The organism is Chitinophaga ginsengisoli (assembly GCF_003014595.1).
Taxonomy (GTDB): Bacteria; Bacteroidota; Bacteroidia; order Chitinophagales; family Chitinophagaceae; genus Chitinophaga; species Chitinophaga ginsengisoli.
Map to the genome: position 1 here is coordinate 230,687 of NZ_PYGK01000002.1, position 57,671 is coordinate 288,357.

Sequence of the window (57,671 nt, forward strand, 5' to 3'; positions counted from 1 at the left end):
TGTTATTACAGATACCTCAGGCCGGCGGGATTGCGCGCACATGTATATGCCTATCTCCAAGGCCTTTATCCGTTTTGTCGGCAACAGCCTCCATCCTACCGATTATGTCCGTATCGACGACTGGGTGAACCGTATGCACTACTGGCTGCAACATGGCCTGAAAGAGCTGTATTTCTTCATGCACATGCATGATGAGGCTTATTCCCCCGAACTGACCGTCTACCTGGTGGACAAGTTCAAAGAGGTCTGCGGCATCCAGTTACAGAAGCCCACATTCATCGCCCAGCAGAATACTTTGTTCTGATGCAGCCGGTATGCGGCGTCAAATGGAACTTAATTGGAATTGTAGTTGTGTCCCAACTTTCTAAATATTAATTTTACTCTCTGAAAAGGGAAGTTTAATAATATGCGAGAACAGCTTAGGGGATTGGCCCGTGATCTGACGGGTACACTATATGACGATGACACCATGCGTACCCTATACGCCACCGATGCATCAGCCTACCGTGAAATGCCACTGGCCGTGGCAATTCCGGCCAATGAACAGGATATAAAAACATTGATCGCCTTCGCCCGCGCCAATAAAACCTCACTCATCCCCCGTACTGCCGGTACTTCCCTCGCAGGACAGGTAGTCGGAAACGGGATTATAGTAGATGTTTCAAGAACTTTCACTAAGATACTGGAAATCAATACGGAAGAACATTGGGTAAGGGTACAGCCAGGCGTCATCCGCGACGAACTGAACATGTTCCTCAAGCCCTATGGCTTCTACTTCGGACCAGAAACCTCTACCGCCAACAGGGCGATGATTGGAGGAATGGTCGGTAATAACTCCTGTGGCTCCAACTCCGTAGTATACGGCAGCACCCGTGAACACCTGCTGGAAGTAAAGGCCATCCTTAGCGACGGATCAGATGTGGTTTTCAATTCCATTTCATCCGACGAGTTCCATGCCCGCTGTGAGAAGAATGACAACAGCCTGGAAACAGCTGTATACCGTCAGATCCGCACTATGCTGGGCAACCATAACAACCAGGAAGAGATCCGTAGGGAATTTCCCAAACCCAGCATTACCCGCCGTAATACAGGGTATGCCATCGACCTCTTGCTGGAAACAGCGCCCTTCACTGCCGGTCAGGAAGCGTTCAACTTCTGTAAACTGATCGCAGGCTCTGAAGGTACCCTGGCCTTCCTGACTGAGATCAAACTAAATGTATCTCCACTGCCGCCCAAAGAAACCGGGCTGCTCTGCATACACTTCAATAACATCGACGAGTCCCTGCGCGCCAATATTATTGCTATGCAATATAAACCCAGCGCCAGCGAACTGATTGACCACTACATCCTGGAATGTACCAAAGACAATATTGAACAAAGCAAGAACCGCTTCTTTGTTCAGGGTGATCCTGGTGCCATCCTCGTAGTAGAGTTCTGCCGGGATACCCGGGATGCCATCACGGAGGTGGCCAACCGTCTCATCGCAGAGCTACAGGCCGCCGGACTGGGTTACCACTTCCCTGTGTTATTTGGCGACGATACCAAGAAGATCTGGACACTGCGTAAAGCCGGTCTGGGACTGCTGAGTAACCTGCCGGGCGACGAAAAAGCGGTTCCCGTGATCGAGGACACCGCTATCGATATTGATGATCTTCCGGCTTATATCCGCGATTTCAACGATATCCTTAAACAATATGGCCTCACCGCTGTCCACTATGCACATGCCGGTAGTGGTGAGATCCACCTTCGTCCCATCATCAACCTGAAAACAGCAGAAGGAAATCTCCTGTTCAGGAAGATCGCAGAAGAAATAGCCACCCTGGTAAAGAAATATAAAGGCTCCCTCAGTGGAGAACATGGCGATGGCCGTCTGCGTGGTGAATTCATCCGCCAGATGATCGGGGAGAAAAACTATACCCTTTTACGTGACCTGAAATATACCTGGGACCCGGAAAATATCTTCAATCCGAATAAGATCGTTGATACGCCCAGTATGAACAGCATGCTACGTTATACGCCCGGACAGAAAGCACCCCAGCTGAACACCGTATTCCACTTCCCGGAACAGACTATCCTCCAGCATGCGGAGCAGTGTAATGGCTCCGGCGACTGCCGTAAGACCGAAAAGAGCGGTGGTACCATGTGTCCAAGCTATATGGCTACCCGTAACGAAAAAGATACTACCCGCGCCAGGGCGAACATCCTCCGTGAGTTCCTGACGCATTCCAATAAAGAGAACCGTTTCGATCATAAAGAGATCTACGAGGTGCTGGACCTCTGCCTGGCTTGTAAAGGCTGTAAATCAGAATGTCCTTCCAACGTAGACATGGCCAAGCTGAAAATGGAATTCCTCCAGCATTATTACGATGCCAATGGTGTTCCGTTCAGGGCTAAACTGATCAGCAATTTCACCCGCCTGAATGGCCTGGCTACTATCGTACCGGGTATTTATAACTGGATGGTGAATACACCGCTTACCGGCAACCTGATTAAGAAGACTTCCGGCTTTGCACAGAAACGTTCCCTGCCGGAGCTGCAGTCCACTACACTCAGAAGCTGGTTCAAAAAACAGTGGCCCCGTGAAAAGACAGCACAATCCTCCGTTAAGAAAAAGGTATACCTCTTCTGTGACGAGTTTACCAACTTCAATGATACGCATATAGGTATCAAGGCAGTTAAACTGTTGCACCGCCTTGGATATGATGTACAGATGATCGAACATCCTGAAAGTGCCCGCGCCTGGATGTCAAAAGGATTACTGCGCAAGGCCCGCAACTTTGCAGAAGAAAACGTACGCATCTTCAGTGAGATCATTAATAAGGAGGTGCCTTTACTGGGTGTAGAACCATCCGCCATTCTCAGTTTCAGGGACGAATATCCAGACCTGGTAAGGGAAGAGCTGAGAGAAAAGGCAAAGAAGCTTTCATCGAATGTATTCCTGATAGATGAATTCCTGAGTAAAGAAGCTGCTGCCGGCAATATCCCTGCTACGCTCTTTACCAGTGAGAAAAGGCAGGTCAAACTACATGGTCACTGTCAGCAGAAAGCCTTGTCTACGCCACTGCACAGCAAAAATATCCTGTCATTACCTGCCAACTATTCCGTGGAGATCATCCCTTCCGGTTGTTGTGGTATGGCGGGTTCTTTTGGCTATGAGAAAGAGCACTATGATCTCTCCATGCAGATCGGTGAGCTGGTGTTATTCCCTGCAGTACGCAACGCCGCTGAAGAAACGATCATCGCGGCTCCCGGCACCAGTTGCAGGCACCAGGTAAAAGACGGTACAGGCCGTAAATCCATGCATCCGGTAGAGATCCTGTATGATGCATTAGTATAACACAAGATCTTATCTATAATATAAAAGGCAGACCCATTACAGGTCTGCCTTTCCGTTTTTAAACACAAATGGCAAATTACAACCTGATTGTAGCAGGTAAATATTTTGCTATAAGATCCTCATAGTATGGCTTTAATTCGCTTATAACCGGAGGTTTTGGACTTTTTGAATAGAGATCGTACGGATTGAATTTCTTTACCCATTCAAACATTTCATAATCGTGCTCATTCATCAGATGCGCATAAGCGTCTTCGCGATGCTGTGCATAAAAAGAGTGATAGCGGATCATGTATAATGCCGGTTCAGGCATATGATCTTTCACCATCTGGTAAAGATATTCGTCATGGCCCCATGACATGTCCACCTGATTCAGTCCACAGTTAGGACTATATACACCGTATTTGGTATTATAACGTTCATCCTTTGCATCAGGATTGTCGGCAAAGAATTCAGGATATACTATTTTATCGGAGTGCTGGCAGCCTACGGGGAAGGTATCTCCCACTACAGCCCATTGTGGTTCACCAAACAGGCAAAGCACCTTGCCCATGTCATGAATGAAGCCGGTCAGTACAAACCAGTCAGGATGACCGTCGGCTCTGATCGCTTCTGCTGTCTGCAGCAGGTGTTGTAACTGGTCCAGCTCAATGTCCGGATCAGAATCGTCCACAAGGGTATTGAGGAACTCCATGGCACCCCAAACCGGCATTTCCTTTCTGCTGAAAGCCAGGAACTCTTTTTTCTTCTCCTGCACAAAATCGTAGGTCTGGTATTTATGATTCAAGCGGTAGAACTCACGCACGGTGTCCCTTCCCGGATTATCATAATTCCTGTATTCCTCTTTGGATTTGGCTGTTTCCGGAACCCCAGGTTCGGGATAGCGTAATACCACATCGTCTTCCCATTGTTCTATGCTTTGCAATGGATTTAATTGTTCACCGGAAAATTCATTCGAGTTCATAATTCGTGGATTGAATGTTGGAGAATAATAGCTAGTCTGCACTACCAATTTACAGATTTCAATCGATTTCCGCAAATAATATATGTGGAAAATATGGGGTAAATGGAGGGTTGTTGTGTTCCCCGGGGATACATCGCCAGGAGCGTATGTATTCGGTATCTATTCGGTGGAGATTCCGCAGAGGCTATATCCTATAGGCCCATTACTATAGCATTATAGGCACTTCCTATAGCGATCGCTATAGAATAGTGCCTGTAATGTAGGACTAGAGAGCCTATAGGATATAGCCTCCACTATAGTCGCACCGAATCCCAAGCGAAGCCGGCCCCTCATCAAAACGGTATTAACAAACCACAATAGGACTCCTATGGAGTCCCATTGTTTGTAGCCCGGGGTACTAAACTGTTTATATAAACGAAGATCCTGCTATCAACTACATAAAAAAGGCGTCCTGATAACGATATCAGGACGCCTTTTTTATGTAGATATGGTCTCTTTACCGACTACCAGAATACAGTATACAACGCCGCCAGTACGCCCATAATGATCACGCTTCCTACAATGAAGCCCGGAGAGCTCTTGAACAAAGATTTATCAATCTCTATTACACGTTTCTGCGACTTGCTCCTGCTATCCGCCAATGTGATGATGATCATCAGTAACACAAGCACTACAAACACCATGGTCATACGGTCGAGGAACGGAATTTCATATACCCCTTTATCATTAGGCACCGCCAGTCCCCAGTTATATAAGGGAGACAGGTCCATCCATAAAGGTATGAATTTCAGTACCGTCGACAATGGTATGGTCAGCACTGCTGCTGCCAGGGCAGCTTTCGAAGTAGTCCGTTTCCAGAAGAAGCCCAGCAGGAAAATAGCCAGTACACCCGGAGAAATGAAGCCAACGTAATCCTGTATGAATTGGTACGCCTGATCCAGCGTGGTTAAAGCCGGCGCCACCAGGCTGGCTATTATCATGGCCACGATCACTGTGATACGGCCTACTTTTACCAGTTGCTTCTCAGAAGCCTCTTTGTTGAAATAACGATGATAAATATCCAGCGAGAAAATAGTAGAGATACTGTTTGCTTTACCCGCCAGTGATGCCACGATCGCTGCCGTCAATGCGGCAAAGGCCAGCCCTTTCAGCCCTTCCGGCAGAAGGTTCATCAGGGTCGGATAGGCCTGATCCGGTTTAATCACACCTGCTGCGTTGCGAAGTTCCTCATTGAACACGCCCTCCTGGAAAAGCACATAAGCGGTAATACCCGGCAATACAGCTATCACGGGAATGAGCAGTTTCAGGAATGCGGCAAACAGGATACCACTGCGCGCCGTTTTGAGGTCAGCACCCAGGGCACGCTGGATGATGTATTGGTTACATCCCCAGTAGTTCAGGTTATTGATCCACATCCCGCCTATCAGTACAGACAGGCCTGGCAGGTCCTTATAATAATTATGTTCTTTCGAGAAGATCATGTGGAAATGGGAATCAGCCTTTTCACGTACCAGCGATAACCCTTTCAGAATATTTTCGCCATATCCGAAATGAGTGGACACCATACGTAAAGCGAGATAGGTAGTGGCCAGTCCGCCGATGATCAACACGAACACCTGTATCACGTCCGTATAACCGATCACCTTCATCCCTCCCAGGGTCACGATCACGGCAAAAACAGACAGGCCGACAATACACCAGACGAATGGGATACCGGAAATAGCTGTTATGGCCAGGGCGCCCAGGTAAATAATGGATGTCAGGTTTACAAACACATATACCAGCAACCAGAAAATGGCCATGATGGTACTCACCGTAGAATTATAACGCTCCAGCAGGAACTGGGGCATAGTGTAGATCTTATTCTTGAGGTACACCGGTATAAAAAACACGGCCACAATAATGAGCGTAGCGGCCGCCATCCATTCATAAGTAGAGATGGCCAGTCCGAGGGCAAAGCCGGAACCTGACTGCCCTATAAAGTGTTCCGCCGAAATATTGGATGCGATCAGGGAGGCCCCTATCGCCCACCAGGTAAGAGAGCCCTCCGCCAGGAAAAAGTCCTTGGTGCTGGTCGTTTTTGCCCGCTTGCGCTGATAGATGTAGTAACCATACCCGGCCACAATAACGAAATAAACGAGGAATACCAGGTAGTCCCAGTACCTTAAGTGGTGTGTATCAGTCAATTGATTCATATCTGGAAGTTAATGTCCGCAGATAAAGCCTGCAGACCGTGGCATTAAGTTAGATAGTATAAAAAACGGAGCAAGATACTCAAATAAGCATTATTTCAAATAGTCCGCTCATATAATTGATAACATGGCCCCATAGCCGGTGGACGATTTTTATATATATTTACCCGTATGTTAGAAGTAGATAAAAAGGAAGCGTACCTTTTACAGAAGGCTATCCGTCAATGGGAATCCGAATCGCTGATCACGCCGGAACAGGCTGGCCGGCTGAAAGAAACCTGGCGGATCAGGGAGGGCGACTGGCAGGTAGTGACGCTGTATATCTTCATCGCAGCTATCTCCTGTGCCCTGATGGCCTTCGGGTCACTGGTGCTGGATGAAAAATGGATTGAGGTGTTACGTCTTAAATTCTCCCTCACAGATGGCATTATTTCTACACTTTTCGCGGCGCTGACCGTATTCCTCTGTTTTCATGGTTACCGGCGCCAGCACAGGCATCCTGACTATTCCCTTAACCGGGAGCTATTCTGGCTGCTGCCGATACTGAGTGTCGGCGTCAGCGTGGTATACCTGGGAAAGACACTCCTGTATCTTAATGGCAACTACGGCGTATTCTGGCTACTGGCCACCGCCACCTATGGCATCCTGGGAATCTTATTGTCCTCGCGCCTGCTCTGGACGGCCACGCTCCTCTGCCTGATACCGGCTTATGTAAAACTGACCTACTATATCTCCGGCGACTCCTTTTTCCTGGGCATGAATCTCCCCTTCCGGATGATCTTACTGGCAATTATCATGACCTGCGTTCACCTGCTGCTCCGTCATAATCGTTTATACAAACAGGTAGGAGATATTACCTGGGCGGGCAGCTGGTTGTTACTGCTCCTTGCCGGCTGGATGATCTCTATTTTCGGTAATTCCGCCACCTGGGATGAATGGCAACATGTAAGACAGGTGCAATTGCTCTGGTGGGTAGCAGCGTTTACGGTATTGTGTGTGCTCGTGTTGATCTGGGGAATTAAAAAGCATGATGCCATGCTGAGGGATATGGCCGTGTTGTTTTTACTACTGGACCTGTATACACGTTATTTTGAATACCTCTGGGACCGTACGCATAAAGGTGTATTCTTCACGATTCTGGCCTTGTCCTTCTGGTGGTTAGGGAAACTGCTGGAAAAGAGGTTAAAGAAAACCCGGGGGTAGTAGTCCCCGGGCTTGTCCATCTATTTCCCGACCAGCACTTCCACTTCTCTCACCTGATACCTGCCGGTATCAAGGAAGCTCCAGTCATAATTTGCTGTGATCCAGGAGCGCAGTACAGACAGGAATCTTTCCAGTTCCTTGTCCAGGTCAGCGCCAAAGGAAGGCAGCAATTTCTCCAGGGCGGTAAACAGTTTTACTTCTTCATTGTGCATCCGCAGGGTTTCATTAACGGCATCCTGTAAGGGGATATTCCGTTCATGTTGCAGCACTAATACAAGATTGTGTACATCTCCCTGACGGGCTTCTTTCGCACAGGAGAAGATGTCGTTGGCCCAGCATACAATGTTGTTACAGGCCAGTACGAGACGTTGTACAATAAAATGTTGCAGGATGTGAGCGGGCAGATAAACTTTTTCGATGATCTCTATCGCTTCCACATCGGCGAACAATGCTCCGGTATAAGGGCGCATGGTAACGTATTCCGCAACGGTAGGCGTAACACCAGCCGCTCTGTTGCCTGCTTCCCAGTGGCAGGAAGTAAAGTATTCCTCCATACTACGGATAAATCTTGCCTGCCATGCAGTGTCTCCAATGGCCTGCATACGATCCCATATGTCGGTGAAACTCCTGCCTAAAATAGAATCGATAGGTGTATTATGTTTCAGAATGTCCATAAAGCCGTCTGTGACCTGTTCCAGAGAAAGGGCTTTTTTGCCCAATTGTGCTTCATCGCATTGATCGTCCAACATGAATAGCCAGGTATTAAAGTTGGCAATGATACACAGTTCATGAAAGTCGGCATTCGGAAAGGCGCGGGCGGCAAGCCATGCGAATCTTGATCTGTCGAACCGGGCTAAGGCTTCGGGAGTAGTAACGAATCCGAAGGATTGTACCCATTGGCGGTTCTGTTCGTGGGCTGCTGTTACAAATTGGTTAATAGAAGAGGGAAACGGATAGGCTATCCGTGGCAAGGTGATCGTTGGCATAGTAAAAAATGGTTAAGAGGTGAATGGGCCTTTCAGACCCTTAATTGATCAATAACTCGTGGGAAAGCCAGCCTGAACCAGCTGGTGAACTGCTCCGGTACCTCTGCCAACAACCGGAATATTTCGTTTACGGGTAAATAATGATATGCCTGCACTTCCCCGGGATCGGGTTGGATAGCACCATTGTACGTGCCTGTCCATACATGGTCGTATTCATGTTCAATAAGACCATTGTCAAATTCTGTGCGGTAAGTAAATTGGAATAGTTCGCGTAAGGGACAGTCAAATCCCATTTCTTCTGAAAGACGCCGGTGAGCCGCCGCTTCCACAGCTTCACCCGGTAGCGGGTGACTACAGCAGGCGTTCGTCCATAAGCCGCCGGAATGATACTTATCAAGTGCACGCTGTTGTAACAGCATGTCACCCTGATCATTCATAATAAACACGGAAAAAGCCCTGTGTAACAATCCTTTCTCGTGTGCCTCCATCTTCTCCATCAATCCTGTTTCCTGATCCAGCTCATTCACCAATATAACCTGTGCTTTCATACAATGACAAATATATGGTTCATAATCTATGTAAACGAATTCCGGCTGGCATAAGTACACTTATAGCAGCAACGTACCGTTGCCCGGCGGGGAGTGGATGCTCATCATAACAGGTGTCTTTTAAGGTGACGCTTAAATTTTGGTTGCTGGATTTTCAATAGGGATATTGCTGACGGCAGCGGCGGGTTAAAACTTACAACTTCAAATTACGCAATTATTTGTTCATTTTATCTTTTGCGTTTGTTCATTTTATCTTTGAGCTGCGGCCCTTTTGCACAGCACCTTTTCAAGTTTCATTATATTTGCATCTATGGCAGAAGATCTGAGCATAATAAAAGGAGACAAAACAGCAGAATATAAGTCTATTATTCCGCAGATAAACGCATTGATAGATGGTGAACCTGACCTGGTGGCGAATCTCGCCAATACGGCTGCCGCATTGAAAGAGCAGTTCGGCTGGTTCTGGGTAGGATTCTATCTTGTAAAAGGTGATGAACTGGTATTAGGCCCCTTCCAGGGTCCCGTAGCCTGTACACGCATCAAAAAAGGACGAGGTGTATGCGGCACCAGCTGGGCGGAAGCCAAAACCCTTGTTGTACCCGATGTGGAAGCGTTCCCTGGTCACATTGCCTGCAGCAGCCTCTCAAAATCTGAGATCGTGGTGCCTATCATCCGTAATGGCCTGGTAATTGGTGTGCTGGATGTAGACAGCGAACTTCCGGATCATTTTGATGAAACTGACCAGATCTTCCTGGAAGAGATAATAGCATCCCTCAACTTTGAAGTGTAAAATCACAGACCAGATCCACTTTTTATGTTCTTTTTCCGTAAAAAAAACGATAGCAACAATACACCTGTTCCATTCCTCGCAGGAATAGAAACGGATCTGCACTCACACCTGGTACCGGGTGTAGACGATGGTGTGCAGGATGTGGAAACGGCTGTCCAGTTCATTGATGCATTGCATGAACTGGGTATTAAAAAAGTCATCACCACGCCACATATCATTATTGACCGCTATCCAAATTCCGCAGAAACCCTCAGCGCCCCTTTTCGCGAAGTAAAGGAGGCATTGAAAGCCAAAGGCAGCCCTGTCAGCTATAGTCATGCTGCAGAGTATTATATGGATGAATATTTCGAGGATCTCATGAAATCTTCCCGCCTGCTGACCCTCAACGGGGAACTGGTGCTGGTAGAGATCTCTTTCATGAGTGCACCGCCGCAATTACACCAATGGCTCTTTGAACTGGCAGCACAGGGTTATCGCCCTATACTGGCCCATCCGGAGCGGTATAACTATTATCACCAGCAAACGGATGAGTACATGACCTTCAAACAAAGAGGCTGTTACCTGCAGGTTAATCTTTTGTCGCTGGCTGGCTACTATGGTAAACATATCCAGAAAGCAGCTGAGTGGATGATCGAAAATCAGATGGTAGATTTCATCGGAACAGATCTGCACCACGAGAAACATCTGCAGGCAATCAAAGCCATCGCCAAAGACAAAAAGCTGGTGAAATTGCTGGAAACCTATCCGTTTAAAAATAATACACTCACCGCTACCTCTCAGGCTATAAAATAATCTACTCTACATGATAGCAGTTATTGGTCTTGGCTACGTTGGCCTGCCGCTGGCCATCGAGTTTGCCAAACAATACGAGGTGCTGGGATTTGATATCAATGAAGGCCGTGTACAGGAACTCAGCAATGGCCAGGATAAAACCCGCGAAGCCAATATAGCAGACCTGAAAGCCGTCATCCAACAAGGAGCACAAGCGAACGCTACTACCGGACTGCGCTTCTCTTCCAATAAAAATGACCTGAAGGCCCACCAGGTCTTCATCGTGACTGTTCCCACTCCTATTGACGAATTTAAGTCGCCCGACCTGACCTTCCTATTGGATGCCTCTGCTATGCTGGGCAGCATACTCAAGCCGGGAGATATTGTGATCTATGAATCCACCGTTTACCCGGGTTGTACAGAAGAAGACTGTGTACCCGTGCTGGAAAGGTCGTCTGGGCTCCGTTATAACAAGGATTTTTTCGTAGGCTATTCCCCCGAACGAATTAATCCGGGTGATAAGGTCAATACGCTGACGAAGATCAAAAAGGTGACCAGCGGCTCCACACCGGAGATCGCCACCCGTATTGATGAGTTATATGCGGCTATCATCACCGCAGGGACACACAAGGCACCCAGCATCAAAGTAGCAGAAGCATCCAAAGCCATTGAGAACGCACAACGCGATATCAATATCTCCTTTGTGAATGAACTGGCGCTCATCTTTGACCGCATCGGTATTGATACCAATGATGTAATAGAAGCAGCGGCCACCAAATGGAACTTCCTTCGATATAAACCAGGCCTGGTAGGCGGCCATTGCATCGGCGTAGATCCTTACTACCTGGCGCATAAAGCAGAGTCATTGGGCTATCATCCGCAGGTGATCCTGTCGGGCAGAAGGGTCAATGACCAGATGGGCTATTTCGTCGCCAATAAGATCGTCAAACTGATGATCGAAAAAGACCACAAGATCAAAGGCGCCAAAGCCCTGATCATGGGCATCACCTTTAAGGAGAACTGCCCTGACGTACGTAATACCCGTGTGGTAGATATCTATCATGAATTGAAACAATACGGACTGGACATTACTGTATACGATCCCTGGGCCGATGCAGCCGAAGTAAAGCGGGAATATGGCGTGCAGATCACGACGCAGCTGCATGGAAATGAGGTGTTTGATGGTATAGTCATAGCAGTGGCACACCGTGAATTCCTGGAATTTGATTTTAAAAAACATGCCCGTAACAACGCGGTTATTTTCGATACAAAAGCCTGTATAGATCGGGATCTCGTTGATGCAAGACTGTAATACGGCTGCAGTTATCACAAAATAAAAAAGGGCAATATCTGGGTGGTATTGCCCTTTTTTATATACTAAATCAATTAGTTGTAAAAAGATTTAATTAACTTTACTTATAACAGCTGCTTTTATCAAAAGGCTAAAAAATCCCATATCTTTTTTCTAAAGCCTTATTAGATTGTTATTATTACTATTCGACCTTATCATACACGGCTTAAAGAGTTAGCCAATTCAATTTTTTAAACCATTAGAAGACGAGTCATTAACCTAATAAAGCATTCCCGCAGAATGGTTTTAAAGCTGTTTTAACGGGGATAAACCATGTACCATGAATACACCTTACCCAGCAGCCTCCGGCGCAAACGAGGCTACCCCATCGAAAATCCTGTTAGTAACAGGAGATGCATCTACATTGCGCAAATTCCGTCAGCAGCTAATGCCAATTTATGAAGTGATAACGGCCAATACCGTTGCAGAAGGCGTCCAACTGACCAACAAACAGCGACCAGATCTAATCCTGTGTGATGTATTGGTAACCGATACCTCCGGTTATCAGTTTTTGATTACCCTCAGAGATGATCCCAGTCTGAAACATCTGCCTTTTATTCTTTTCAACCGGCTCAATGTCACTCCCAATGTCAGAAAGGGCATGAACCTCGGTGCGGATGATTACCTGGTATATCCATTCAACGGCGAAGAATTACTGAAAAGTATCCAGTCCCGCCTGGCGAGATACCATCATATCAGGGAAACCATCGGTCCTGTCAAAGAGGTGATCCTGCCGCCTGTTCATGCTGATGGCAGAGGCACTGTGATCAACGAGCGGTTGAGCAAGACTGAAGCCAAGATACTGGATATGATAGCCCGCGGTATGAGCAGCAGGGACATCGCTTCCTTTAAATGCATCAGCGTCCGGACAGTCGATAATCACAGGCATAACATCACCAAGAAATTACAGCTCTCAGGTCCCAACGCCCTTGTTAAATTTGCGATTGGTTACGGGGGAACAATTGCCCGGTAACATTTCAGTGGGTATATGATATACATAATTCCCGGGGTCGCGAACCCGGGGGTATAAACACGTGATTCCGTTGGTTTCCGGGGGCATATTATTCCCCTGAGGTTACACCCCGCGCCACAAACAAGGCGCCCCCCTGAAGGGGTTGATTGGTGGTTTGCTATGGCATTGTTTTAAAAATAAAAGAGCGTTCAGTTGAACGCTCTTTTTTATGCAGAGGAAATATCAAGAAAGCTCGCGTAGATCAACCCCGTCCGTCGGGGTTGCCTTGTTTGTAGCTCCCGGGTACAACCCCGGGATAATAACAAAAAAAAACGGCCAACCATGAATGGAAAGCCGGTCTTTCATCCATTGTTTGTTAACCCCAGTTATCGAATCCTATTTGGTATCTGGTAACTGGGGCTACCCTCACAAGGATTGTTAATGCAATATTAAGACTTTGTTAATTAGAAAGTTGTTAATCCTTGGTTAACGAAAATTTATTCCTGCAGCATCTTCGTAATACGAGGTGACACGTTTGTTGGATAGCGGAAATCCCCGGCAAAAGGCTGCGTAAACATGCATGGTGCTTTTTTGCCACATTCACAGCATATTTTCACTTATTGCATTTTCTGCGGCCAGCGATTCCCGCTATCGTCAATACATTCTTAGTTTGATTTTTGAACATTAAGGAATCATCGTTTTTCCGTAAATAATATCCGGAAAAACGTAAAAACTGACAATACGCTGACAGAATAAAGGACATTTCCGGGCTTATAAAATGTTACATATCCGCTAAACTGCGGCACTGTTGTCTTTTTCCCCTGTCTTTTTCAGCGATGAATAAGCACTTCCAGGCAGCTTTATGGCTTCCCGGCAGCCCAGAAAATAGCATTACGGAACAAAGTAAGGTAGGCATTGTTCTCAAACAGGTCAGGCGAATGGCCCATGAAGATATAAACGTTACGGGCCTTATAAGCGGTATTTGTCCATATTACCGGATGATCGCCCATTTTCTTTTCCGAGGCAGGTTGATAGGAGTTTTCGTCCACACTGGCCAGTACATGCACGGAAGAACGCGGACTCCTGTCGTAGGTATACCACTCTTCCGTTTTTACATTGAATACGGCGGGTACACCTTTCAATACCGGATGCGCGGCGTCTTCCACATGTACATCACCTGCTGCAAAATCGGCGATATAATCTTTGAAGCGGATCTTTCCCATGAACTCATAAAACCAGGGCCATAAACCATATCCATCAAACTCTCCCAGTAAGGTAGCGTGATGAAACCCTATCCATCCGCCCTTCCCTTCAGATATATACTGCTCAAAGGCATTCACTGCCGCCGGTTTCCAGGCATAAGGAGGATAATCCAGCTGGATGAACAATTGGTATTGCGCCAGGAAAACACTATCTATCCTATCGGTGTTATTGATGTAATCAATGGCAAAACTACTGTCGGCTGCCAGCTTGTCCAGCCACACCCTGGCGGCTTTAGAATAAGCGATATGATGCCCGCCATTCTCCGCCAGCACCAGCACGCGGAAACGGGGTTTAACAGGTTGCATGGCCAATAAGGAACACAGGCCTGCCATAATGGGAATGAAGAGGAGGATCTTCCTACAAATACGTTGAAACATGGTTATTGTGATGATTGTGATCCTTACAAAATAACACATCCGGCCCAATAATGCTATAGCCGTATCATATGACGAGATACGCCGCTTTCAGCCATCATCAGATAGATATATGGCAGATTATCAATTGGGGCATAGTATTTGGGGTTGCCTAGTTTATTACAATCATAAAAAAGGTTTACAAATGCCTACTTCAAAACAAACAACAGCAAAACCAGCAGCGAAAAACACAACAAAAGCAGCTCCGGCTAAGGAATCTGCGGCTAAAAAACCAGCCAAAGAAGCCGGCAGTAAAGGCCTCAAAGCACCTTTGACGCCCAGCCCGGAATTAGCAGCTGTAATTGGTAATGATCCGCTGCCCAGAACTGAAATGACTAAAAAAATCTGGGATTATATCAAGGAACATAATCTGCAGGATGCGCAGAACAAACGCATGATCAATGCTGACGAAAAACTGAAAAAGGTTTTTAACGGCAAGAGCCAGATCTCTATGTTCGAACTGGCGAAAGAAATGAATCAGCACGTGAAATAATTGTCAGCCCCTTATCTTATTAATTTATTAATACGAGGGTTCCTTGTTGTTTTTATGGGTTGTTACCTGCACTCGTGTGTGGGCAACAACCCATCGATAGCGTTGTATCCGTCCCTTATCGCTGAACATGCCCCTTCCAGATCCCACCCCGATTACCTACTTCCACCACAAAACCATCTCCCCACAACGCCACTTTTCTCTATTACTCATTAACATGGTGTTAACTGATTTCTAAGAAAAAAAAATTTCCTTTGCAGGTATTCAACCTAATTGCGTTTTTATCAAGACCTTATTGTAACACCAGACATTAAACCAAGGACGATCAGATCATTATTTACCGTATCCTGAATAGCACGTAGTATTCACCATTCCACACAACCTCAAAATATTATGAAAAACAGCCGTATTCCCACGTTTACGCTGTCCATCGATTGGGAGGACTTTGGACAATTATTATGCAGAGATCATTGCTCGCTGGTCACACGACCGCTTAAAACGATTGACAGACAAACAAACATTATTCTTGACACTTTATCCCAGACAAACCAAAAAGCTACTTTCTTCATCCTCGGTATGCTTGCGCAATACCGCCCTGACCTGGTGAAAAAGATCGCCAGCCAGGGACATGAAATTGCAATGCACGGTCAGCATCACATCAACATGCGCAGTCTCAATAAAGCGGATGCATACAGAGACCTGTCGGACTCTTACAAACTGATAACTGACATTATAGGAGCACCTGTATATGGTTACAGGGCGCCCTATTTTTCTATTGATGAAAGTAACCTGTATGTGCTGGAAATACTGTCTGAGCTGGGCCTCATCTATGACAGCAGTATCTTCCCCATTAAATTAAAACGGTATGGCATCGCCAATTTCGATACAAACGATCAACTGTATCATTTACCGAATGGAAGATCACTCGTAGAACTGCCGTTGACGGTGATAGACTGGAACCGGAAGAAGATCCCGGTGGCCGGTGGCGGGTATATGAGGCTCTTTCCCAAGTTCTATCTGGATCGCGTTTTCAGGGAACTGAATGACAGACAGCAAAATGTCATGTTATATCTGCACCCCTACGAATTCGACACGCGGCATATAAACTGCAGGGAAAATTACCCGGCAGGCACCAGTTACTCCAAAACCAAAACATTTCTTACAAATATGCGCTGGAACCTGTTCAGAAGTTCCATCCGGCCCAAAATAAACGCTTTACTTCAAAGTTATAATTTCATTACCTGTTTAAAAAAAGCTGAGCATGTCAAAACACGTACACACAGCCCAACAGTACTGGGATGTCCGCAGTGATTTATTTGCCAATTATTACAAAAAGCCTTCCCTCTTCGACAAGATATTCAGGCAGGCAGTCTACACACGTACGGCTGTTGCACTGAAAACAATACAGGAATACAATCGACCCACTGTATTAGATATAGGTTCAGGACCGGGAGTGAATAGTGTTACCTGGTTGAAGAACTCAGATGCTTCCTTCCTGCTGGGAATTGATTTTGCAGAATCAATGAATGAATATGCAAGAAAATATGCGGCTGCAGAAGGCGTTTCCAATCGCTGCAAATTTATCGAAGGGGATTTCATGAAGCATGACCTCGACAAGCAGACCTTTGATGTATCAGTAGCGGCAGGCGTATTGGATTATATTCAGGATGCCCGTTCATTTATCAAAAGGATGGATGCCGTTACCAATAAGGCATTTGTAGTGTCCTGGCCAAAGAACGGTCTCAGAATGGCGCTGCGCCGGTATCGTTATACCTGCTCTGTTTATCACTACACTGAAAAAAGTATACGGGACCTGCATGCCAGCTGTAATATTAAAAACATTGAAGTAGTTACTACCGGTGCAGGCTGGGTAACTATCGCCAGGAAAAAATAATATCCGGTATGCAATATAAAGCCCGTCAGATCATACCTGACGGGCTTTAGTGCTATCTGCCAACAACATCTCAGATGGCCTGATTCCGGAGATATACCTTATCGGCCGTTTGTAATCTATCTGTTACAAATGCTGTATCCCTGATGTAGATGGTATTGAAATCACCAAAGGTGTCACATTTACTAAGTGCTTTCTTAAACGGATCGTACGTATAAGGGTGGAAGCCATATCCCAGCAACGCCTCATGATTCTTCTTATTTTCCACGCCATACCGCTCGCTCAGTCCATTTAATTCAATGATAATACCTTTCAGGCTTTCATTCTGCAAGGTCTGTTTTGCGCCTTTCAACACCTCCGTCTCGAAGCCTTCCACGTCAATTTTCAGGAGTATAGGAGATTGATGTTCCAGTACATTATCAAGCGTATCTATACTGATCTCTACCGTATCTGCCGCCTCTTCTCCCACCACTACATGATTGGTCGTATCCAGGGAAGTGGTGAAATTCACTACTCCTGCAGCCGACCCTAAAGCGATGTTTAAAGCATGGACCCTGTCGCTCATATCATTGATGCGGATATTCGCCAGCAACTTCGCATAGGTGCCCGGAGCAGGTTCAATAGCGATCGTTTCTGCTTCTACATGAGCGGAAGCCAATACGGTATATCCTCCTACATTGGCGCCCACGTCTACAAAAAGATCTCCTGCCCTTAACAGATGGAGTAAAAAGCTCATGTCCTGGAATTCATGCAGACCACAATATAAATTGCCCGTGGCCCCGGACATACCCTTTTGTACAATCAATTTCGATTTTACAGTAAACGGATAAATGACAGGATACGGCGTCAGCCTGGAGGAAATCTGCCAGCCAATAAATCGGCAAATGGTCTGGAGCTTACGATCCGTACTTAAAGGATGATTGGCCAGAAATTTCAACGTGTTAAGAAGACTCATGGGATTGGTGCTGTTATGGAGTTTATACGGGGTAAAAAGACATATTATGACAGTCCTCGCGTGTGTTGTTCACTTATCAGGATGTATTCCTTACTCTCTTAGAAAAATTGCATTCCGTCTTCAAACTACGATAAATTTCTGAGCCGGAAAATTTTTTCCGGCTCCAGCACTTCAACCTCATAAGTCTACCTGATCAGCACCAGGGATCCCTGTTGTTTCATCGGTTGACCTTTACTATCGGTATACGTCAACGCCCATACATAACTGCCTGCCGGTAAATACATCCCTTTCTGTGCGCCATCCCAGCCTATCTCCGGATCATTCGTTTCGAATACGAGATTCCCCCATCGCCCGTAAACAGCCAGCCTGAATGCTGTCACCGCATCATTTACTTTCACCTTGAACACATCATTCATCCCATCTCTGTTCGGACTGAAAGCCGTTGGTATATACACCGCACAATCCCGCGTTTCCATCTCAATACCGGCCTGCCCTTCTACTATACAACCATGACTATCTGATACAGTATAACGGTACCAGCCGGCCTCCAGCTGTTGCAATGTGCTGTCAGATTGTGTGATATGCTTCTCGGGAATACTATACCTGTAAGGAGGTGTACCACCTGCAGGTGTCAGGATGATCCGGCCATTATGTACACTACTGCAGCTGGTATTCTTTACCGAAACATCCTGCAGAAAAAGTGCAGGCGGATCAGTAATACGGATACCATCCAGCCTGTTGTAACAGCCATTCTCATCTTCCACTTTCATCGTATAATTACCGGCTGGTAAATGATCGAAGTCGGGTGTGCCGACACCATGAACAGCATTGTTCAAATAGTAACGGTATGGTGGCTGTCCGCCGGTTGTATTGATCTGTAAACTGTGCTGATCATCTCCATTGCATAAAGCGTCCGTCACGGTAAAAGAACTTGACAGATCGGATTCCACTATCTGCACTTTCCCCGAGATCTTCAAACCGGTTTTTGCCGTTACCGTCACTTTATACTCCCCAGCGGCAAGATTTGACAGGCGACTGCCCGTTTGCCCTCCCGGCTGCCACTCATAGGTAAAAGGGCCTGTTCCGGCTATTACTTTCACGGATATATTTCCTGTATTTCCCCCCTTACAGGTATTTGTTGCCGCAATACTGATCTCAGGCATTTCTCTCAGCTGTGGAGATAAATTGTCTATCAGCGCCACTACCCCGTATTTACTATCGCATGCAGTGGATGATACAGTAGCATACACCGACAGATATTTGTAATCAGCAGAAGGATTCAGATTAGCGGAGTAACGCTGCCAGCTGGTATGATAGAAGTCACGGGAATTCCACAACAGCTCAGCCGTATCTCCCGGCGTATTTCCTCCGTACACAGATACGTTGCCATAACATCCCTTGTAAACATAAGCAGCGTAATAAGCCAGGTCGAAGGACATATTATAGGATCGTCCTCCCCGCATAGGCATTATCAGTTCCTGCGCAATGCCTTCCAGGTATCCGGGTCCGCTGTGTAATCCTACATAAGATTTACCATCTGTAGGTGGCACATTTACCCTATACATGCCCGGTTGCACGTCGGGCGTCTGTGCCGCAATGACCCAGCCTGCAGGCGCTTTATTATCCTTGGGCTTATCTTCCAGTGAAGGATTGACCAATGGTATATCCTGCGCTATTACATAGTGGGCTGACATACCGGCAATAAATAAGCAAGAGATAAATTTCAGGCCGGCATAGGTTAATCTGTTTCCTCCAACAAAGAATGAGTGGCATGCGCTCACAATCTTCCATTGCCGGGGCAGACGGACAATGATTTTCATAGGTTCATAGGATAGGTGTCGTACTACTTATACGTAGTATGATGATAAATTAGTCTGGAATAATAGTCGGAATCAAATATACAAAAGTTATTATATAACCCTTACTGGTAGCATTAATATTTTTAAATTTTACAATACATGAACAATGGAATTTCAATTGTTTTGTGGGACTACCAGTCATTCCCAGCCACTGTGGCTCTTGAAAGAATAGAATTAGCTGGCAGCGAATAGAGGAGGTCGCTCTTTAAAGATTGTAGTAATCTTAGTCTCTCTTGTCCCTCCGGAGAGTTTTTGCCGCCCTGTTTATACTTCTTATAGGCAACTACGGAGTCTCTGTAAATAGTCCACATCTGCGTCAGCCTGGCCACCAATTGTCTTTGCTGATCTGTCTCGGCCAGTTTAGCTGCATCTGCCAGTAGTTTATCAGATTGGGTCAGATAATCATCCGGTACCTGCAGTAAATAAGACGGATCAAAAAATACTATTTTAGCGTGCACACCTGCATTGGCGCCGTTAGCGAATATATCCTGCGACCAGAACTTCTCCCAAATTGCATAATAAGCCTTCAGTTTAGGCCCACCCTGTTTGCCGGCCGCATTCCTATACCAGTCATCCAGCAGCGCGTCCACATCCTGGTTGGGGTTCCATAACAATTTAGCCATCACCCAGGGTTTAGGTCCTTCGCCCCAGTTGGGGTACAGCTCACCATAATAATACCTCACTTTATGTGCGTACCCCCATGCAAGGTATTCCTGCATAGAATGAAACCAGACTCTCGGCAATAAATACATAAAACCATACACATAATCATACCAGCCCAATGACGATGCCGCCTGCGCCCAACGTTCTGTCAGGTCCTGATCTGTCTTTTTAACGGAACTGGCGCCCCAGCGTAGTCGTTCAAAAGCAATGAAAGGAATGATATCTTTATCGACCTTATTATCTGAAGGAGGTTCAGCTACGGAAGTATAGGCAAGCACAGGATATTTCTTTCCCGGATACACCTTCCTCACCTTATTTACCACATCATTGGCCCAGGCATAATACTGATCGGAAAAATTGGAAAATCCTACTGCGTTCTTCACACTTAAACTCCGGGCATTATTACCTGATTCATTAAAGTTCTGGGAGTCATTAATACCAAGGGAGTAATTCGTTGCATCTTTATGCTGACCGAACCAGCTGACAATCTCTTTCGATGCGGCATCGGCGATGCCATTCGCCGTAAAGTCAGGCTGCCAGCCCTGATCGTTATTAGTCTGAGGCAGGATCTTCTTTCCCTTTACCTCCGGATAAAACTCAGGATTAGACCTGGCAAACTTCTCCGGTGGAAACAGGTTCCTCAGGTTATGAGAAGCGTCTACCCGGCTTCTTAGCCTGTTGAACCGCCCCCATTGATTCATCGGAATGGTATTTTTGTCTATCCAGATAGGAGATATTGCGCGTGACAGATACGCGGGATTGTCGACAATCTTAACAGTAGGGACCTGTAGTGTGCTCAGTTTAGGAACCACTGTTCCCACGTCGGTAGGTATCAGCCATCGCACCCCTACAAATCTCTCCAGGAAATCATATACCCCGAATTCCGTCCCCCAGTCGCTGCCACCGAGAATAACAAAATTATTCCCATCGACCGACTGCAGGATGAATCCATCTTCATCCAGGTTTCCGTTGTCTATACCTCTATAAGCGCCTTTACCCACATACAGGTTAGATGTCCCCTGCGCCGCGTTCCGGATAGGCAGCGTAGCGCCGGTACTCTTTTGCAGGTATTGCTGTAACATCTTCGCGGCAAACTGTACCTGGTCACTCGCGTCTTTCGCGATAACGATCCCTGCTACGGCCACATTGTTTTTCACAAGGACGATGGCCTGTGCGCTGCTGATAAAAGCGCCTGATAATACTGCCAGTAATAAAAATGTCTTTTTCATGTTCACGTTTTTTTATCACGCAACCACATCTTTATTCTGTTGTATCCTTTCCCTACACCTTCTGCGGCTGCATTACTTCGTTGAATATATTGATAACCCTATCGAGGTCATTTTGAGTGAGGTTTGATCCGCTGGGCAAACAAAGCCCCTGATCAAACAATCTTTCCGAGGTACCATTCTCATAAGCAGGAGCGGCTTCAAACACCGGTTGCAGATGCATCGGTTTCCATAAAGGCCTTGATTCTATATTTTCCTTCTCTAATGCAAGTCTCAGGTCTTCCCGGGTAACGCCGTTACTTTCTGCGGGATTGACCAATATTGTAGTCAGCCACCTGTTGGAATAAAATCCCTCCGGTTCTATAACAAAAGTAATGCCCGGAAAATCGCCCAGCTGATTTAAGTAATATTCATGGTTAGCCCGTCTCTGCGCCACCCGCTCGTTCAGTACTTCCATCTGCCCTCTTCCTATGCCTGCGCATACATTGCTCATGCGGTAATTATACCCTATCTGGCTATGCTGATAATGTGGTGCAGGATCCTTGGCCTGTGTAGCCAGGAAACGTGCTTTTTTAATCAGTGCTTCATCATTCCCTGTTAAGGCTCCGCCGCCACTGGTGGTAATGATCTTATTGCCGTTAAAACTGAGTATGCCCAGTTGACCGAAGGTACCACAGGCTTTACCCCGGAAAGTGGAGCCCAATGCTTCCGCAGCATCTTCCACCACGGGAATATCATATGCGGCCGCAATAGCCATTATTTCATCCATTTTTACGGGCATTCCGTATAAATGCACCGGAATGACCGCTTTGGGCTTTTTGCCATGCGCTATCCTGTCCTTAATGGCTTCTTCCAGCAACTCCGGGTCCATCCCCCAGGTGTCTTCCTCACTGTCTACAAACACCGGTACCGCACCCTGATAAACAATCGGATTGGCAGAGGCAGCGAATGTCAGACTCTGGCAGATCACCTCGTCATCTTTTCCAACGCCCAGTAAAATAAGTGCCAGGTGTAAAGCCGCCGTTCCGGAGGATAATGCGGCCACATGACCTGCTCCGGTATAAGTGGCCAGGTCATGCTCAAAACCGTCCACATGAGGTCCTAAAGGCGCAATCCAGTTAGTTTTAAAAGCCTCCTGTACATATTCAAGTTCCTTGTTGCCCATATGGGGAGATGAAAGCCAGATTTTTGTATTCACGTGTAATGTTTAAAGTTTTTGTATTGACTCACCGGGGATCATTCCCGGTAAATTTCTCCATAGAAACTGATGACGCAGAACTGATACCTTCGGATTGTATTACCTTCAGCACCGTCATCCGCAGGATCTTCACATCCAGCGCAAAGCTGATATTATCTACATAGTAGGCATCATATGCAAACCGCTCAGACCAGCTCACGGCATTTCTGCCATTCACCTGCGCCCAACCCGTAATACCCGGTTTTACGTTATGCCTTTTCCATTGCAGGTCATTGTACAATGGCAGATATTCTACTAATAAGGGGCGGGGGCCTACCAGGCTCATATCCCCTTTTAAAACATTCAGTAACTGTGGCAGTTCATCCAGGGAGGTCTTTCTGATAAACTTTCCTACCGGGGTCAGCCTTGCCTCATCAGGCAGCAGTTGTCCGTCAGCCGCCCGTTTATCATTCATTGTTTTAAACTTGACCACTCTGAATACCTTTCCATTCCTGCCGGGCCGGGGTTGCAGAAAGAAAGGCTTTCCATCATTGGCCCAATAGAGGAATATAGTAAGCACCACCAGCAAGGGTGAGAGCACTATCAGCCCTACAAGCGCTATCGTGCTGTCCAGTAATGGCTTAATGATCTTACTATACAACTGCATTGCTCAGTCTACTGGTTTTTATTATTTTCTGTTGTATGAAATCTATATATCGTAATGCCAGTACCTGCCTGTCAAAATTCTGCTTCGCATAAGCAAAACCATTCTCTCCCTCTTTCACGATCCTGTCTGGCTGTAACAGGTATTCCCGGATGATACGGTTGTACTCAGCAATATTCTCAGGCTCCACATAAGCGCCTGCCTCCGCTGTTTCCACCAGCTCCCGGGATACGCCATCAATAGCCATCAGGATAGGCTTTTTACAGGCCATATAATCAAACGTCTTATTGGAGTAAACTGTTTTGAAAGTATCTGCTTTCTTTAACACGGAAGCGCCCATTTCAGACGCCAGTATGTATTTAAACACCTCCCGTTTAGGCACCGGATCGAGGAAACGTACATTTGTCACCTTCATTTCCTCCGCTACCTGTTGCAGGCGCTTTTTGTCCATTCCCTGGCCGATCAGCAGGAACAGTACAGGCGTATCTTCCAGTTGCTTACCTGCTTTCAATACCTGTTCCAGGTCATTGGCTACGCCGTGAGCGCCTACATAAGTGATCACAAAATGACCGTTCAGGCGGTGCTCCTCCCGGAATGCATCCCTGTCGAAGGTATTCAGCAGGTTGTCTGACAAGGTAAAGTCTGCCGCATTGGGAATGAAGATCAGCTTCTCTTCCGGTACGTTCTTTTTATCCCTTAAAGTATTGTAAAATGCCGGTGTCAGTACATTGATGAGAGATGCCTTCCGGTAAATGAAAGCCTCAAACCAACAAGCCAACTTTATGATCATTTTATTTTTAAGCACACCTGAATCAATAGCCGATTCCGGCCATAAGTCCCTCACTTCAAACAGGAAAGGCACACGCTTCGCCCGGGACAGCACATACCCAGAGAAGCCTACAAATAAAGGTGGTGAGGTAACGATCGCTACATCAAAATCGCCTTTTACCTTAAACAGTCCTGCCCATAAAGAAGAGAACATAAAGCAGAAATATCCCCATAAACGCCCCAGGAAGTTGCGGTTGTAAGACTCCGATACATGACACCTCCACACGGTTACATCTCCCTGCTGTTTCTTTACGAAATATTTCTTCTTGTACTCCGCACGTTTCTCCGAACCGTTGGCGTGCATCATCCCTGCCAGCACGGTTACACGATGGCCCTGATCAGACCATGTCTTTGTTATTTCATTCCACCTGGAGCCTCCGGGATCATCTTCTTCTAAAAAATACTGGTGAATCAGTAAGATCTTCATAACTATCTATTTAAACTTATCTCTGTGATGATTGCATACTGGTCTGTGGTAAATATGAACTCCCGGCTCTCTTCCCTTACGCCATACAGCGAAGAATAAGCCCCGGTCCTTTCCTCTGCCTTCAGTACATTTCCCTGCAGGTCCCTGGCTTTCCAGGTTATCGCTTTGGGCAATGTAGTATGCCATAGCTGACGCATTCTCAACAACGGCGGCTTGTTCATGATATAGTCTTCCACCCGCCAGAAAGGCTCGCCTTTTTTCTTCTTCACTACACGCCTGTGAGTAATGTCCGGTCCTGCATGCTGAAAAGCTGAGATGATCCCTTCCCATATATACTCATCCGTTGTTTCATACAGCGACGCATTTTTACTTTGCGTCCAGTTATACCAGATAAACCGCGGACCTTTCTCCATCTGGTCATAATCATCCAGCATCACCGTGTTATGGGAAGCCGTACCCATGAAATACCGCAAGGTCTGATCGTTGGTGTTATACTTATAACTGCCGGCATCCATCAGGATATTCTCTCCTTTATACCAGATGTCAAGGTGAAGATTGTCAGCCTGAGATGGTCTGTCACGGTGATCACCGCAACGCAGGAACGTGAGGGTATCCTGCTCCCGGCACAGGTAAAAACCACCATCCGGATAACTGAACAACCCATTCAGCTCCTTCGGAGCTACTTCTGTTTCCGCAGGTATTTTACCATACCAGTATACATCTTCGTAAATCCCCGGGAGTGCTGCATCAGTGTCCAGCACCACTGCCAGTGCCTGTAGCTGCGGCCGGTAATCGCGGTACTGCTGGTTATTCAACCGGAAGAACAGCGCGCCGTCATTGGCCCCGTAGTTGGGCAGCCAACCATTGCTGTCGTTCATACAGGAACGCAGGAACTGCACTGATTTCTCCGCCCGCTCTGTAACTACAGCTGGAAAGCTTTCTCCATTCAATTCACCGAGGCGGATGCCCCAGGTTAACAGCTGTACTACCACCCTGTGATAATTCATGGAGAACTGCAGATAACTGCCATCAGGATAGATCTGGTATTCCACCTCCTGTATCAGCCATTTCCGGCCCTTTTCCTTCCACATAGCCGCATTCGGAAATGCAGGATATAACAGGCCGCCCAGGTAGAGGGCCAGCGTTTCCGTGATCGCGTGGTTGTTTCTCACAGCAATCCGGGAGAAGTGGATGTTCTCATACACATGATGCAGCTGCCAGTAAATAGCATGCTGGATCTCTTCAAACACCTGTTCAGTGAGGTGGGCCGAATTGCGGTAATAGTACAATGCAAAGGTCCAGTTCAGCACCCGCAGACTTATCTCCTGACTACACTTGTAATGAGGCCCGCAATTCACCTTATTGCCCTTTATCCAGGAAAGGATATTGCTCAGCACAAAAGCGGCGCAATCCTCCTTAAAATGATAATCATAGCGAATGACGTCATACAGGTAGGCAAACCTCGCCCTCTCCCATACAAACTTGATATCGCCGGCTTTCTTGGAATAATCTTCTATCTCCGTCCAGTGTTTATCCCGTTCATACACGAAACCACTATCAGGATTTCTCATCCAGTCACTGTCAATACCCAGGTCTATCATCTTCCCGTTGAAGAACAACAGTTTACCGGCCTTTATCTCCTTATAACGGGTAGCAAGACCTGCCTCCGGATTACGGGGAATGGTCAGCTCTTCCCTGCTGCCGAAAAAGAACTTTACAGACTGGTTCTTCCAGCTGTCCAGCGACAGGTACCTCACCTTAGCCGGCGTGCCGGGAAAACGCTTTTTAAGCCTTCCTGTACGCCTGTTGAGTTCATACACAGACCGGAAAGCAATATATCTCCAGCCCATGTTATGCACCACCTTCATACCTTTCTGTAAGGTCTTCCAACTACTCATACTGCAGGACTATATTTTTCTTTAACTGCAAATATTTCCATCAGGCTTTCAATGATCCTCTCAGCGGCATGCCCGTCCCATAAAGGCGGGATACTGCCCTTTTTCCACTCACCCCTGAATAATCTTTCCATCGCAGGTTTTATAGCATGGGGATCTGTACCCAGCAATTCATTTGTACCCAATGTGCAGGTTTCCGGACGCTCCGTGCTGTCTCTCAGCGTCATGCAGGGCACCCCCATCACGGTTGTCTCTTCTGTAATACCACCGGAATCTGTAATAACAGCTTTCGCATTCTCCACCAAATAATTAAACTCCAGGTATCCTAATGGTTCTACCAGGTGTAGATTGGGATATGACAGCCGGCTGCTCTCCAGGTTCTTCGCTGTACGGGGATGCACCGGGAAGATGACAGGCAGTCCGTTGCTGTTGTTCATAATCTCACTGATCAGTAGCGAAAGGTTTTCCTGCACGTCCACGTTCGCAGGACGGTGCAGCGTCATCACCAGGTAACCCTGCGGTTTCAATCCGGCCGTTTCGAAGATGGCAGGCGCTGTAAAACGGCTACGCTGTTTCAGCAGGGTGTCGATCATTGTATTGCCTACGAAAATGATCTGCTCTCCTTCCTTGCCCTCTTTGCGCAGATTGGCGTTTGCTATATCCGATGTAGTGAAGAAATAGTCAGTGATCGAGTCTGTCACCATACGGTTGATCTCTTCCGGCATGGTAATATCCCCTGACCGGATGCCTGCTTCCACGTGGGCTACTTTTACCATCAGTTTTTTGGCTACGATAGAACAGGCCAGTGTAGAGGTTACATCGCCCACCACCAGTACCAGGTCGGCCCGGTGTTCCATCAGCTCTTTTTCAAAACGCACCATGATATTGGCCGTTTGCTCTGCCTGGGAACCGCCGCCAGCTTCCAGGTTCGCGTGTGGTTCCGGTATATTGAGCTGCTCAAAAAAAGACTGACTCATGTTCTTATCATAATGCTGACCTGTATGTACCAGCCGGTAATTGATCTCATATCCCTGTTGCTGCTTGTTTCTGATAGCAGCAATAATGGGGGCGATCTTCATAAAGTTAGGCCTGGCTCCGGCAATAAGCGTTATTTTCATTCAGTGATTTTTAATAATAGATGAACAACGTACTGTTTATTGAAGCGCTTCCATTGGTTCTGCAACAACCGGCGCTGCCGCTACCTGAACGGTATCCAGTCTCACCCAGCTGCTCTGCTGCAGGCTTTTAATAGCAGCGAAACTGGCCCTTGTGGTATTGATGATCTCATCAAACGGGATCAGCGGCGCTCCGCCATTTTTAATGCTACTGATCAAAGCCTGGAACTGCGCTTTATGTCCTTTGTCCAACGTTGTCTTCAGTTTTGAAAATCCCTTGAAGCCGTAGCCGGTGGTTTGTTTATAGTTATCGATGACAGCTGTTCTATCCTGTGAGTAAACTTCGACCCTTTCCTTTTGATAAGCCTTTGATCCGTTTGAAAAATAGTTGATCACACCCGTGGACCCGTTCTCATACTGCAGGAGTATGGAGCCGTTGTCCGTATTCTCCGCCGGATTAACACCCATTGCATTCATACAGACTGCTGTTACCTTACTGCCTGTCAGATAGGTAATGAGATCAATAAAATGGCAAGCCTCTCCTATAATACGGCCGCCTCCTACCTTCATATCGTGCACCCATACATTTGGGGGAACAGCGCCTGCATTCATGGTAGCGATAACATTCATAGGGGTATTTCCCACCAGTTGTTTCACCTTCTGCACATGGGGAGAAAACCGGCGGTTAAACCCTACTGTCAGCGTCACGGAGCCGTCGTAGGCATCAATGATCTGCTCCAGTTCATCTTCATTCAATGCCAGTGGTTTTTCTACAAATACATGTTTGCCCGCTGCCAGGGCCTTCAGCACCATGCCTGCATGTGTGTTATGACGTGTGGTGATCATCACGCCATCCGTTTCGCGGTCTCTCAATATCTCCTGGTAATCCGTTGTGCTGAGTGCTATCTTATATTTCTTAGCCAGCGCTGTACCGGTAATACCGCCCGCACTGGCGATATACTTGATATTTGCTTTGGCCTTCTCCAGCGCCGGCAGCATAGTCATCTTTGTAAAATTGCCTGCACCGATAATGCCCCATACACCTTTCTTCCCCACGAAAGAAGTAGCCGGTACCACATGTACTGTATGCTGCAACGCTGCATCTTCTTTATACACAAGAATAGAGGCAATAGAGCGGCTCCTGCCGATACTGCCATATACGCGGTCATATTCGTCCAACGGTACTCTTTCAGAGATCAATGAAGCCACGTCCAGTCTACGGGAAGAAACCGCCTGTAAAATGGCTTCAAAGTTTCTCTTCTCCGTCCACCTAACAAAAGGCAACGGATAATCTACCCCCCGCTGTTCATATTCTTCATCATACCGTCCCGGTCCATAGGAGCAGGATACCTGGAACGTCAGTTCTTTTTCATAAAATTCAGCCCGGCTGATGTTCAATCCTATTACACCTACCAATATGATCCTTCCGCGTTTGCGACTCATTCTGGCCGCCTGGGAAATGATCTCATCTGTTTTGGCGGAGGCAGTGATGATCACACCGTCCGCACCGCGTCCCTGCGTTTCATCCAGCACAGATTTAACTACGTCTGCACCTTCCGCCGGATTGATACCAATGATGCCCTTCTTCCTCGCCAATGCGATCTTCTCTGCATCCAGGTCAATCCCTATTACCCGGCAGCCATTGGCTAGCAGCAATTCTGCCGTAATCATCCCTATCAGGCCTAATCCCGTCACCACGATGGTCTCTCCCAATGTGGGATTACACAACCGGATCCCCTGCAGACCGATAGAGCCGATCACTGTAAATGCCGCCTCGTCGTCGGATACATTTGCAGGTATCGCCGCTACCAGGTTCTGTGGCACACATACTATCTCCGCATGCGGACCATTAGACGCCACCCTGTCGCCCACTTTAAATTCGCTGACACCCTCGCCTACCGCTATCACCTTTCCCACATTACAATATCCCAGCGGAAGTGGCTGCGCCAGTTTGTTAAATACCGCTTCCAGCGTCGGCATCAGCCCTTCTGTTTTGATCTTGTCCAGCACCTGCTTTACCTTATCAGGTTGTTGCCTGGCTTTCTGCACAAGATTTGCCTTGCCAAATTCTACCAGCATCCTTTCCGTACCAAGTGAAACAAGACTTCTTGTTGTCCTTATCAGTACCTGTCCTTTCGCCACCTGCGGTGCAGGCACTTCTTCCAGGATGGTATCACCTGTCTTGAAGGATTGAATCAGTTGTTTCATATGCTATTTTAAATAGTCTATAATTTCTTTGATCTTATTTTCTACTACGAGTGTTGTTGATTTAAGACGATCGCCTTTCAGTATCTGTTCTATGCTATCTGCTATTGAACGTGGCTCCATGGGATCAAATACCAGGGTCGGATTAACTACTTCAAACACGTACGGCAAATCAGATGCCACAACATCACAACCACATTTCACAGCTTCTATCAACCCTAATCCAAAGCTTTCGCAAAGCGATGGATACACCAGGTACTTATGCTGGCTATACAGATCATAGGCATTTACAAAGCCATGGTTGACCACTTTCAATCCCTCATTCCTGTACTCCTCGATGGTATTGACCAACTCACTGTAATTACCTGTTACCGTTAAATGCAATTCAGGGAACATCCTTTTCTCGGCCAGCATACGCCAGGCCTGCAGCAGGTTCTTATGATTCTTGTGGGTGTTTCCATTGCTGATAAATACAAAAGACTCCTTTCTGCTGCCGTTGCCATCTGACTGCGCCACGTAATAGAATGGCGCCACGATCACTTTGGCGGCCTTTATGCCGCGTTGCAGTAACAGGGCTTTCACGTCATTCGTCTGAACGATGAAATAGTCTGTATTCCCACTTAAGAAAGTGATCAGTTTTCCTTTGATCTTTTTCAGTGTTTTCTCTTTGAAACCATAAGTAGCCGGATAACTCAAAAGCGAAACATTATGGAAATAAGTGTACACCTTCGCTCTTAATCTTACAGTTGGCGGCAGGTTACCAAAGCAAAGTACCTTATCGAATTGCTTACCACGTTGTTTGTAAAACCGGTGCCTTTCTATCAGTGAGCCTTTCATAAAAGTCTTACGGTCATCTGCTATAAACCCGTAATCACCCCGGACCCTGACATCGAACAGATAAAAACAGTCGAGCCCAGCACTGCTGATCTCCGCTACGAGATAATCCAGTAAGACCTTCCCCCCGCTATTATTAATAAACACCGCGTCCAGTAATATCATTTGTCTCTTTTATTTTTAACCGTCAACAAGTGTTCCCCTCTTTTTTCCTTTTCTCCAGGGCGCCAGTGGAGCTGCCCCTTCCTCGTATACACAATGCATGATATCCAGGAAATAATCTGCTGCATGCTCGCCTGAGAGGCATTCAGACCAGCTCCTGATCTTCTCCCGCGCACCTGCAGATACCTTTCCTGCCCTCATCCGCTTATGCATCTCTTCCGACAGGCGATCAATATCTCCTGCCCTGATCACCGTACTGAAATTGTGATCTCCCAGTAATACAGAAGCTCCACAATGATCTGTACAGATCACAGGCGTGCCCTGTTGCAACGCCTCATTGATCACTGCACCCCAGCCCTCTTTCAGTATACTGGGCAGCACAAACAGGTCGTGCTGTCCCATTAATTTTCTGACGGTCACATTATCCTGGAAACCTGAAAAATTCACATTCGATAAGGACAGCTCAGTCGCCAGGTCCTTTAACATGGGCGCCTCCGGGCCATCCCCTATGATGTTCAACTCCCCGGCTCCGCTCTTTATGCCTGACCAGGCCCTGATAAGGGTGTGCACGCCCTTGTTGGGCACCAGTCCCCCTGCATACATCACCCGGAAAGCCCCATACTCATCTGCCGTAACTGGTGGGGTTGCCTGGACAAAATATCCCCATTCGAAAAGCTTGCCCTTTTTATATCCCGCCTTGCTATACACTTCCATTCCTTTACTACCTATGGCCAGAATAAAGTCAAACATCTTTCCATACCGCATCCGGTGATAGATACTACGCAGATACCTCACCTTTCCTTTCAGTCCCAGCCAGCTGTATGGCTCCGCCATAATACCCAGGTTATGCCGGTGACTTGTCAGGTAAGCAAAGGCATTCCGGAAAAGCGGTTCACTGTCGAAACCACTGAAAATATGATAAGTATTTTCGTCTGATGCTGCTACAATATCATTGATCACTGCCTGTTCCGGCGACACTATCAGTTTCACACGGCCCATATCGGGGATGGTCCAGCCCATCTTTTTCCGTTTCTCTTCTATCTCCACTACCGTCACAAGTACTACTTCTACATTCTCTTTCAGTGAAAGACAATGCAGGAAGCATGACTGGTGTACACTCACCATATTCTGCCAGAAAACAAACTTTCTATTCGTAGACATGCGCATAACTATTTTGTCCGGTATGCAATTCAATACGTGATTTTATGTAGTAATCAAACTGAATATTGGCTACACAACACCAAAACAGGCTTGTCATCAATTCGTTGATCCCGATCAGGTAAGACTCTACAAACGCCGTTATCAAAATGCTGATCATGATAAACAGGTAGGTACGCATATATTCCTTCTTGTTTTTAAAGAAGTCCCATGCATACCTCACGCAGTACCACAACAGTATGATGATAAAAATAGCAGCGAATAAGGCCCCCATCATAATACCCAGCCCGAGGTAACCATTATGCGGATTACTGGTGATATTATTGCCACTGAACCGGGGGTCCGTCCAACCATACCTGGCCAGACCATGTCCTCTCATCAGTTGATCCAGGAAGGTTTTCATTCCCCATCCAAATGCATATTCCCTATTACGGAACATGCTTTCCTTCCCGCTGATGCCTGCCATCAACCTGGTGATCGAATTGTTGGAATCCAAATTGCCAAAATAGGAAATGAAATAGGGTAACAACATCAGCAACGGTATTGCCAGTAGAATATATTTATATGTTGGTACCTTTCTCAGATCGGAAAAGAACCACGCTATGACATAAACAACAAGTGCGGCCCTTGACCCGGTCATCAAAATGACATAAGTCAGGTAGATCATCACCGGAATGGCAATGATCTTTTTGAAGAATTTATTCTGAATGATAATTCCAAACGCAATAGCTGCAAGCGTACCTGCACTATTTGCATTCGTAAAACCAAAGCTCAGCCTAAAAGTCTCTGAATCCACTGTCTGTGAAAAAGATCCATAAACCAGGCCCATGATGATCAATATCGTCAATCCCTTTAAACACTTCATCTTATATTCATCTGTATTCAGCGCCATAAACAGTGCAAACATGAGGAATAATAGTGTCTTGGACACCAGGTATACCAGCGATTCGTCTTTCAGGGGATCCAGGAAAATATAATAAACGATCAGCAACAATGTCAACGCAGTAAATAATCTGAACTGGATGAACAGCGAGAACAACTTCTCTCTTTTCAGAAAGAAGAGGAACAGCACCAATCCGGCTATCACAGGTACCAAAAGGATATCCCCATTCAGAAAATTGAGATGGGCATACTTTAATGCAAAGTTCAGGATGATGAATACGATAAAAACAACATTGATCCCGTTCTTCACAAAGTTCCTTATACTCATGCTTTTTCCCATATCTTCAATACGTTGTCATATTTCTTAATAATCTTTGCAGGATTACCTGCTACCACACAATAGTCGGGAACGTCTTTTGTCACCACCGATCCCGCGCCGATGATGGCCCGGTTGCCAATGGTCACACCTCCCAGTATGATAGAACCAATGCCTATCCATACCCCGTTTCCGATCACGATGTCCTTACCAAAACCTTCACCTGCCATTTTTTCTCCTTCGGGGTTTAGTTCATGCGTTCCTGTAACGATCGTCACCCTGGAAGAAATATCACAATCCCTTCCGATCTTAATACGACTATCAATAGCACCCACCAGGAAAGTATCTTCACCAATGAATGTGTTGTCACCTACCTGCAGATCAAACGGGCCCATTACTTTCAGCCCCATGATCCTTACATTCGCACCCAGCCTGGCGCCGGCAAATGCCAGCAGCTTTCTTTTCAGTCCAAACATCCGCGTACCGGGTAAGGCACGGACCATCTTGTTGATCATAAACAATCTGCCAGGGTTCAGGCTCATCTTACAATGTTTTTAATAATAGAATCCAGGTCTACGCTGTTATAGAATGTGGTGGCGTTCGAAGCATACTCACCGTAATCAGAGAATATCTTTCCCATGGTATCCTTCACATCGTCAACACTATTGAAATCTGTACAAAGCCCAGCCCTGTAATGTTCCACCGTATACTTTAACCCCGGTATATCATTACACAACATAGGTTTCGAAAACATCGCGTACTCCCATATCTTATTCGGCGCGCAGTAAATGTTATTCAGGTCAATAAAGTCATACACCACGATACCGATATCTGCCAGCTTCGTGATCTCCAGGTGCAGGGGCGCATCGATGAAAGGAATATGGATAATATTCGGATTGATACGCTTCAGGGTATCTATATAGTCAAAGTCCTTCCCTACTATCAGGAATACGAACTTCGAATCGTCTTCAAAAGTGGCTTTGGCGATGGTATCCAGCCTGCGGTAGTGGGTAATGATACCCTGGTAAAGAATCACCTTCTTCCCCTTGCTGATCTCGTCTTTTACCTGCTGTACCAGCGGACCATTAGACCCATTGATACTAGCTCCCTCCACTGGCTTGAAGTAGGGCTTATTAGGTAATACATAAGGCGTATTCTTCAGTTTCCATCTTACCCGCAGGATGGCAGACCTGTTGTACTCTGCCGTTACGATCTTATCGGCATACTTAGACAGGCGTTTCAGTAAAAAGTTATAGACAGGTACTTCATCATATAGCTCCAGCAGGCACATCACAAACTGGTACCCTTTGAGTTTGTTGCCCAGGCTGACAGCCGTATCTCCTGTGGAGATCCACAAAAGATCATGGGGTGTATCGTCGACGATCTGAAATACCTTCTTCCGGAAGTAATAAACGGATAAGATCTTCGACGTCCCCCTGCTTTGCAGCTGGAGATTCTCTATGGAAAGGTTCCTACATTCTCCCAGTAAAAAAGCCTCACTCTCCTTACTGATGTCACCACAGATCAGCTTTACTTTTTCGTACAGCTTTGACAGCCCAAGCACCACATTCAGTACGGGAGGAACAAACGACGGATTAGCCTTGCATACTATAACAGCCAGCTTGTATGATGTCTCAACTTTCATCTATAATTGGTTAGTTTTATCATTTTACCATTGCAGGTTTTTCATTAAAAGATGTTTGCAACTCAGATACTAAATATTGGTGCAAAGAATCAAACATCGCGTCTGCTTTTCTCCTTAATGATTTCACAGAATCAGAACAATCAAAATCCCTTTCTTCAAACACCCTCATCGCCTGTTTCAGATCGCCCGGCCTGAATGGCATGTCCCACAGCCTGAAACCACTGACCTGTTCCGACAATATTCTCAGCTTCGGTTCAATAGCGATACATACTACAGGTTTATTCAGCACCGACCCCATCACGCCGCCATGATAACGCGCAGTAATGAAACCGTCAAAGCCATCCAGCGTATCCATGAACTGTTCTATACCACTTTTGAAGGGATCCCATTCCAGGCAGGGGTAACCTCCTTCAATGATGATCTTCCGCCATGCCACATCACGGAGCGTCGAAAAAATGATGAACGTGAATTCATAGTCAGCATCCCTGTGTTCTTCGATCATCTTCAGCAATGTTTCCTGGTAGTCATTCCCACCGTTTTCATACCTCCAGTCCCTTACGATCACTCCTATCTGCTTCCGCTTTTTCTCAGTATAGTTGTCTGTCCCATTACGGTGAACAGCTTTGTCGTAATTCAGAAAGCTCGAATAACATATATCCGCGCCCTCGTTCACATCCTGATACCCCCAGTCTTTGCAATAAGACAGGGAGGTAGCATCCCTTACATATAACAGGTCCATTTCTCCCACCAATGTTTTCACCTGCTCTATCCTGTTATTCTCCGGGTTGAACGGACCAAGTCCCAGTCCGAGGCCTACTGATTTCTTTGCAGGCACCGGCTGTGTCCGGGAAAATTTACTTATGATCTTTTTCATCAGTAATCCCGGGTTGTCGGTCAACAACCTCCAGAAGAGTTTCAGATAAAACCCTCCCTTGTTGGAGTCGAATAAAAAGAACTGTGTGCCTCCTCCGTAAATCAATACATCGGCGGCTGTTTTTTTGTTGTCATTCACATCCACATAACCAGACTTCTTCAATAACCGCTGGCAGTAATCACTTGAACTGCCACAAAAATCAACGTTCACACACAGGTTGTTCCTTAAAAAAAAGTTCTCAATAGTACACATCAAAGCATCATCTCCAAAGTTCGCTTCGCCATATGCACCCTTTACAACTACAGATTTTCCCATAGTACAATACATTAACAAACAGGTTTAATAAAGGCCTTCCAGCCAATCAGGCCTTCTTCGAGCACAGGTATATTAGACACACGTCTCTCCGTTCAGCATTCGGTTGATAGATTCTCTGATTGGCGTCGATACTAATAGTTCTTATAACGTGTTTTTATTACTAAGCAGTAAGCCGTTTAAATGTCCTGATCAGTAAAAAAACTATTGCTCCCAAAACAAGCAGTAATATAAATATCCTAAGTGCGATTGCGATCTCCATAAAAATCATCAGCCCAGCTGAAAACAGTATCAGCAGCCATATTGATATACTTTCGAACGACCACACAAAGTCCTTTTCACACAATTTCCTTGAGGTATAAAATGGGATGAACACGAGCGTGTTCAGAAAATAGGCAATAGCGTAGGCACCGGAACGTCCGATGGCGCCATAGGGTTTTAAAAAATACATGCTGACCAACGCCATTACGCCCCACACCACGTTTGTGATCAGGCTCCACCACATGTATCCTCTCGCGGTAAAGTTCCGCGCTATACCCTGACGGTGTGCAACGATGACGGTGGTGAACATCACCAGTACGATGGAGCTCTTTAACATGTCTCCTGCGTAATCACGCCCAAACAGCAGGTTACCCAATTCGGGCACATACATGAAAGGGAGTGATATAAAAATGCCAACAATCCATGGCAGGTAATTGTTGGCCATTTCAAACTTCTTATTTGTATTCTCCAGGTTTTTGACCACATAAGGCAAAAATGCCTGCCCGATCATACCATTGATCACCGTTACTACCAGCATGATATTCAGGGCCGCGTTATAGATACCCAGCTGCTGATAGCCATTCGGCAATTCTACCAGGAATGCATTGCAAAACCAGTTCACCGGCAGTACAAGCCCACCACTCAACACGGCGGGCAGACTATAAGAGAACAACACGTTCAGCTCCTTTGTAAAACCTCTCTCATTGACATTGATGCCATATGCCCCTGCCGCCTTTCTCACCTCCACGAAACCAATAACGCAGATCACGACGGCATTGCTGGCTAGTGCAATAACAGCACCCGCCACGCCAAAGAACAGGGAGAGTGAAATAGCAACGGGAATATTGACCAATCCTCCTATCAGGTTGATACGTGAAATACTTTTGAACTTCTCCAGGCCCAGCAGTATACCATTCTGCACCCCATTTACGGAGTAAAACAGGATAGCCAGTCCGCCAAACTGCAAGTCCCTGATCAGTTCTCTTGATTTCAAAGAAACAGCCGCTAATGGCTCCGCATAAATAAAGATCAGCCCAGCCACCACTATCCCGGTCACCCAGGAAATCAAATAAGACATCCTGATAATACGTCCGGCCTTGATCTTATCTTTCATACTGAACTCAGAAACAAACTTCGTGGCGGTCACACCAAGTCCCAGTCCGGCGAACGTAGAGAACATATCTACCGTAGACCTGATCATACCCAGCTCACCAAAACCCTGTTTCTTCAATATCCTCGCGATGGCCACATATGTCAGGAATATCAGTAACCTTGAGCCGATCGTTCCGATAAAACTCCATATAATACCTGAAGACACTTTCCTGGCCAAGTCTGAGTTCAGGTTTCCCCTGATGAAACCAGTGGCCTTCTGTGGTAAAATACCTGCAACCCTCGATATTAATATGCTGCGGTTCATATTGCCTGCAATTCATTTATATGCGCTACTATCCTCTCACACGATTTGCCATCCCCATAGGGATTTACGGCATTCGACATACTCTCGTATGCCTGCCGGTCGGTCAGAAGACTATCCACGTACTTGTATATCTTCGCCTTGTCTGTTCCTACCAGTGAGACCGTTCCTGCCGCCACCGCTTCAGGACGTTCAGTGGTATACCGCATCACCAGTACCGGTTTTCCCAGTCCCGGCGCCTCTTCCTGGATGCCTCCGCTATCTGTGAGAATAAGATAGCTGCGGTTCATCAGGTAGATAAAAGGCAGGTAGTCCAGCGGCTCAATGATAAACACATTGGGTAAGCGTTCACTCATCAGTACGTCGGCCACCGGCTTCCGTACGTTCGGATTGAGATGTACGGGATAGATAAAGTCAACATCCGTATGTTTTTGTGCCAGTTCTTTGATAGCGCTGCAGATATTCAGGAATCCATCTCCGAAATTCTCGCGGCGGTGTCCTGTTATCAGGATCATTCTTCTGCCGGCACCCCCATTTTTCTGTTGCCATTCATTGATCAGCTCAGCAGAAATACCCATCTTCGCCAGCTCACACTCTGTTTCCTGTTTCAGCACACCGTCGGTCTGTACCCTGTTCAGTACCATGTACAGGGCATCGATCACCGTATTGCCAGTTACATATATCCTGTCTTCCGGTATGCCCTCTTTCAGGAGGTTTTGCCGGGCGGTCTCCGTTGGTGCGAAGTGACAGGTAGCCAATCGCCCGGTTAAGTTCCGGTTCATTTCTTCCGGCCAGGGACTGTAGATATTATGCGTTCTCAGACCAGCCTCCACATGTGCCACGGGGATCTGCTTATAAAAGGCAGCCAGTGCGGCGGCAGTGGATGTAGTTGTATCGCCGTGTACCAGCACCATGTCGGGATTCACCTCATTCAATACACCTCGCATGCCTTCCAGTACCCTGATGGTCACATCCGTCAGGTCCTGCCCCTGCTTCATGATATTCAGATCATAATCGGGCGTGATATCAAATATGCGCAGCACCTGGTCCAGCATCTCACGATGCTGGCCTGTAACACAGACGATCACTTCAAATGCCTCCGGATGGCTCATCAGTCTTTTTACCAGTGGGGCCATTTTTATGGCTTCGGGTCTTGTGCCAAAAACAACCAAAACTTTTTTCTTCGTCATACATGCTTTGCTTTACAACCGTGCATCCACCAGATCCCTGTTCAGACAGGCTTTCGTATCGAAAATGACGCCGTTATTCCTGATGATCTTCTGATAATCCAGCTCCAGGAACTCCTGGTGGGCTACCGCTACGATAATGGCATCATACACCACAGAATTTCTCAACTGTTTGATGATATCCACGCCGTATTCGTGATATACCGCTTCCTCATTGGCCCATGGATCATATATGTCAACATCCAGCCCGAACTGCTCCAGTTCATGGTAGATGTCCACTACTCTTGTATTCCTCACATCAGGACAATTCTCCTTAAAGGTGATACCCAGTATCAGCGCTTTGGAGCCTTTGATCTTATGGTCCTTTTCGATCATCAGTTTCACAACCTTATTGGCTACAAACTGTCCCATCATGTCGTTTACCCTTCTTCCCGACAGGATCACCTGCGGATGATATCCCAACGACTCTGCTTTGTGCGCCAGGTAATAAGGATCCACACCAATACAGTGACCACCTACCAATCCTGGTTTATACTTCAGGAAATTCCATTTGGTGCCTGCCGCTTCAATGACATCATTGGTATCAATGCCAATCCTGTCAAAGATGAGGGCCAGTTCATTGACAAATGAGATATTTACATCGCGCTGTGCGTTCTCAATAGCCTTGGATGCTTCAGCCACCTTGATGCTTGGCGCTTTATGTGTGCCAGCCTTAATGATGGAGCTGTACAGGTCATCCACAACAGTGGCAATCTCAGGCGTAGAGCCGCTGGTCACCTTTTTTATCTTAGTCAGGGTATTGATTTTATCGCCGGGGTTGATCCTTTCGGGAGAATATCCCACGAAGAAATCTTTATTGAACTTTAAGCCGGATACTCTTTCCAGTACAGGCACACAATCTTCTTCTGTACAGCCGGGGTATACTGTAGACTCATAAATCACGATATCGCCCGGCTTCAGGGCTGCACCGATCATTTCTGAAGCCTTCAGCAGTGGTTTCAGATCGGGCGCCTTAAACTGGTCTATAGGCGTGGGAACGGTAACGATGAATGTATTGTACTCCCTCAGCTCTTCCCTGTTAAAAGAAAAGCCCAATCCTTTGCGGGACTTCCCGCTTTTTTCCCTCAGGCGCATTGCTTCCAGTAACTCATCCATATCCGCCTCTTTCGTACGGTCATTTCCTTCACTCAACTCTGCAATACGTTCCTGGTTGATGTCAAATCCCATTACATTGTAATGCTTCCCGAACTCAATTGCCAGGGGCAGTCCAACGTATCCTAACCCTATTATGGCAATGCTGCGTTGTGCTATTTCGGTTTCTGTCTCTGCAGCTATCTGTAGCTGATTTATTTCTTCGACCACATTGTTCATAAAAAACAGATTAAAAAAGATTAGTTAGAAAAAATCCAGTTGATGCACACGCTTATTTTTTAGCAAGCGAGCGTTTTACTTTAGATATCAGGCCATTGGTAGACCGGGGTGTATTTGAATAACCATAGCCATAACCATAGCCATATCCGTAACCGTAGCCGTAACCATAACCACTGCCGATCTTCACGTCGTTCACGATGATATTGATCTTAGGCAGTTTGCCATTGAGATGCAGGTCCCTGGAGAGCAACAGCTGTTGTTTGAAGGTATATCCCTGTCTTACCAGGTATAGCGTTGCATCAGCAAAACGTCCCAGCAGCTGGGCATCCGTTACGAGGCCCACAGGTGCGGTATCTATGATGATATAATCAAAACGTTGTCTCAACTCGCCGAACAATCTCTCGGTAGCAGGCAGCAGCAGCAATTCTGCCGGGTTAGGAGGAATAGGACCGGAAGAAACGATGTAACAGTTCTCATGAAAACCGGAAGGCCTGATGATTTCCTCTAAACTGGTCTTTCCGATCACGTAGGTACTGAAACCTATCTGGTTCACCAATCCCAGCTGCTCTGAGATCTTTGGCTTACGCAGGTCCATTTCCATAAGCACGACCGACTTACCGGAAAGTGCCAGCACAGAGGCGATGTTGGTTGCCACAAAAGATTTTCCCTCGCCGCTCATACTGGAAGTCAGCAGGATGACCTGCCCTTTATCGCCCAGTACAAACTGCAGATTCGTCCTGATAGCGCGGAACTGTTCCACCACTGGCGCAACGGACCCTTTACATACGACTACCAGTTCTTTATGATCTGAGTGTCCTACCTCTGCCAGGATAGGCACTGGGGTATTGTTGACAATATCTTCCCGGCTTCCTACCCTGCGGTTGAAGAGCTCCTTGAGATACAATCCGATGGCAGGAATAGCCACACCTGCCAGCAGGGCAAACAGGTAGATCACCGGTCTCTTGGGGGCAAATGGTGCGGAATCACTCTTGGCCGGGTCGATGATCCTTGCTATTGCCAGGTTAGATGACTTGGAAATGGCCGATTCTTCGCGTTTCTTCAGCAGGAACAGGTATAACTCCTGTTTTACAGCCTGCTGCCTGGAATAGTCCAAAAACACCCTTTCTTTTCCCGGCACCTGTTTGATCTGGCTATTGATACCTCCCATCCGGTTCTTCAGCTGGTTGATGCTGATCACGATACCACTTTTCAGGGAAGCCACATTGGAGCTCAGGTCAGCCCTCAGGGAAGCCAGTTGCTCGTCCATGTTCTTAATAAAAGGATTGGACTCTGTAGTGGTCATCAGGCTACGTTGCCTGTCCAGCTGCAACCCATTATACTTCTCCACAATGGCCAGGAAGGTAGGGTCCTGTACGACCAGTGCGGAGGGTACGATACGTTTATTATTGTTCTGGTCATTGATGTACTGTTCGATAGACTCTACTATGCTCAGTCTCACCTCCTGTTCGGTGAGCTGTTTAGTAAGGTCTTCCGTACCGGATACCAGTACTTTCGCCTGTTCCTGCAGATCGGCCAGGTCGTTTTCCTGTTTGAACTGCTGGATCTGTTTTTCAACGCCCGACAGCTCACTGCTGACCAGCACCAGGCGGTTGTCTACAAACGCGATGGTACTGTCTACGATCCTGTTCTTGTCTTCCACGCTGGCCTGCAGGTATTTTTCGATCAGCTTGTTCAGGATGATCTCTCCCTTCCTGGGTATAGTGGCTTCTATACCGAGATTGATCACACTTACCTGTTTATTGGGTATTTCCACGTTGATCTTCTGCTGGAAGGAGGCTACGGCATTATCAAATGAGGTCACGCTGATGATATACTCTTCATCCACGAGTTCAATCTGCCTGTTCCGGGTGATGGATAACACCCCTTCAGGGAGGTGGACCGTATCGCCCCAGTTCAGCGTCTTTTCTCCATCGCGGGTCCTGAACACGAATTTCTTTTCATCGATCGGCTTCAGGACATACTTCACATTCTTGAGGGTATCTTTCAGGAACATCCAGTTAGCGGTAAAAGGCACATCGATGACTTCCGCTTTTTTAAAGTGACCTTCTACTATATAGGTAACATTCAGTTTCAGATCCCTTACTACCTTTTCAACGATAGATCTTGATTTCAGGATCTCTACCTCATTGTCGACATTACTTTTCGTACTGAACAGTTCCAGCTGGTCCAGTATTTCCTGTCCCTGGATGTCGCCGCCCTTCTTGTCGTCCTTCACCAGGATCTTCGCATTAATATTATACCTGGGCGTTGAATATCTCAGGTATGCCCATGCCATTGCACCGGTCAGTAACAGGCATATTACAAACCAATACCACTTATTGCGGACCTTTTCCAGGATATTCTGTACGTCAAGCGTATTGTCCGGCAAAAGCTCTGCTTCTATCTTATTATTTACAGCACCGTTAATGTGATTCCTACCGCTCATATGATGGGATTAATTAAAATTTAATTTTGGTTGCAAGGACAACTAAAAGAGATAACAGCGACACGGCGATTGTGAAATTCCTTGTCTTTGCAACATCTGTGGATGCAATCTTCGCTTTGTTAGGCTCTACGTATACAACATCTCCCTGGCGTAAATAGAAATAGGGGGAAGTGAACGTTTTGCTATCGTTGATATTAAAACGTACGAACTCTTTCTTATTCCCTGCGTCTCTGATGAGCAGGATATTTTCCCTCTTTCCATAAATGGTAAGATCGCCTGCCATGCCCAGGGCATCGAGCAGACTTACCTTTTCATTGGGCATGATATAAGAAGCCGGTTTTGCCACCTCACCCAGTACGGTGATCTTAAAGTTGACGAACCGGACATTTACGACAGGATCTTTATAATACTCAGCAGCTTTTGTCCTGACTTCGTCGCGTACTGCGTCTGTGGTCTTTCCCTTTACGAATATCTTTCCTATCAGCGGCAGCATAACGTATCCGTCTTTGTCTACCAGGTAACCGCTCATAGACGAAGCTGGAGAAGACGTTGGCGTATTGCCGGCTCCCAGAGGATTTCCATTCACGGGCCAGGTAGTGGTATTCTGCTGGTTGAGCAACGTTGTAGCAGAAGGATCGAGCGTTTGTATATTGACCTGTAAAATATCGTCGGGCTGAATAGTTGGCGTATAAAAGGTCGCCTGATCGATGGACGTCTTTCTTATTGAATCGGGAATATCTTTGAAATAACCAATATTCTTGGGTGTAGAACACGATGAAAAATATAGAGACATTACTCCTGCCATGAGCAAAAGCAGGTAAACTCCAGGTTTTGTAGTGCGACTCACGCGATAAATAATCGTCATTATAAAATTAACAGTTTAAAAAAGGTCTACTACCGGCATACCATGAGATATGCGGATAATCATGTATTGATTGTGTACTATAGCTTTATTTTATCCTTGTCCAGTTGTTCGTATGCTGAATTCTTACTGATAAATTCCGGTACCAGTTGTTTCATGAGAACTACTGTAGGGGTGATGTAATGCTTCTGGGCAGAAGCGATCAACTTTTCGACATGCTCATTCACTTCAACGAAGTCATATTCACGAACGCGGGCTATCATGATTTTTTCATGATAAGTACTAAGTGTATTTTCTGCATTGTTCAACAGCTCTTCATACAGCTTTTCCCCCGGACGTAGTCCTGTAAACACCACCTGCACATCTTTACCTGGCTCCCTTCCGCTCATGCGGATCATCTTATTGGCCAGATCAGCTATTTTCACCGGTTGCCCCATATCAAACACAAATATCTCGCCACCTTGTCCCATTGCTCCAGCTTCCAGCACCAGCTGACAAGCTTCAGGAATGGTCATGAAGTAACGGGTAATCTCCGGATGTGTAACAGTAAGCGGTCCTCCCTTTTCTAATTGCTGTTTAAATCGGGGTATAACAGATCCATTAGATCCTAATACGTTGCCAAACCTTGTAGTAATAAACCGTGTAGGTGGCATACCATATACGGGGCCTGACTTTTTATACTGACGGTTAACGTGATTATTGTAGGACTGTGTAAATATCTCGGCTATTCTTTTGGAAGCGCCCATGATATTGGTAGGGTTCACGGCTTTGTCAGTAGAGACCATCACAAATTTCTCCGCACCAAATTCCACTGCCAGTTCTGCCAGCATCTTGGTACCCATTACATTATTCAACACGGCCACAGAGGGGTTCTTTTCCATCATGGGCACGTGTTTATAGGCGGCAGCATGATATACCATGGAAGGCTCATATACTTCAAATAACTGCTGCATGCGGATGCGGTCGCAGATATTAGCGATGTAAGGCACTACGGGTACGCCTGGCGCCAGCTCTCCCATTTCAAGTTCCAGTTCATGCAAAGGCGATTCTGCTTTATCGCACATCACGATTACGGCAGGCTCCAGTTTCACCAACTGTCTTACCAGCTCACTACCGATAGAACCGGCAGCACCTGTAACGAGGATGGCTTTACCTTTGGCCTCACGGCTTACCTGTTCATTACTGATACTGATCACTGATCTGTCCAGCAGATCTTCGATCCGGATGTCCTGCAGTTTGGCAGGGCTCCATTCAGCGTTGATCCATTTATTCACAGGCAATACTTTCTGTACTTTAATATTCAGTGCAATGCAATTATCAACAAGGTCATTGAGTACCTGTGCATCGGGCGCTTCTTCAGCAACGATGAGTAACTTCACTTTCTCTTGTCTCATCAGTCTTTCGAGCGCGCTTCTGGAAGTGCCGAAGATGGGCAATCCCTCCAGACGTTTACCCGCACGGGTTAGTTTATCATCCAGGAATCCTGTAATGCGGATATTGCCTGTCTGATCTTCGCTGATGGCCTTCCGTACCATTAGTCCGGAGTGACCAGCATTATAAATAACAGCTTTGGTTTTATTGATGACGCCATACCTACTGTAATAATGAAAAGCCCATTTTACAAAGAGCCTGTAAGACAACAGGAAGAAGGTATTGATGAAGAAGTTAATAGTGATAACGGATAAGGGTATCATATTCTCTGCCGTGTATGTAAAGGCAGCAACATTGATGTAATAATAGATGATGGCACTGACAAGGCCCACGCATGAAATGCGTCCAATATCAGCCATACTCGTATACCTTACAATGCCACTGCAAGTACGAAACAACAACGATAATAGTAAATTCACACTCACTACAACCAATACAATATCCTGCATGGGGTATCGACCAAAGTCTTCGAGGCTAAAGTTAAGCCTGAGTAAAAAAGACAGGCTCATTGCAACAATCGAACACCCGAGGTCTAATAACAAAATCAGCCAGGATGGGGTAATCCATGATCTCTTAGTCATCGGTTTAATTAGATAAGGTTAAAACTGTATCAGTATTTTCTTTCAATAACTCGGAATCTCTTATAAACAGTATGTGTTACAGTATTTTAAGTTCTAACCTGTGTGCAAAATAAATACATAATGTTAAATTTTGTCCAGTTAATAGATGAGTTTGACCACATGTTTTTATCACTAATATTTATATTCCATAATATTAAAAACACATTGATTCATACAATTCTTCTATACAACTTACAGCAGGGCTTTTGTTTATCTATCAGTCTTTCAATCGTCCGGAAGTAACAAATATGTCTATTTTAATATTGCGTATTAGTACGTATCATTAAACGGGCAGTATCAACACATCACATATATCCGACGCACAAAGCATGTTCAGGCGGCGCATGCCACCCGTACATAGGTTCTTAACATTAAGAACATGGTAATAACACGAGCAATGAGTTATTCATGGCATGCAAGTTAAGTTGACTAATTGGTTATGTACTTTGCACTCTAAAGATGTTGCCAGCAGACTTTAAAGTAATGCTTGCTATTTAAGTTATTCGGTGAGACAGTTGAAACAAACACTATACCAAAAAGCAACAATGCCAATTCTTTCTCAAGACCACGTTTGATAACAACTATTGAAGAGCGTTTGTTTTGAGATTTAAAAAAGTATTAGCTCATCCGTTGTCTTTAAACAGAAGGGATTAACGAATATAGAAATTAACAAATTCAAATTATTGTTTGTATAAACATCAGGGGCTATCTGAAAAAAAAATTACCCGGAGCGTTTAAGCACCGGGTAAAGTTTACTACAAAAAAATATATGTCTTAACGTTATTCCACAGTTAGTGTGCCGGTATAGCCACAGGTTTTGACCTGATAGCAGTTAACGCGTCTTCTGTCATCACCTGCTTTTTTTGTGGCTTATGCCATACGTAACTTCTCTTCAGACAGGAGTAGCAGATATATCTGCGGATAGGGAATACACCTAACACATATTTAACAAAGAAACCACGGGGTACCCTGTCTTCAAGAACACCGTGTTTACATTTAGGGCAATCATGTAATTCAATACGCTCCACGTTCGAAGATGAGCCCTGTAACAAAATGTAACTCATAGGTAATTAATTAGTCTGGTAAGGGATAGTAGTTTGTTCACAAACTACCGTACAAAAATACAAATAATATTATTATTGAATTAATTTAATTTTTACTTTGAGAATTACTTTATATGCATAAAGTTCAAAATCAGTTGATCCTGTCAATCATTTTTCTCCCGAGAGATTTTCTGGTTAGGAGTCCTTGTTACTGGTCTTTTTTACAGCTATGATTATAAAGCGCTTAGGGGATCGGCCATTAAAAACAGGTATCTCTTCTGATGTAAGGCCAGACACCGATATTTCCCAGGGATTCTTTTGTTTCAAAGAAGGCGTCTACCACCACATCTACTCATACGAGTAATCTTCTGCCGTCTGGTTATTTAAAGTCGTTTTTGGGCTGCCTTCTGCTTTTTTTTGCAGGCGATTCTTTCTTCTTTTTCTGGTAGACGATTGTATTACCGTTCCATTGCCTGAAGGTGAGATATCCGATACTACCGGATGCGCCCTCGAATATCAGACTGGGCAGGGACCTACCATTCAGTTTTAAGTTAGATGTATTTATTAACATGAATATTGCGGATTTAGTGTCAGAAAATGCGCCCCGGTAGAAACCGGGACGCTGTTTGTTTCAATGATGGCATCTGTAAAATCAAAACCAATGATGAACGGGGCATCCGGCACATAGCACTTTCGACGATTACGGAATGTAAATTCTCCAATGCATACCTTCGCCTGGTCACACAGGATTATGAAATGGTAAACTCACGCATGGTCTGATTGCCGGGCATGTCTGTGGCGATAACCTTGACACGGGTTCCCGCAACAGCCGGATTCGCGACAGTAGCAGTGAAGATCCAGTATTTGCTGTTACCGCCTGCTACTAAGGCCTCCCCTTCCTCGATCAAGGCATTGGCGGCAGACCTGATCTCGACCTTGACGTTATCGAGTGTGAAAACGTCTTTAGCCTTGATCGTGATCGTATCTCCGACGAGACCTTTATATTTCGTTGTGACAATGCGCCGTATTTCCGGGAAAGAATGCGCATCTTTTAACGCCAAAGCATAAGCGCTCATTCCGAGTTTGATAGCGGCTTCATTGTACGCTGCTTTTTTCATGGGATCATTCAGCACTTCCACTGCAAAATCAGCGGCGTCCTCAAACCTTTCTCTGACTGCTATCTGTTCAGCCGTCGGCGGCAGAGTACTTCCCTTTGATTTTTCGCTGACGATTGTTTTGCCGCGATACTGACGCAGGGTTATACTCTTTGCGATAGTTCCTGATATACCTTCCAGGAAGAAGTTGTTTTTATTTATTGCCATATTATTTCAATTTAGTTTGTTAGAAAATCAGATTATCCCACAATCACTGCGAACGGGTGAAACAGCAGGCGTCCCTCTGCAGTTTCAGACGCAGCCCCGTTTAGCGGTGATTGCTGATACAATGTTACTATGATTATTTTTCCTGTTTGGAGCCTTGTCCACAGGACGCAAAATCGTGTGCATAGGACGCCAAAACGTGTCCATAGGCTCTGGCATTTCCTCTTTCCGGCATTTGACTTGCATATGATCAGCATCTTCTTCCGTTAAAAAACGGAGGAAGAACGGAAGAAGATGCTGATCATATGCAAGTTTGCTGTACTTCTGATGCTCCTTACTTTCACAATTCCGATTTCTTTGTTATTTTACCACAATGAAAGGCTTGCAAATAGATACCAGCAGCAAAATTCCCGTTTATATACAGATCGCAGATTCCATCATGGCAGCAGTCCGCGATGGCATTCTGACCCGTGATCAACAGATCCCTTCTATCAATGAACTAAGTGAAGAGTATTTACTTTCTCGTGGTACAGTGGAAAAGGCTTATAAAGAACTGCGGGATAAAAAGGTTATTATTTCAGTAAAAGGTAAAGGATACTTCATCAACCGGACAGATGTAGTGATCCCTCTTCGCATATTATTAATCTTCAACAAGATCAGTAATTATAAAAAGCAGGTCTACAACTCATTCGTAAAGGCGTTAGGAGACAATGTATTTGTAGATCTTCATATTCACCACCATAGCGTTCCGCTGTTTGAAAACCTGATCAATAATCATCTGGGAGATTATGATTACTATGTGATCATGCCACATTTTTACGAGCAACCGGGAAAAGTACTGGAGATATTGCGAAAGATACCTTCGGAACAATTAATCCTGCTGGATAAAGACCTGCAGGAACTAACAGGCAACTATGGTACGGTATACCAGAATTTTGAAAAGGATATATACGAGGCATTGCATGAAGCGCTACCGGCATTAAAGAAGTATGATAGTCTTGTATTCGTAAATCCGGGTATTACCCCCTACCCTATGGAGATTGAAAAAGGGTTCCGCTACTTCTGCCGTATGCAGGATTTTAATTTCTCGGTTATTGAAGGCATAGAAATGCATACCCCGGTAAGTAAAGGTCAGGCCTATATTATTATTGAGGAAACAGATCTGGTGAATCTTGTGAAGATATGCAGGAATGAGCAGCTTACCATTGGAAAAGATGTAGGCATTGTATCGTATAATGAAACACTATTAAAAGAAATTCTGCTCGATGGAATAACAGTGATCTCTACGGATCATGAGCAGATGGGCGTTTCTGCCGCAAGAATGATTACAAATAAGAAACAGGAGCGGATGAAAAATCCATTTAAACTGATCCTCAGAAATTCTTTGTAGAGCATTTTTAATGACGCTCCAGGTAATCTTTAATAGCCGAATGATAAACACTCTTGCCTTTTCTTACCTTGTAATTTGCTTTCTTTAAAGGGTCTGCTATAATGCTCTTCGCATACTCAACCGCATCAGCAAATCTATTATTAGACTCCAATTGAGAATCAGATGGGATCACCTTGCTCATATCAGGATATTTGCACAGATAGTTCGTTCCCCCCACATTTCTTATTACAAATTGCTTGTTGTTACGGCCCAGGCTTATCTTCCAGCCCTTCCATAACGGATTATTTATTCTTACCATAGTTTTTAACCCAAAATTATAGCATTACTCCTTGCGGGTTTTACGGATTCCACTTCTCATAACTCATGATAAATCAATACATTACCGAAACTTCCTGTTTTCTCAAACTTTTCAAGTTTCAAAAAAAGATAAGCATTCATCATCTGCAACCGATTATTTGCATATATTTGCAACCGAACGGTTTCGAAAACTAATAACCCGACCCATGAGAAGAGATGTTTTTCAAGCCATCGCAGATCCGACCAGAAGGGCTATCATACTATTGATCGCATCACAGGCGATGACGCCCAATGCTATAGCAGAGCATTTTAACACTACCCGCCAGGCGGTATCCAAACACCTGCGCATACTGGCAGAATGCCAGCTGGTAACACAGGAGCAGACCGGCAGGGAGATTTATTATCAGTTAAACGGTGACAAAATGAAAGAGATCGATAAATGGCTTGACCAATTCAGAAAAATATGGGAAAGCCGCTTTAACGAGCTTGATAAAATATTATTAACGCTTAAAAACGATAAAAAATGAACGTCAACTTAGCCTTTGATTTTTCCGTTGATAAGGAAAACAAAACCATCACTGTAAAAAGGGAATTTGATGCAGAAGTCGCACTGGTATGGGATGCTTATACCAAAAGCGAGATCCTCGACCAGTGGTGGGCTCCAAAACCATGGAAAGCAAGAACCAAAACCATGGACTTCAGAGAAGGCGGACACTGGCACTATGCTATGGTCGGACCAGAGGGCGAAGAACACTGGGCACTGGCCAACTATCAGCAAATCAGTCCTAAAAAATCATTCACCGGACTTGATGCCTTTGCGGATGCGGAAGGTAACGTAAACAAACAAATGCCACAGTCAAAATGGGTGATCTCCTTTACTGATAAGGGACAGATCACACTGGTACAGATCCATATTTCCTACGAAGACCTGGCTCAGCTGGAAACGACTATACAGATGGGCTTCAAGGAAGGCCTGTCAATGGCGATGGAAGGACTGGATGAATTGTTGCCCACATTAAAAAAATAAGTTAAATTTAACTAACACGTAAACAGAAAAACACATTCAGGAAAAAAGATCGCTATGAAGAAAAAAATTCTATTTGTTGTCAGTCTCCTCTTCGGATTGATGTTCATCAATGCAGGATTGAACAAATTCCTCAATTACATGCCGCCACCGAAAGATATGCCTGAAAAGATGATGGAAGTAATGGGCGCTTTTATGAAGATAACCTGGTTAATGCCGCTTATCGGACTAGCAGAAATCGTAGGTGGCATACTGGTCATTATTCCTAAAACCAGGGCGCTTGGTGCTATTATTATTCTGCCGGTAATGGTGGGGATAATCTTAACCAATATCACAGTGGCGCCTTCCGCATTACCCATTGGACTTGCATTATTTGTAATCAACATCTGGCTGATTATCGAGAACCGGGAGAAGTATCTTCCAATGGTAAGATAAACAACAATATTGCCCGCCGGCAATTAACGACCGCCATTCTTTCAATTGCAGGAGGCTTTCTCCGAGGGATTTCTTTGTCCAATATACCTGTAAGGGTTACCTCTGTCCATCAACAAATTGACCAGGCATCCCTTACAAGGTATATGGACAGAGATAACGGTAAATGACTATACCAATTTCATAGCAGTATTCAACCTGTCTGCCACATCATCCCAGTTGATGATCTGCAGCATATTATCAACGAAGTCTGTTCTTTTATTCTTATACTTCAGGTAGTAGGCATGCTCCCATACGTCAATCACCAATAATGGTATAACGCCCCATTGGGTTAATTTCTCATGATTCTCACATTGCAAAATAGTGAGTTTATCACTATAAGGCTGATACCCCAGGATTCCCCAGCCATTCCCATCAACATCTTTGGACGTTTTAGCCAGGTAGGTCTTCAGCTTGTCATAACTGCCGAAATCCTTCTCAATCCTTTTTAAAAGTTCGCCCTTCGGTTCCGTCTTCTTATTACTCAGGTTTGTCCAGAAGATGGTATGGAGCACATGGGAAGAGAAATGGTAAGATAATTTCTTCGTCCAGTAATCTACTGTTTCAAGACTGTTATCGTCCAGGGCTTTCCTGATCTTCTGCAGATCACCATTGGCTGCTTTTACAGCGCCGCCATGGTGAAAGGTGTGATGAAGATAGACGGTTTCTTCGTCCATATAGGGCTCCAGAAAATTCTTGTTGTACGGTAAGGGCAGGTGTTGAAAATTGCCAGCTGCATCGGTTAGCTTGTCCAGTCCGTTGCTTCTGTAGTTTTCTGCTAATACGGAATTGGCGGGCAGTAATGCCGTTAATGAGAGGATACCAGTTGCAGAAAGAAAATCCTTACGATCCATTTTACTTTTCTTTAAACGTTAATTAAATCAGGAATGAATTTTATCAGTAACCCGGCTGCAGCGGCCAGTGCGATAATGAGCAGTTCAGATATCTTTTTAAAATTAAGCAGGATCAGTATTGTTCCCAACGCAATGACGACGGAGGTAATATCAGTAAACTGGCGTTTCGCAAGCACTAAGACTGCCCCTGCAATGGCGCCTGTAGCCGCAGCTGTTACGCCGTCAATAAACGCCTTAATAGCAGCATGCTTCCCATATTTCTTAAAGTAGGGCGCCGGTAATATCGTAAACAGATAGCAGGGCAGAAAAGTTGCCAGCGCAGCCACACAGGCGCCCGGCAATCCTGCCACCAGGTACCCTATAAAACCGACAGTGATCACCACCGGTCCGGGTGTGATCATCGCCACCGCCACGGCATCCAGGAACTGCTGCTCACTCAGCCATTGATATTCTTTTACGACACCACCATACAAAAAGGGAACGATGGCCAGGCCGCTGCCAAAAACAAAGGCCCCGGCTTTGAGGAAGAACCATCCTGTTTGCACCAGTTTCTCATCGGCAGACAATTGACCGGTCACCTGCAGGAGTACGGGAGAATAAAGTATGGACTGTGTTGTATTGAGCAAGCGGGGACGGGTTCTCGACATCCAGACGGCAATACCTCCCAGCAGGATCAGCCAGAGCAATTCCTTTTCATAGATGAACGTAGCTACCATCAGTACCCCGAAAATGATCCACAGCAGCCAATCCCTGCCCAGGCTCTTCTTTGTGAGTTTGTAGCTGCTCACAGCTATAATACCTATTACGGCAGCACCTATACCATAAAACAGGGCCTGCATCCAGGGTAGACCGCCAAATTGTACATAAGCGATGCCCAGAGCTACCACCATCAAAAACGAAGGCAGTACGAAGGCCAGACCAACCAGTGTGGCCCCCAGGAGCTTATAATCCACATATCCGATATAAATGGCTAACTGAGCTGCCAATGGACCTGGCGCTAACTGGGCCAGCGCCAGTCCTTCTTTATAATCCTCTTCCATGATCCACCGGCGTTCCTCCACCAGATCCCGGTTCATATACCCTACCAAAGCTACTGGACCTCCAAAGCCGATGGCCCCTAACTTTAAAAAATACTTTACCAGGCCTGCGAGTGTGTAGGATTGCTTCTCATTCATAAATATCATTTATACGCCACGCCAGACGATCGTATGGTTCAGGCAATGCAATGCTACTACCTGATACAGGCAATAAATAGAACAGAAATGACCTGTTTGTATGGAAATTACTTTTTAGCCGGTTTTTTCCTGTAATCTGATGGGTTCTTACCAGTATGTTTTTTGAAGATGCGCGTAAAATGACTCTGATCCGAAAACCCTGTCAGATAAGCGATCTCAGTCAGGGAATAACCGGACGACTGCATCAGTGCAATGGCCTTCTCAATACGCTGTTTACGGATATACTCACCAAAAGACAGATCTTCAAAATACTTCGAAAACTCCCTGGAGAGATAAGAAGGACTGATCTCCAGATCTTTTGAGATCTCTTTCAGACTTAAGCTGGTATCAATATGATCCTGTATGATTTCCTTCAGTTCTTTTGCCCAGGCAGGGATCTTCTTAGCACCTGGCTTTGATTTCAGGTAGGTATTGAACACATTCAGCAAGAGGTTTTCAAATGGCTGCTGTGTATGTTTTTCTTTCTGCAGATGTTTAGCCCAACTGTACAAACCGTCATATATGAGCATACCTTTTTCCAGCAGATCGTGGTCGTTGGGATAGTTAAAGGCAAGCCCTGCGGAAATAGCCCACAAACCCGAGGATTGAGCCGCTAATTCATGATGATCTGTATCAGCACCCCGCACTATGATAGCGAGGGTATGTATGGCAGGGTCTTCTATCTGATATTTCTGTACGAAGTAGTCGAATGTACAATGGTTACCGTAATGGGTAAACTCTACTCCTGGTACGTCGAAAGGAATAGCGTTCAGTTGTTTGGCCTTTTCTGTTACCTGGTCGAAAGGAGCATAGATGATCTCTGCATCCTTGTCGATGAATCTCCTGATAAGCCAGGGACAGGCAAGGCGGTCTATTTTCGGTCGTTCACGGGTGATCCATTTCATGATGGGAGGTAAAATAGGGGCAAAATACATTAAATACCTGGTTGTTAATTATAGTTACTGATTACGGCACAAACGTGAACATACATTACGCAGAAAATGTGCATAACGGTGGACCTGTCAGCATAAATTTTCGGGTTATATCCCCCCCTATTTCGGTATCGGCGTACTAATATCTATCACCCTTTTCATCACCTTCTGCAAACTCCTCGCAGAATCCAGATGCGTATACAACAGCGGTAAGCTATTACTCGCAAAAGATTTCACATCAGGATCCGTAGCATATTTCGCAGCCTTTCCGAAATCCCGGATATCCTTGTTGTAGTCGTTCACGGTGAGATCTACATACGACCTGTCGAACTCAATACCCTCCTTTTTAAGGAGACTTTCCTTCTGCTTTTGCTGATGATTGGATATATCAGCAGGCAGCGTCACATTTTTAGCAGCAGCCAGCTTTTTCAGCTTCGCCTGCGCCTCTTCATGATCCCGGGCGATCATGGCACCCAATTCTTTTACCCGCTTGTTACCGGATCTATCCCTGGCCAATTCTCCCATCTGGGATTCCAGCATTACACCACTGGCGGTATTCACCAGGAAATCGGCATCATCCTTTGTAAGGACAATCGCCGAAGAATCATCCGGACGGCTCTCCGAATCAATTCTTTTGGCATTTACTTCTTTTGCGCTTTTTACACTATCGGGAGTCCTGCTATTGCAGCTGAAGAGGAAGGAGATAACGATAAGACCCGAATATAATTTGACGAAATTTTTCATGGTCTTTTTTCTATAACCGGCTCAAAATGCATGCCACGGAACAGAACAATAGAACCTACAGCCATCTTTAAAATGACTTATATAGCAGTTTAAAAAATATTAGCCAGTCTCTGCTTATGCTCCGCCCGGTGTAAGCAGGTATGGTAATTGTGACGGCATCGTATTGTTTCACCATAAAAACTTCGTTATGGCTATCGTAAAAGTAATTGAGCTCATCTCTTCTTCCGAAAAGGGTATTGAAGACGCTATACAAAATGCAGTTGCAGAAGCATCTAAGACTATACACAATATAGACTCAGTATTTGTAAAGGATATCAAGGTGCATGTAAAGGATGGGAAAATAACCACCTATGGACTGATTTGTAAAGTATCTTTCAGATTGGACGAAAAAACGAAGGAACACGCATAAATGGGGATGATACATCATGCGGCAACCGGCAAATGTAGTGGTTACCGCATGATGACATTATGCATTTACTATCGTGTCGCAACTTTCTCCTGCGGCATTATATTTCTTGATCACTTTGGCCATATGGCTGGCGTCTGTAAATCCTAACTCCCAGGCAATCTCTTTTGCACTCTGATCGGAATGGCGGAGGCGGCTCTGGGCTACATTCACTTTTGACTTCAGCACATATTCCTTTAAGGTCTCTCCTGTTTTCTTTTTGAAATATTCACTTACATAGGTAACCGATAGATGAAATTCGTTTGCAATCGCTTCAATCCGCAGTTTCTCATTGTCAAATAAATTGAACTGGATGTACTGCAGGATATCACTGATCTGTTTATCCGTTGCCGGATGATCGTTCCTGAAAGTCTGTTCAAAGTTGCGCCGGAGAATATTCAGCAGGGCAAACATATGTCCGCGGATAATAGAATCGGCATGCTCCCGCCTATTCGTATACTCATCGTAAACACCTTTTATCAGGTGGCTGAGCATCTGCTTATCAGAATCGCTGTGTATGATGTCTCCGGGCTGCCGGTTATAGCTGCTCAATATATAATGCAGGTTCTGAAACCATTCTGTATAATCCATCATCTGCGTGCTGTCCTTTTTAAAGAACAGGCCGTTGAAGCGGATAAAAATGAAAGTGGTAGGCTCCGCTACCTCAAACCAATGGCAATCATAGGGTGGCAGCAGGAAGATATTATCCTGCTGATACCCGATCAGACTGTGATTGATACATTGCCTGCCGCTGCCTTTCTCAATATAAACAAGTTCGAAAAAATTATGCTTATGTGGCCGTTGAGTCCACTCCTGTAATTCCTCTCTCGTGATGAAAAAAGGCTGAGATGAATTTTCTACCCGCATGTATACTGCTGATTTACATTGAAAGTCCTGATTCAGCTGTCAAGGTAATACAAAAACAGATGTTTTTATCTATCTATCAAAGGATGGTCAGCACGATCCTTCCCCGGGTAGTACCTGATGCCTGCTGCTGGTGCGCCATATCCATCTGGGAGAAATCAAAATGGTTTACATATGGGACGATGATACCTTGTTCAAGCAGATCCGCCAATGCAGTCATGTCAGCGTCGCTGGACTGAACGAGGAAGAAAAAGGCCTTTACACCATTTTCCTTTGCTACCGCTGCCACCTCTTCCGGAACACTACCGGGAATACTGATGATCATTCCGCCAGGCCTTACTACTGCGATAGATCGTCTGACATGCTCACCGCCGACACAGTCAAATACCAGGTCAACATCTTTTACCTCATCTTCAAATAGCTGGTTCCTGTAATCTACATGTTCATCAGCCCCCAGTCCCAACACAAAGTCCTTGTTGGCGGCGGAAGAAGTACCTATTACATAGGCGCCTGCATGTTTAGCCAGCTGTACCACAAAATGGCCTACGCCTCCTGCGGCTGCATGTACCAGTATCCGCTGTCCTTTCTTCAGTCCTGCCTGCTGAAATAAACCTTGCCAGGCCGTCAATGCCGCTAATGTCGTGGCGGCGGCCTGCTGATGCGTAATACCGGCGGGCTTTTTAGCCAGATGAGCAGCCGGAGTGGCTACATACTCCGCGTATGCCCTGCCATGACCCGGAAAGTTAACCATCCCAAATACTTCATCTCCTGCGGCAAACACCTTTACTTCGCTACCTACTGCCGTAACTACACCCGAAATATCCCAACCTAAGATAAAAGGCATCCCGCTTTTAATAAGACCGGCAATACCCTTTCCCTGTCTTGTCTTTACGTCTACCGGGTTAATGGCAATCGCATGCACCCTTACCAGGACTTCATCTTCCTTAATAACCGGCTCGGGGAGCGTGGTATATTCCAATTTGTCTGTTCCGCCAAATTCATTGATAATAATCGCTTTCATTGCTTTTACGTTGATTCGTTCAGTGTTTCTGTTTGACACCTCAAAATTGCGGCAAAGCATCCCCCGGAAAGAGTATTTATTTGGGTAAGAAAGGTATTTTTCAAGGTTGGGGGCAT

Annotated in this window: 51 protein-coding genes (1 of these 51 cut by a window edge); 15 read left to right on the top strand and 36 right to left on the bottom strand. The window is 45.7% G+C overall.

The window, feature by feature from the left end:
- A protein-coding gene (locus tag CLV42_RS05425; RefSeq protein WP_106600883.1) for a DUF72 domain-containing protein crosses the window boundary here: on the top strand, positions 1-304 show its 3' end. The gene continues 605 nt to the left of window position 1, outside the view; 304 of the gene's 909 nt are visible here — the last part of the coding sequence; its start codon lies beyond the left edge, outside the window; it ends in the stop codon at positions 302-304.
- A gap of 102 nt (positions 305-406) precedes the next feature.
- Positions 407-3,337 (top strand): FAD-binding and (Fe-S)-binding domain-containing protein, encoded by a 2,931-nt coding sequence (locus CLV42_RS05430; RefSeq protein ID WP_106600884.1) that lies wholly within the window; start codon positions 407-409, stop codon positions 3,335-3,337.
- Between the two features lie 76 nt (positions 3,338-3,413).
- Here CLV42_RS05430 and CLV42_RS05435 read toward each other — a convergent pair whose 3' ends face one another.
- On the bottom strand, positions 3,414-4,298 hold the full coding sequence (locus tag CLV42_RS05435; protein ID WP_106600885.1) for an inositol oxygenase family protein: 885 nt from the start codon (positions 4,296-4,298) through the stop codon (positions 3,414-3,416).
- A gap of 503 nt (positions 4,299-4,801) precedes the next feature.
- Positions 4,802-6,493 carry a sodium/sugar symporter gene (locus tag CLV42_RS05440; protein WP_106600886.1) on the bottom strand — a complete coding sequence of 564 codons (1,692 nt, stop codon included), beginning with the start codon at positions 6,491-6,493 and terminating at the stop codon, positions 4,802-4,804.
- Between the two features lie 168 nt (positions 6,494-6,661).
- On the opposite strand from CLV42_RS05440, the gene CLV42_RS05445 reads away from it, so the two are divergent.
- Positions 6,662-7,693 carry a hypothetical protein gene (locus tag CLV42_RS05445; RefSeq protein WP_106600887.1) on the top strand — a complete coding sequence of 344 codons (1,032 nt, stop codon included), beginning with the start codon at positions 6,662-6,664 and terminating at the stop codon, positions 7,691-7,693.
- A 20-nt stretch (positions 7,694-7,713) separates the two neighbouring features.
- Here CLV42_RS05445 and CLV42_RS05450 read toward each other — a convergent pair whose 3' ends face one another.
- Positions 7,714-8,679 carry a (-)-gamma-cadinene synthase gene (locus CLV42_RS05450; protein WP_106600888.1) on the bottom strand — a complete coding sequence of 322 codons (966 nt, stop codon included), beginning with the start codon at positions 8,677-8,679 and terminating at the stop codon, positions 7,714-7,716.
- Between the two features lie 32 nt (positions 8,680-8,711).
- The gene (gene idi, locus CLV42_RS05455; protein ID WP_106600889.1) at positions 8,712-9,227 is read right to left on the bottom strand and encodes an isopentenyl-diphosphate Delta-isomerase; all 516 of its coding nucleotides are present in this window, start codon (positions 9,225-9,227) and stop codon (positions 8,712-8,714) included.
- Positions 9,228-9,537: 310 nt separating this feature from the next.
- Here idi and CLV42_RS05460 point away from each other — a divergent pair, with 310 nt between their 5' ends.
- The 4 genes from CLV42_RS05460 (at position 9,538) to CLV42_RS05475 (ending at position 13,112) form a co-directional block, all read left to right on the top strand.
- Entirely contained in the window at positions 9,538-10,017 is a 480-nt protein-coding gene (locus CLV42_RS05460) for a GAF domain-containing protein (protein ID WP_106600890.1), read from the top strand.
- Between the two features lie 24 nt (positions 10,018-10,041).
- Positions 10,042-10,809 carry a tyrosine-protein phosphatase gene (locus CLV42_RS05465; RefSeq protein ID WP_106600891.1) on the top strand — a complete coding sequence of 256 codons (768 nt, stop codon included), beginning with the start codon at positions 10,042-10,044 and terminating at the stop codon, positions 10,807-10,809.
- 10 nt (positions 10,810-10,819) lie between these two features.
- The gene (locus tag CLV42_RS05470; protein WP_106600892.1) at positions 10,820-12,100 is read left to right on the top strand and encodes a nucleotide sugar dehydrogenase; all 1,281 of its coding nucleotides are present in this window, start codon (positions 10,820-10,822) and stop codon (positions 12,098-12,100) included.
- Between the two features lie 319 nt (positions 12,101-12,419).
- A complete protein-coding gene (locus CLV42_RS05475) occupies positions 12,420-13,112 on the top strand; it encodes a response regulator transcription factor (protein ID WP_106600893.1) in 693 nt (230 codons plus the stop codon).
- Positions 13,113-13,951: 839 nt separating this feature from the next.
- Here the strand turns inward: CLV42_RS05475 and CLV42_RS05480 are convergent.
- The gene (locus CLV42_RS05480; protein WP_106601343.1) at positions 13,952-14,731 is read right to left on the bottom strand and encodes a ThuA domain-containing protein; all 780 of its coding nucleotides are present in this window, start codon (positions 14,729-14,731) and stop codon (positions 13,952-13,954) included.
- Between the two features lie 109 nt (positions 14,732-14,840).
- Here CLV42_RS05480 and CLV42_RS05485 point away from each other — a divergent pair, with 109 nt between their 5' ends.
- The 3 genes from CLV42_RS05485 to CLV42_RS05495 all read left to right on the top strand — a co-directional run bounded on the left by CLV42_RS05485 (position 14,841) and on the right by CLV42_RS05495 (position 17,151).
- Entirely contained in the window at positions 14,841-15,260 is a 420-nt protein-coding gene (locus tag CLV42_RS05485; protein WP_245901501.1) for an SWIB/MDM2 domain-containing protein, read from the top strand.
- A gap of 390 nt (positions 15,261-15,650) precedes the next feature.
- The gene (locus tag CLV42_RS05490; protein WP_106600895.1) at positions 15,651-16,568 is read left to right on the top strand and encodes a polysaccharide deacetylase family protein; all 918 of its coding nucleotides are present in this window, start codon (positions 15,651-15,653) and stop codon (positions 16,566-16,568) included.
- Entirely contained in the window at positions 16,519-17,151 is a 633-nt protein-coding gene (locus tag CLV42_RS05495; RefSeq protein ID WP_106600896.1) for a class I SAM-dependent methyltransferase, read from the top strand. The genes CLV42_RS05490 and CLV42_RS05495 overlap by 50 nt, the downstream gene beginning before the upstream one ends.
- A 70-nt stretch (positions 17,152-17,221) precedes the next feature.
- Here CLV42_RS05495 and CLV42_RS05500 read toward each other — a convergent pair whose 3' ends face one another.
- The 24 genes from CLV42_RS05500 to CLV42_RS05615 form a co-directional block, all read right to left on the bottom strand.
- Entirely contained in the window at positions 17,222-17,884 is a 663-nt protein-coding gene (locus CLV42_RS05500) for an FkbM family methyltransferase (RefSeq protein ID WP_170117406.1), read from the bottom strand.
- 404 nt (positions 17,885-18,288) lie between these two features.
- Complete coding sequence (locus CLV42_RS05505) at positions 18,289-19,923, bottom strand: T9SS type B sorting domain-containing protein (protein ID WP_106600898.1); 1,635 nt, start codon at positions 19,921-19,923, stop codon at positions 18,289-18,291.
- Between the two features lie 170 nt (positions 19,924-20,093).
- On the bottom strand, positions 20,094-21,854 hold the full coding sequence (locus CLV42_RS05510; protein WP_106600899.1) for a DUF4838 domain-containing protein: 1,761 nt from the start codon (positions 21,852-21,854) through the stop codon (positions 20,094-20,096).
- Between the two features lie 52 nt (positions 21,855-21,906).
- On the bottom strand, positions 21,907-23,049 hold the full coding sequence (locus tag CLV42_RS05515; RefSeq protein ID WP_106600900.1) for a DegT/DnrJ/EryC1/StrS family aminotransferase: 1,143 nt from the start codon (positions 23,047-23,049) through the stop codon (positions 21,907-21,909).
- Between the two features lie 28 nt (positions 23,050-23,077).
- On the bottom strand, positions 23,078-23,695 hold the full coding sequence (locus tag CLV42_RS05520) for a sugar transferase (RefSeq protein WP_317047978.1): 618 nt from the start codon (positions 23,693-23,695) through the stop codon (positions 23,078-23,080).
- On the bottom strand, positions 23,682-24,947 hold the full coding sequence (locus CLV42_RS05525; RefSeq protein WP_106600901.1) for a glycosyltransferase family 4 protein: 1,266 nt from the start codon (positions 24,945-24,947) through the stop codon (positions 23,682-23,684). Before CLV42_RS05525 ends, CLV42_RS05520 begins: the two co-directional genes overlap by 14 nt.
- A 2-nt stretch (positions 24,948-24,949) precedes the next feature.
- The gene (locus tag CLV42_RS05530; RefSeq protein WP_106600902.1) at positions 24,950-26,845 is read right to left on the bottom strand and encodes an alginate lyase family protein; all 1,896 of its coding nucleotides are present in this window, start codon (positions 26,843-26,845) and stop codon (positions 24,950-24,952) included.
- Positions 26,842-27,960, bottom strand: coding sequence for a non-hydrolyzing UDP-N-acetylglucosamine 2-epimerase (gene wecB, locus CLV42_RS05535; protein ID WP_106600903.1), 1,119 nt, complete (start codon positions 27,958-27,960; stop codon positions 26,842-26,844). Before wecB (CLV42_RS05535) ends, CLV42_RS05530 begins: the two co-directional genes overlap by 4 nt.
- Before the next feature lie 36 nt (positions 27,961-27,996).
- Positions 27,997-30,165: a bi-domain-containing oxidoreductase gene (locus CLV42_RS05540; RefSeq protein ID WP_106600904.1), complete on the bottom strand. Its 2,169-nt coding sequence runs from the start codon at positions 30,163-30,165 to the stop codon at positions 27,997-27,999.
- 3 nt (positions 30,166-30,168) lie between these two features.
- Positions 30,169-31,161, bottom strand: a complete 993-nt coding sequence (locus tag CLV42_RS05545; RefSeq protein WP_106600905.1) for a glycosyltransferase — start codon at positions 31,159-31,161, stop codon at positions 30,169-30,171.
- A 15-nt stretch (positions 31,162-31,176) separates the two neighbouring features.
- Positions 31,177-32,319 (bottom strand): glycosyltransferase, encoded by a 1,143-nt coding sequence (locus CLV42_RS05550; RefSeq protein ID WP_170117407.1) that lies wholly within the window; start codon positions 32,317-32,319, stop codon positions 31,177-31,179.
- Positions 32,306-33,526 carry an O-antigen ligase family protein gene (locus CLV42_RS05555; RefSeq protein ID WP_106600907.1) on the bottom strand — a complete coding sequence of 407 codons (1,221 nt, stop codon included), beginning with the start codon at positions 33,524-33,526 and terminating at the stop codon, positions 32,306-32,308. The genes CLV42_RS05550 and CLV42_RS05555 overlap by 14 nt, the downstream gene beginning before the upstream one ends.
- Positions 33,523-34,056: an acyltransferase gene (locus CLV42_RS05560; RefSeq protein ID WP_106600908.1), complete on the bottom strand. Its 534-nt coding sequence runs from the start codon at positions 34,054-34,056 to the stop codon at positions 33,523-33,525. Before CLV42_RS05560 ends, CLV42_RS05555 begins: the two co-directional genes overlap by 4 nt.
- Positions 34,053-35,159 carry a glycosyltransferase gene (locus tag CLV42_RS05565; RefSeq protein WP_106600909.1) on the bottom strand — a complete coding sequence of 369 codons (1,107 nt, stop codon included), beginning with the start codon at positions 35,157-35,159 and terminating at the stop codon, positions 34,053-34,055. The genes CLV42_RS05560 and CLV42_RS05565 overlap by 4 nt, the downstream gene beginning before the upstream one ends.
- 19 nt (positions 35,160-35,178) lie before the next feature.
- Positions 35,179-36,348 (bottom strand): polysaccharide pyruvyl transferase family protein, encoded by a 1,170-nt coding sequence (locus CLV42_RS05570; protein ID WP_170117408.1) that lies wholly within the window; start codon positions 36,346-36,348, stop codon positions 35,179-35,181.
- Between the two features lie 160 nt (positions 36,349-36,508).
- Positions 36,509-38,023 carry an oligosaccharide flippase family protein gene (locus tag CLV42_RS05575; protein ID WP_106600911.1) on the bottom strand — a complete coding sequence of 505 codons (1,515 nt, stop codon included), beginning with the start codon at positions 38,021-38,023 and terminating at the stop codon, positions 36,509-36,511.
- Positions 38,020-39,210: a non-hydrolyzing UDP-N-acetylglucosamine 2-epimerase gene (gene wecB / locus CLV42_RS05580; protein WP_106600912.1), complete on the bottom strand. Its 1,191-nt coding sequence runs from the start codon at positions 39,208-39,210 to the stop codon at positions 38,020-38,022. The genes CLV42_RS05575 and wecB (CLV42_RS05580) overlap by 4 nt, the downstream gene beginning before the upstream one ends.
- A 12-nt stretch (positions 39,211-39,222) precedes the next feature.
- Positions 39,223-40,578, bottom strand: a complete 1,356-nt coding sequence (locus CLV42_RS05585; RefSeq protein WP_106600913.1) for a nucleotide sugar dehydrogenase — start codon at positions 40,576-40,578, stop codon at positions 39,223-39,225.
- Between the two features lie 52 nt (positions 40,579-40,630).
- Positions 40,631-43,024 carry a GumC family protein gene (locus CLV42_RS05590; RefSeq protein WP_106600914.1) on the bottom strand — a complete coding sequence of 798 codons (2,394 nt, stop codon included), beginning with the start codon at positions 43,022-43,024 and terminating at the stop codon, positions 40,631-40,633.
- Positions 43,025-43,037: 13 nt separating this feature from the next.
- Complete coding sequence (locus CLV42_RS05595; RefSeq protein ID WP_245901504.1) at positions 43,038-43,829, bottom strand: polysaccharide biosynthesis/export family protein; 792 nt, start codon at positions 43,827-43,829, stop codon at positions 43,038-43,040.
- A 137-nt stretch (positions 43,830-43,966) separates the two neighbouring features.
- Positions 43,967-45,676 carry a polysaccharide biosynthesis protein gene (locus tag CLV42_RS05600; RefSeq protein WP_245901506.1) on the bottom strand — a complete coding sequence of 570 codons (1,710 nt, stop codon included), beginning with the start codon at positions 45,674-45,676 and terminating at the stop codon, positions 43,967-43,969.
- Positions 45,677-46,728: 1,052 nt separating this feature from the next.
- Positions 46,729-47,001: a hypothetical protein gene (locus CLV42_RS05605; protein ID WP_106600917.1), complete on the bottom strand. Its 273-nt coding sequence runs from the start codon at positions 46,999-47,001 to the stop codon at positions 46,729-46,731.
- Between the two features lie 358 nt (positions 47,002-47,359).
- Positions 47,360-47,551 carry a hypothetical protein gene (locus tag CLV42_RS05610; RefSeq protein WP_106600918.1) on the bottom strand — a complete coding sequence of 64 codons (192 nt, stop codon included), beginning with the start codon at positions 47,549-47,551 and terminating at the stop codon, positions 47,360-47,362.
- A 178-nt stretch (positions 47,552-47,729) separates the two neighbouring features.
- The gene (locus CLV42_RS05615) at positions 47,730-48,302 is read right to left on the bottom strand and encodes a hypothetical protein (RefSeq protein ID WP_106600919.1); all 573 of its coding nucleotides are present in this window, start codon (positions 48,300-48,302) and stop codon (positions 47,730-47,732) included.
- A gap of 370 nt (positions 48,303-48,672) precedes the next feature.
- Between CLV42_RS05615 and CLV42_RS05620 the strand changes: the two genes are divergently transcribed.
- Positions 48,673-49,689, top strand: coding sequence for a GntR family transcriptional regulator (locus CLV42_RS05620; RefSeq protein WP_106600920.1), 1,017 nt, complete (start codon positions 48,673-48,675; stop codon positions 49,687-49,689).
- Between the two features lie 7 nt (positions 49,690-49,696).
- Here the strand turns inward: CLV42_RS05620 and CLV42_RS05625 are convergent, their stop codons facing one another.
- Positions 49,697-49,987, bottom strand: coding sequence for a hypothetical protein (locus tag CLV42_RS05625; RefSeq protein ID WP_106600921.1), 291 nt, complete (start codon positions 49,985-49,987; stop codon positions 49,697-49,699).
- A 205-nt stretch (positions 49,988-50,192) separates the two neighbouring features.
- On the opposite strand from CLV42_RS05625, the gene CLV42_RS05630 reads away from it, so the two are divergent.
- The 3 genes from CLV42_RS05630 to CLV42_RS05640 are packed head-to-tail and all read left to right on the top strand — an operon-like array spanning position 50,193 to position 51,445.
- Positions 50,193-50,513: an ArsR/SmtB family transcription factor gene (locus CLV42_RS05630; protein WP_106600922.1), complete on the top strand. Its 321-nt coding sequence runs from the start codon at positions 50,193-50,195 to the stop codon at positions 50,511-50,513.
- The gene (locus CLV42_RS05635) at positions 50,510-51,013 is read left to right on the top strand and encodes an SRPBCC family protein (RefSeq protein ID WP_106600923.1); all 504 of its coding nucleotides are present in this window, start codon (positions 50,510-50,512) and stop codon (positions 51,011-51,013) included. Before CLV42_RS05630 ends, CLV42_RS05635 begins: the two co-directional genes overlap by 4 nt.
- A 54-nt stretch (positions 51,014-51,067) precedes the next feature.
- Positions 51,068-51,445, top strand: coding sequence for a DoxX family protein (locus CLV42_RS05640; protein ID WP_106600924.1), 378 nt, complete (start codon positions 51,068-51,070; stop codon positions 51,443-51,445).
- 167 nt (positions 51,446-51,612) lie between these two features.
- Here CLV42_RS05640 and CLV42_RS05645 read toward each other — a convergent pair whose 3' ends face one another.
- The 4 genes from CLV42_RS05645 to CLV42_RS05660 form a co-directional block, all read right to left on the bottom strand.
- Complete coding sequence (locus CLV42_RS05645; RefSeq protein WP_106600925.1) at positions 51,613-52,335, bottom strand: superoxide dismutase; 723 nt, start codon at positions 52,333-52,335, stop codon at positions 51,613-51,615.
- Between the two features lie 11 nt (positions 52,336-52,346).
- A complete protein-coding gene (locus CLV42_RS05650; protein ID WP_211303391.1) occupies positions 52,347-53,510 on the bottom strand; it encodes a chromate transporter in 1,164 nt (387 codons plus the stop codon).
- Positions 53,511-53,617: 107 nt separating this feature from the next.
- A complete protein-coding gene (locus tag CLV42_RS05655; protein ID WP_106601345.1) occupies positions 53,618-54,454 on the bottom strand; it encodes a chromate resistance protein ChrB domain-containing protein in 837 nt (278 codons plus the stop codon).
- Between the two features lie 147 nt (positions 54,455-54,601).
- A complete protein-coding gene (locus CLV42_RS05660) occupies positions 54,602-55,225 on the bottom strand; it encodes a DUF4142 domain-containing protein (RefSeq protein ID WP_106600927.1) in 624 nt (207 codons plus the stop codon).
- Positions 55,226-55,412: 187 nt separating this feature from the next.
- On the opposite strand from CLV42_RS05660, the gene CLV42_RS05665 reads away from it, so the two are divergent.
- Positions 55,413-55,634, top strand: coding sequence for a dodecin family protein (locus tag CLV42_RS05665; RefSeq protein ID WP_106600928.1), 222 nt, complete (start codon positions 55,413-55,415; stop codon positions 55,632-55,634).
- 57 nt (positions 55,635-55,691) lie between these two features.
- Here CLV42_RS05665 and CLV42_RS05670 read toward each other — a convergent pair whose 3' ends face one another.
- On the bottom strand, positions 55,692-56,537 hold the full coding sequence (locus CLV42_RS05670; RefSeq protein WP_106600929.1) for a helix-turn-helix transcriptional regulator: 846 nt from the start codon (positions 56,535-56,537) through the stop codon (positions 55,692-55,694).
- Positions 56,538-56,613: 76 nt separating this feature from the next.
- Entirely contained in the window at positions 56,614-57,555 is a 942-nt protein-coding gene (locus CLV42_RS05675) for an NADP-dependent oxidoreductase (protein WP_106600930.1), read from the bottom strand.
- Positions 57,556-57,671: the final 116 nt, after the last annotated feature.

Bases quoted from the DNA above. Each gene is read 5' to 3' on its own strand.
- CLV42_RS05430 (WP_106600884.1), top strand. From the start codon at position 407: ATGCGAGAACAGCTTAGGGGATTGGCCCGTGATCTGACGGGTACACTA.
- CLV42_RS05435 (WP_106600885.1), bottom strand. From the start codon at position 4,298: ATGAACTCGAATGAATTTTCCGGTGAACAATTAAATCCATTGCAAAGC.
- CLV42_RS05440 (WP_106600886.1), bottom strand. From the start codon at position 6,493: ATGAATCAATTGACTGATACACACCACTTAAGGTACTGGGACTACCTG.
- CLV42_RS05445 (WP_106600887.1), top strand. From the start codon at position 6,662: ATGTTAGAAGTAGATAAAAAGGAAGCGTACCTTTTACAGAAGGCTATC.
- CLV42_RS05450 (WP_106600888.1), bottom strand. From the start codon at position 8,679: ATGCCAACGATCACCTTGCCACGGATAGCCTATCCGTTTCCCTCTTCT.
- idi (WP_106600889.1), bottom strand. From the start codon at position 9,227: ATGAAAGCACAGGTTATATTGGTGAATGAGCTGGATCAGGAAACAGGA.
- CLV42_RS05460 (WP_106600890.1), top strand. From the start codon at position 9,538: ATGGCAGAAGATCTGAGCATAATAAAAGGAGACAAAACAGCAGAATAT.
- CLV42_RS05465 (WP_106600891.1), top strand. From the start codon at position 10,042: ATGTTCTTTTTCCGTAAAAAAAACGATAGCAACAATACACCTGTTCCA.
- CLV42_RS05470 (WP_106600892.1), top strand. From the start codon at position 10,820: ATGATAGCAGTTATTGGTCTTGGCTACGTTGGCCTGCCGCTGGCCATC.
- CLV42_RS05475 (WP_106600893.1), top strand. From the start codon at position 12,420: ATGAATACACCTTACCCAGCAGCCTCCGGCGCAAACGAGGCTACCCCA.
- CLV42_RS05480 (WP_106601343.1), bottom strand. From the start codon at position 14,731: ATGTTTCAACGTATTTGTAGGAAGATCCTCCTCTTCATTCCCATTATG.
- CLV42_RS05485 (WP_245901501.1), top strand. From the start codon at position 14,841: ATGGCAGATTATCAATTGGGGCATAGTATTTGGGGTTGCCTAGTTTAT.
- CLV42_RS05490 (WP_106600895.1), top strand. From the start codon at position 15,651: ATGAAAAACAGCCGTATTCCCACGTTTACGCTGTCCATCGATTGGGAG.
- CLV42_RS05495 (WP_106600896.1), top strand. From the start codon at position 16,519: ATGTCAAAACACGTACACACAGCCCAACAGTACTGGGATGTCCGCAGT.
- CLV42_RS05500 (WP_170117406.1), bottom strand. From the start codon at position 17,884: ATGAGCTTTTTACTCCATCTGTTAAGGGCAGGAGATCTTTTTGTAGAC.
- CLV42_RS05505 (WP_106600898.1), bottom strand. From the start codon at position 19,923: ATGAAAATCATTGTCCGTCTGCCCCGGCAATGGAAGATTGTGAGCGCA.
- CLV42_RS05510 (WP_106600899.1), bottom strand. From the start codon at position 21,854: ATGAAAAAGACATTTTTATTACTGGCAGTATTATCAGGCGCTTTTATC.
- CLV42_RS05520 (WP_317047978.1), bottom strand. From the start codon at position 23,695: ATGCAGTTGTATAGTAAGATCATTAAGCCATTACTGGACAGCACGATA.
- CLV42_RS05525 (WP_106600901.1), bottom strand. From the start codon at position 24,947: ATGAAGATCTTACTGATTCACCAGTATTTTTTAGAAGAAGATGATCCC.
- CLV42_RS05530 (WP_106600902.1), bottom strand. From the start codon at position 26,845: ATGAGTAGTTGGAAGACCTTACAGAAAGGTATGAAGGTGGTGCATAAC.
- wecB (WP_106600903.1), bottom strand. From the start codon at position 27,960: ATGAAAATAACGCTTATTGCCGGAGCCAGGCCTAACTTTATGAAGATC.
- CLV42_RS05540 (WP_106600904.1), bottom strand. From the start codon at position 30,165: ATGAAACAACTGATTCAATCCTTCAAGACAGGTGATACCATCCTGGAA.
- CLV42_RS05545 (WP_106600905.1), bottom strand. From the start codon at position 31,161: ATGATATTACTGGACGCGGTGTTTATTAATAATAGCGGGGGGAAGGTC.
- CLV42_RS05550 (WP_170117407.1), bottom strand. From the start codon at position 32,319: ATGTCTACGAATAGAAAGTTTGTTTTCTGGCAGAATATGGTGAGTGTA.
- CLV42_RS05555 (WP_106600907.1), bottom strand. From the start codon at position 33,526: ATGAGTATAAGGAACTTTGTGAAGAACGGGATCAATGTTGTTTTTATC.
- CLV42_RS05560 (WP_106600908.1), bottom strand. From the start codon at position 34,056: ATGAGCCTGAACCCTGGCAGATTGTTTATGATCAACAAGATGGTCCGT.
- CLV42_RS05565 (WP_106600909.1), bottom strand. From the start codon at position 35,159: ATGAAAGTTGAGACATCATACAAGCTGGCTGTTATAGTATGCAAGGCT.
- CLV42_RS05570 (WP_170117408.1), bottom strand. From the start codon at position 36,348: ATGGGAAAATCTGTAGTTGTAAAGGGTGCATATGGCGAAGCGAACTTT.
- CLV42_RS05575 (WP_106600911.1), bottom strand. From the start codon at position 38,023: ATGAACCGCAGCATATTAATATCGAGGGTTGCAGGTATTTTACCACAG.
- wecB (WP_106600912.1), bottom strand. From the start codon at position 39,210: ATGACGAAGAAAAAAGTTTTGGTTGTTTTTGGCACAAGACCCGAAGCC.
- CLV42_RS05585 (WP_106600913.1), bottom strand. From the start codon at position 40,578: ATGAACAATGTGGTCGAAGAAATAAATCAGCTACAGATAGCTGCAGAG.
- CLV42_RS05590 (WP_106600914.1), bottom strand. From the start codon at position 43,024: ATGAGCGGTAGGAATCACATTAACGGTGCTGTAAATAATAAGATAGAA.
- CLV42_RS05595 (WP_245901504.1), bottom strand. From the start codon at position 43,829: ATGGCAGGAGTAATGTCTCTATATTTTTCATCGTGTTCTACACCCAAG.
- CLV42_RS05600 (WP_245901506.1), bottom strand. From the start codon at position 45,676: ATGGCTGATATTGGACGCATTTCATGCGTGGGCCTTGTCAGTGCCATC.
- CLV42_RS05605 (WP_106600917.1), bottom strand. From the start codon at position 47,001: ATGAGTTACATTTTGTTACAGGGCTCATCTTCGAACGTGGAGCGTATT.
- CLV42_RS05610 (WP_106600918.1), bottom strand. From the start codon at position 47,551: ATGTTAATAAATACATCTAACTTAAAACTGAATGGTAGGTCCCTGCCC.
- CLV42_RS05615 (WP_106600919.1), bottom strand. From the start codon at position 48,302: ATGGCAATAAATAAAAACAACTTCTTCCTGGAAGGTATATCAGGAACT.
- CLV42_RS05620 (WP_106600920.1), top strand. From the start codon at position 48,673: ATGAAAGGCTTGCAAATAGATACCAGCAGCAAAATTCCCGTTTATATA.
- CLV42_RS05625 (WP_106600921.1), bottom strand. From the start codon at position 49,987: ATGGTAAGAATAAATAATCCGTTATGGAAGGGCTGGAAGATAAGCCTG.
- CLV42_RS05630 (WP_106600922.1), top strand. From the start codon at position 50,193: ATGAGAAGAGATGTTTTTCAAGCCATCGCAGATCCGACCAGAAGGGCT.
- CLV42_RS05635 (WP_106600923.1), top strand. From the start codon at position 50,510: ATGAACGTCAACTTAGCCTTTGATTTTTCCGTTGATAAGGAAAACAAA.
- CLV42_RS05640 (WP_106600924.1), top strand. From the start codon at position 51,068: ATGAAGAAAAAAATTCTATTTGTTGTCAGTCTCCTCTTCGGATTGATG.
- CLV42_RS05645 (WP_106600925.1), bottom strand. From the start codon at position 52,335: ATGGATCGTAAGGATTTTCTTTCTGCAACTGGTATCCTCTCATTAACG.
- CLV42_RS05650 (WP_211303391.1), bottom strand. From the start codon at position 53,510: ATGAATGAGAAGCAATCCTACACACTCGCAGGCCTGGTAAAGTATTTT.
- CLV42_RS05655 (WP_106601345.1), bottom strand. From the start codon at position 54,454: ATGAAATGGATCACCCGTGAACGACCGAAAATAGACCGCCTTGCCTGT.
- CLV42_RS05660 (WP_106600927.1), bottom strand. From the start codon at position 55,225: ATGAAAAATTTCGTCAAATTATATTCGGGTCTTATCGTTATCTCCTTC.
- CLV42_RS05665 (WP_106600928.1), top strand. From the start codon at position 55,413: ATGGCTATCGTAAAAGTAATTGAGCTCATCTCTTCTTCCGAAAAGGGT.
- CLV42_RS05670 (WP_106600929.1), bottom strand. From the start codon at position 56,537: ATGCGGGTAGAAAATTCATCTCAGCCTTTTTTCATCACGAGAGAGGAA.
- CLV42_RS05675 (WP_106600930.1), bottom strand. From the start codon at position 57,555: ATGAAAGCGATTATTATCAATGAATTTGGCGGAACAGACAAATTGGAA.